The following is a 57,671-nucleotide window of genomic DNA, read 5'->3' as shown; positions in this document are numbered from 1 at the left end:
ACATACCACAGCCGCTACTCGACTTACGAGTTCATCCGTGGCCAGGAAGGCGACGCCTGGAAAGGCCGGCTGAAGGACCCGGTCATTCCGCCGCAAACCGTCGACCGTCCGCACACGGACATGTTCCGTCAGGACTGGATCAACCGCGAGTTTGCCAAAGAAGAAGAACGTTATCCGCAAGCGTTAACCTTTGAGGCCGGTTTGGAATTTATCCAGGCCAATGCGGATCAGGACCGCTGGTTCCTGCAGCTCGAGACCTTTGACCCGCATGAACCGTTCCGGGCTCCGGAACGGTTTCGGAAGCTGTACCTTCATGCTTATGAAGGCAAGCATTTCGACTGGCCGCCGTATGAAGAGGTCCGGCAGTCTCCGGATGAAGTTGAACATTTGCGGTATGAGTATGCCGCCCTGCTCTCGATGTGCGACCATTACCTCGGCCAGGTGCTCGACTTGATGGATGACAACGCCATGTGGCAGGATACGATGCTGATCGTGAACACGGACCACGGATTTCTGCTGGGCGAACATGATTGGTGGGCAAAATGCATCCAGCCGTTCTACAACGAGGTGGCCCATACGCCGCTCTACATTTGGGATCCGCGCTCGGGGATCAAGGGGGAGCGCAGACAAAGCCTGGTGCAGACGATCGATTTGGCGCCTACCCTGCTGGAGTTCTTTGATGTTGAAATCCCAGGGGATATGACCGGACGCCCCCTTCGAGACACCATTGCACTGGATGCGCCGGTGCGCCAGGCCGCGCTATTCGGCTTGCACGGAGGCCATGTGAACTGTACGGACGGGCGTTATGTGTACATGCGTGCGCCGGCAGGTCCGGAGAACGGACCGCTCTATAACTACACCCTCATGCCAACGCATATGCGCACACGCTTTTCGGTCGAGGAGCTGCAAAACATCGAGCTGGCGCCTCCGTTTGCGTTTACCAAAGGTGTATCCCAGATGAAAATCCCGTCGGATTCCTTAGAGCGTTATCATCGATTCGGCACGATGCTGTTCGATATGGAGAATGACCCTGAGCAGCAGTATCCGTTCCGGGATGAGGACATCGAACAAAAATTGATCGGATACATGCTGGAACTCATGAACGCCCACGATGCGCCTGATGAGCAGTACGTTCGAATCGGCTTGGAGCGATACAGAAATAACGTGTAACGATATTTTTATAAAGTTCACATAAAAACAAGAACGGCAATCTCCTCACAAATCGTGTTGGGGATTGCCGTTTATTCGCTAGAACCTCTCTGCAGCAGGGATGAATCCCGGTTTCAACGCCGAAATTTCACCTGGATTCATCAAGGTTCACGATCGTTTCTCCGTTAGTTTTCCTTTATCCAAATAAAATACCCGGTCGCAAAGCGGCAGCACTCTGTCATCATGCGTAACCATCACTGCACTTTTCCGCTGCTCCTTGACCTGCTTCGCGATCATGGCGACAACTTCCAGCCCGCGCGATGCGTCCAGGCTTGCGGTCGGCTCATCAGCGAACAGTACGGCGGGATCATTCATAAGCGCCCTCGCAATCGCCACCCGCTGCCGTTCACCGCCGGAAAGCTTTTCCGGATAGGCATTTTTTCGGTGTATCAGCCCCATCTTCTCAAGCAGTTCATGCGCCCTCGATTCGTAAACCTCCTTGCTGCTCCCCGCTAGCTTAGCCACGAGCATCAACTGCTCCTTCACTTTGAGATACGGAATCAGATTGGCATTTTGAAAAATAAACCCCATCTTCCTCAAGCGGAGCTCCGATAGGGCCTGACTATCCTGTCCGATCATTGACTTGCCGTCAATCAAGACATCTCCCCCGGTCGGCTCGAGCAGTGCTCCTGCGATCGATAAAAACGTACTTTTACCTGAACCTGACGGCCCCATGACGGCAACCAGTTCCCCTTCCGCCACCTCCAGGTTAAGACGATCCAGGATCGTCCGTTGAAATCCCCCGTCTGCAAAAACTCGCGAGATGTTCTGCATTACCAACCGATTAGTCATACTGCACCCCTCCCTATAGCGTCCAATGCGTCGATCCGGGCTACCTTCCATACGGAAAACAGCGAGCCCGCCAAAGACATCGCGATAAACGCACCGCAGGTAAGGGCCAGCATGTCCGCACCTAATTGAAACGGCATGGAACCGGGAAGGGCCATTTCCAGCACTTTGACCAAAAATAGGCTGACCGCCAGGCTGAATGCGGATAAGAGCAGCACTTGAAGTGTCACGCTTCCGGCCAAATAGGCGGTGCGCGTACCAATCGCTTTCAGGATGCCGAATTGGCTCGTTTTTTGAATCGTGATGACGTAAAAGAAGACGGCCAGCACAAACGCCGAGATGACAAACAGGAACGCAATCATCATCAACAGCGAGCCCTGCTCCTCTTTGTATCCGGGAATCGCCGACACGGCTTCCGCTTTCTTGATGATTTCAACGTTCGGAACAGCGCTTTGAATCTCGGATACTTGCCCCCCAGTCGCTTTAACCGCAACCGCGTTATAAACGGTCTTCTCTTCAGCACCACCGGACCCTGATTGCACAGACGTTGGCGAATGAAGTGCCATCCACTCTTCCTTGTTCAAGAACACGGCCGGAGCGTGGCTGAACGACTCATTTTTAACAAAGCCAGTCACGGTCCAACGGGTTCCCGAAGCTTGATCGACCAGGACGGATCCTATTTTAACGCCGTGCTCCGCCAGCTTCTCATCCACGACGATCCCGCCTTTTTCCTGTTTATCCGGTGTCCCCATGGTTACATCAGGCGCCAGCCATCCTTGGGGATTAACGGCTAACAGCGCAACATCGATTTTTTGAATGTCGCCGGAAAGGACGACGTTCGTCATTTGCACCCCCAGCGGCTCCGCATTCGATTCGCCCACGACGGACCGGATCTGTTCGAGCTTCTCCCCACCGATTTGTGATCGGGTAAAGCGATGATCGGATCCTTGCTCCAGCACGAAATGGCTGGCGGGTATATTTTGAATCGATGCTGCATTATCATAGGCCAAACCCTGAGCCAAACCCGTGACAAACAGAACAAGAAACGAAATCAGCAGCATGATGGCGGCAATCAACGTATACCGGCCCTTGGCGAATCTGATTTCCCGTAAAGCTAAATACATCCTGCTTCCCTCCTTTGGAATGAGTCCAGTATAGGAAGCGAATATGAACGGCGCATGAATGGCAAATTACAACGCGGGCAGCGTAACGGTGAAGCAGGTTCCTGCTGGTGAGCTGGTAACCTCAATGTGGCCTTCATGAAGCTGCACGATCTTTTTGACAATGGCCAAGCCAAGTCCCGTGCGCCCGGAGCCCCGTTCATGCGCCCGGTCTGCGCGATAGAAGCGGTCGAATAAAAAGGGCAAATGCTCCGCAGCGATTCCATCGCCCGTATCCCGAATTTCAACCTTGATCACGGCTTGCGCCTGCTCGGCATGAACGGTTATGGTTCTCCCGGCGGGAATATGCTCTACGGCGTTGCCTATTAAGTTCATCCACACCTGCATGAGCAGCACATCATCACCCGTTAACGTTAGAGTGTCCGGTATGGACAGCTTCAGCAGAAGCTCTTTTTCCTCGATACGCCACTGCAGCATTTGAACCGCCTGACGAACCTGAGCCCGCAAGGAAAAGGTTTTCCGGTTAACGGCTGCCTGCCCCTGCTCCAGGGATGAAAGCAAGAGCAGCTGCTTGCTGAGCATGGATAAATGACGGCTTTCCTGTTCGATGATGGATGCATAGTGCGCAGATTCCTCTAAAGAGAGATGGGTCTCGCCAAGCAGTTTGGCAAACCCCTGAATCGACGTCAGCGGGGACTGGATCTCGTGTGAAACGTTGGACACAAACTGCTGTCTGGCCTCATCCATCCGCTCCAGCTCCCGGCTCATAACCATAAAATGCTCGGCTAGCCGGCCGATTTCATCCCGCCTTTTAGTCGGCAGCACGATATTGTAATTCCCCTGCGCGATTCGCTTTGTTGCTTCAGATAACCGGGTCACCGGCTTGACGAGATAGCGTGTGCTGAACAAAAACAGGACAACGCTGATGGCTACCGTTAAAAGCCCGACCAAAGCGAAAAAAATCCGCAGCTCCCCGAATTGCAGAATCACGTCGGGATGCATAAACAGAGCGAATTGACGGCCGCCTGCCTTGACGGGTACACCGACCGTATTGCTTAACCGGTTATCAAAGAACCCGGAAATAAAAGGCTTGTTCGGGAAATGGGCCACACCATGATAGATGTTGCCCTGCAGTACCTCTGATACGGTACCTTTGCCAACGTCCATTTTACGAAAGCTGCGGCCATAGTAGCGGTCATCCTGTTCCCCGTCCGTCAAATAAATCTGATATCCAAGCGCTGCCGCATTCTGCAGGTAAGGATCGACATCCGCAGGCTCACTCTCCATAAACCGCTTCATTTGACTGGCGATTCCGACCAGCTTCTCGTCGTTGAACGGCTTGAGCTTGACGTGGTAATACATATTGGAAGCCAAAAAGCCGAGTGTGCTGCTGACGATAATAACAATTAGCGTTATGAGAAACACGCGGGAGTACAGCGATTTCATCGTTTGGGCACCTCTAATTTGTATCCGATTCCCCTTACGGTTTGGATGGAGAAATCGTCTGTATAGTCCGCAAACCGTTGGCGAAGCCGCTTGATATGGACATCTACCGTACGGTCATCCCCCTCGTAATCCGCTCCCCATACCAGCCGTATCAGCTCGTCCCGTGAAAACAGCCTCCCCGGATATTGGGCAAGCTGCGACAGCAGTTCAAATTCCTTCATCGGCAGCAATAAGACGCTCTGACCATCGGTGACCTCCACGTTGTTCCGGTCGATCACGATCCGGTTCAAATGAATCATATCGCTTGAGGTACGCTGATAGCGGCGGAAAAGGGCCTTGATGCGAAATACCAATTCCTCCGGTTCAAACGGCTTGGTCAAGTAATCATCTGTTCCCCGCGAGTAGGCTTCTTCCTTATCGGTAAGTTGATCTTTTGCCGTCAGCATGATGATGGGAATATCGTAATTTTCCCGAATAAATTCGCACAGCTCATACCCATCCATATAGGGCATCATGATATCCACAACGGCGAGGTCGATGGCATGTCTGTCCATCATTTTGGCCGCTTCCATTCCGTTATCGGCTTCGTATACTTGATAGCCCTCCTTCGTCATGACGAATCGCAGCAATTCCCGGATATGGCTGTCGTCATCCACGATCAGCAGTTGTCTCATCGGCGCTCCCCCACTTTATACACATTCGTATCTTTCAATATATCAAAAGGAGATGAACGGCATATGAACAAATCAATACAAAACCGTGCCTCCCGGATTATTTCCCATTGTTCCCCGCCATGTCTTCGTCTAAAAAATAGCGTCACCAAAAAAAGAGAAGCCCCAATGGGCTTCTGTCTTCTGCTTACACAATAGAAAAGATGCGCACGTCCTTGTACCTCTTCTCATGTCAGTCCATCCTCACGATTTTTGCCATCATATCCGCCCCTTAACCAACCATCCCGCTTCTCGGTCTCTAATAAATCGAAAAATTTACGCCATAGAAAGAAAGGCCTAATTTCCCGGCGACGCGCTGGGACGATAGATTATCCGATGAGGTGCTGTAGAGCGGAAAACAGCCGAGCTCCCGGACGGCCTTAGCCCATCCCGCCGTCGCGGCAGCGGCGTATCCCCTGCCGCGAAACTCTTCCAACGTTTCCAGCCCGGCTTCATGCGCTCTGGCACCAATGCGGACGCTGCGGCACACGGAGACGGCTCTGCCTCCCTGTACCACCGCGACGCCGGGCTGCGCATAGCTGAAATCGTCAACGAGCCATTCGAATCCTCCGCGGGCAAGCTGCCCCACATTTTCTGGCGTGATTCGCTGTACATCCACGGTCGGCTGCTGCATTTCCTCCGTAATATAAAAGCAGGGCCCCATCGTCACTTTCTTCGCTTGCAGCAGCTTCAAATAATCCTGATCATGCTTCGGCCCGGCCAGAAAATCAACCGCCGCGCTCTCGTTGGCACACCAGCTCTCCAGCTGCTTCATCAGTTGGTCGGGAACGTCATGACGGAAACGCCAAACGCTCTTTCCCTCCGTCGTCCTTCCCAAGAAGAACCGCGGAGCCGGGCCTGATCCGGGCCAAGGTTCATTGACGAGATGCAGGCGCCCGCTGCGGTCATGGGTAAACATAGCCTCCGCGTGGTACTCCATTAAATCGTGTGCGGAAGGTATATTGAGATGTCGGTTATTCAAAGTTCAATGCCTCCTCTGTGCCTGATTTGCTTTTCAATGATCTGCTGACTTCAGGGAATGCGCCAGTTCCGTAAAAATAACGCCCAGCGCGTAGGCTCCCGCATCCGGGTAACCGATGCTCCGGTCACCAACCGTTCCGGCGCGACCCATTCTGGCCACAATGTTCTCCGTTTGGTTGGCACCCTCAACAGCTGCCTCAGCAGCGGACAGGCCTGCGCTGATCAGGTCGGTCCCCTGCTCTGCCGCCTTCGCCCAAGCTTCGGCATAGGGACCAAGCGCATCGATCAGCGTTTTGTCACCCACGACGGCCCCTCTGCCAAAGGAACGCTCTCCCGTATCCTGAATTCCCTTGACCACGGCGTTCATCATGGCTGCAATGTCCCCTACGGATAGCTCGCTCCGGTTCCCCGCAAATTTGCCTGCCGCCCGGAAGGCCGAGCCCCAGATCGGACCCGAGGCACCACCGCAGTGCTCCATAATGATCAAAGAGCAGGCATCGAGGAATCCACCGATGTCTTGCACCTCTGAAGTCAGATCCGCCCATTCGGTTTTGAGCTGCTTAAACCCTTTCGCCACGCTCATCCCGAAGTCACCGTCGCCCGCATGAGCATCCAGCTCGCAGAACGGAATCTCGTTTTCGATAATGACGCGGCCCATCTGATCAACCAAATAGACGAGGTTATCCAGCGTAAGCTTCCCTTGATGTATGACGCCATGCGTATCATTAGTCGTCGTGCCGAAAGATGCCGGTTGTCGGTCGGTCTCTTCATCAGGTACATACTGTACCGGCTCGAATGGTCCGCGAACGGACAGAGCCGGCGTCTCGCACTCCTCGCTGAGCAGCTGCTTCAGCTGGGGATTCAGCTTCATGACCGAGAGTGACGCGCCGGCCATGTCAATGCTTGTCATGTAGTTGCCAACGAATACTTTATATACGCTAACGTTGCGCGAGGCGAGCTCACGAATGACGGCATGGTTCAGCAGGTATAATTCCTGCAGCGGTGTACCGCCGAATCCGTTCACCAGAACGGCCACCTCCGCGGGAGCGCTTTCGCTGATTCGCAAGCTCTCCAGCAGCTCGGCAACCATTCGGGAGGCCAGTTCGTCAGCGGTGATCAGCTTCTCCCGACGGATGCCTGGCTCACCATGAATACCGACGCCGTATTCCATTTCCTGCCCGCCGATCTCAAACGTCGGGCTGCCTTTGGCCGGCACCGTGCAGGACGTGAGCGCAAACCCGATGCTTTTGACGTTATCGACCGCATTCTGGGCGGCATGCTTAACCTCCTCCAGCGGCAGACCCGCTTCCGCGGCGGCTCCTGCGATTTTATGTACGAGCACCGTCCCGGCGACACCTCTTCGTCCGACGGTATAGAGGCTGTCTTCGACGGCGATATCGTCATCTACCTTTACGTACTCGACCCGGATGCCGTCCTCTGCGGCCAGATGGGCCGCATTTTGAAAGTTCATGATGTCGCCGCTATAGTTTTTAATGATCAGCAGGGTGCCCTTCTTGCTGGCAGAGGAGCGGATCGCCTGGTACACCTGAATTTGGGACGGTGAAGCAAACACATCGCCGCAGACAGCCACATCCAGCATCCCTTTGCCAATGAATCCGGCATGGGCCGGTTCGTGGCCGCTGCCGCCGCCGCTGATCAGCGTCACTTTATCCGGCTCGATCCGTTTCTTCTTGATGATTTTGTATTTGCGGATAAACTCAAGCTCGGGGTGGGCCAAAACCAGGCCGCTGCACATCTCCGCGACGAGCGTCTCGGGTCTGTTCATGATTTTCTTCATTGGATCGCATCCTTTCTTGGTTCAGGCTACCGTCAATTTCGTCAACAAACAGTTTCTTTTAAAACCCTCGTTACTTCTATAACCATTATACCGATACTGAGGCCGATTTTAATGGATACGACGTACGATTTCATCACACAACATATCATCTGAACGTAACATTCAAAAAAGCCGCCTTAATCAAAGCGGCTCCTCATGCTTCAGTAATTTTTCAACGGCATCCCGACAAATTCATGAAATGACCTGATCCGTTCCCCTTCAAATGCAAACACGACCGTAAGTACATTTTGATAAGGTTGGTTACCGAGCAGGCCTTCTGCTCGAAAAACCGTCACTCCATCATGGGAATCAGAAAGTTGAAGCAGCGGAGTTAACGCCACCTGCAGCACTTCCCTCTCGAACCGGACTAACTCGATGAATCGCTGCCCTCCGGCTTGCGGCTCTTTCCATTCGTCATAAGGTAAGGGGACAGAGAAACGAAAGTCTTCCGTCACAAGCGCAAGAAAATCTGCCGTCTCACCTTTTTCAAAGGCGGTACGGAACGCCTCAAACGCCCTTCCGCAGTTCGTATTGGCATCCCAAGCAATTGTAGCGGGCTTCCCGAAATCAATATCCGTTTTCATAATCATTTCTCCTTTTGGGGCCGATTTATCGTCTCACGAATGAAAAGACACTCTAAGAATACGGAATAAACATGACAGGCAATGGCTTATTTTCCAAAAAAGATGGAGCAGATGTAAATCGTTTTGACGCGGTGTAAATTACACTGCTTTTTTGCACGGATGTTTATGTGGTTACGTAATAAATATTATGTTAACCTATAGGATTCATCTCCCTAAACTTCCGTCATATCGGTTACAATAGGGGAAAGGAGCTGTGAACATGAACATCGAAACGAAAGAAATCACGGCCAAAACCATCCTCACCGAAGTAAAAGGATACTTGGATGTGGGATTCACCCACTCATTAAATTCATACAGCGGCTGTGCCTTCGCCTGCAAATACTGTTATGTAAGGGAAATGCCCATTCAGAAATTTAAAGACATGCCGTGGGGAACCTGGCTGGAAATCAAAACGAACGCGGCTGAAAATTATCGCAAAGAGATATTGAAGCTGCGGAAGAAAAACAAACCGGTTCATATTTTTATGTCGTCCGCCACCGATCCGTATCAGCCTATAGAACGCAAAGCAAACATAACCCGGGGGATTCTCGAAGAAATGATAAGCTGCCCGCCGGATTCGCTGCAAATTCAAACGCGTGGGCCGCTCATCACGAGGGATATCGACTTGTTGATTCAGCTCAAGGATAAATGCGAACTGCTGGTTTCGATGACGGTGGAAACGGACCGGGAGGATATAAAGCGGATCTTTGCCCCGCAAGCACCCGGTATACGCCTCCGTCTAAACGCCCTGCAGGAAGTTCATGAAGCAGGAATCAGAACACAGGCGTCTATCTCGCCGGTGCTGCCATTTACCCCTGATTTCCCCAAGGTCCTCAGCGGAATTGCGGATTACGTATGGATCGATACGCTGTTGATCGGAGACGGCATGCTTGGCAAACGTTCTGCCAGATTGGGCATGCCCGCCCTTTTTGAAGAGCACTGGTTAACGCCTTGGTACGACAAAGATATCCATCATCGGGTTTTGAAATATTTTCAAAAATACTTTCCACCTGACCGGATTCGCGTTTCCAAAGAGGAGGCCTTCCCGATAAAACAGGCGGAAGCGGCCAAGGATAACCTGAATTAGGCTGCCAGCATCACCTGCGCAAAAAAGCTGCAGACCGGGTCGCACAAGACCTAACGGTTACTGCAGCTTTCTTCATTTCGCATCGAGCTCCAGGCCAGTGGCCTAAGCTTCATTATTTAAGCCCGCTTACAATCTGATCCAGCGCTTTCGTTATCGGCGTTAGCGGCCGGCCGAGCAGCTTCTCGAAATCCTGGCTCTCGATCTCGAGCTGGCCTTCACGGATTCCCTGCTGAATGCCTACGACAATCGGGAGAGCAAATTCAGGTACTCCTGCTTGTTTCATGATGTCTGCATATTGTTCGTCGTCGACCTGCTGAAGCGGTACCTCTTTACCAAGCACCTCGCTCAGCGCAGACACCAGTTCCGATTGCGTCAGCGGTTTGCCGGACAGCTCGTAGACGGTGTTCTCATGTCCTTCCCCCGCTAAAACAGCTGCGGCCGCTTCGGCATACTCCTTCTGCAGCGCCCAGCCGACCTTACCGGATCCTGCCGACGTGATCCATGGCGCTCCAGCCAGAACCCCCTGGATGCTCGGGATCTCATTCTCCAGGTACCAGTTATTCCGCAAGAATGAATATGGAATGCCCGTCTTCAAAATGGCCTGCTCTGCGGCTTGGTGCGGCGGAGCAAGAAACAGCTTGCTCTCAGGTGCATGCCCCAAGCTTGTGTAGGCGATGAAGCCGACTTTTGCCCGTGCAGCAGCTTCCACTGCATTCGTATGCTGCCGAATCCGTGTTTCGTTGTCTCCGTCCGCGGAGATGATCAGCAGCCGGTCAATCCCGGCAAAGGTCGTATCCAACGATTCTGGCAGGTCAAAGTCTCCATGGCGAACGTCAATGCCCCGGGCCCGAAGATCCTCAGCCTTGTCCGGATTGCGAACGCTGACCGCCAATTGACTGGCAGGAATGGCCTGCAAAAGGATCTCCACCACTTTTCTACCCAGCTTCCCTGTTGCTCCGGTAACTAATAATTTCATCCTGAATCCTCCATTGTAACGTTATGATCTAAATTGTAACTATATTAGTAACAAATTCATTATGTAACTATTATAGTTACAGGATTGTCATGTGTCAACTGACCAACCACTGCTCACGATCAAAGCCTTGTCTAAGGGTGATCCTATTAAACTTGACTTGAGCGTTACAGAATAATAAAAAGCTGCCGGGAAATCCGGCAGCCGAATCAAGCCAAAGCCTATAAGATTTATTTCACCGTCAATTGAGCCTGGGAAGAACCTGCCCATTCTCCCACCGGTGTCACGGTGTAGGTCGAGCCTTTCACAAGCTTGCTGTCTGGTGCAAGATCGAAGATGCCCACGGCCCCTTTGCGGCTGGAGTATTTATATGCGGCGGTCAGCTTATGTCCTTCCGCATCCGTCAGCTCCACGCTGCGGCCCGAGAACAGCTCATCTTCCGGATCCTCCGACAGCGTAACCGTAATGGAGGTTTCGCTCACGGCTTCGGCACCCACAATTGCAAGCGGAGCGATGCCCTGCGCCACGAAAGACGGTCGTTCGATTTGCGCCCAATCCGAAGTCACGGTATAGGTGACGCCCGGAGTTAGGGTTTTGCCCTCAGGCAGGCGGAATTTCGGTTCCTGTCTGCCATCTGTGGATTGCGTGAACGGTACATATTTGGCTACCATCGGTTGTCCGCCCTCCGGCGTGATCGTTACCTCCCTGGCTTGTCCGGAGGAAATGATCTGATAAGTCATACCATTTGCGCGGTTGTTCTCGTCCAGTACGAACGCATCTGCTCCCCGGCCGGCGCTGTAAGCGGAAATAACATATCCGTAGTCAACCACGCCGTTAGCCTGCAGGGATTCCAGTTCAAACGTATCATTCGCTACTTGTCTGGCCTCCGTCATGTTCAGTTTGTCCGCATTCCCGGCAAACGTCCCAGCATCCGCTCCTCTATAGGTTAAGGAGTATTGGGTATTCGGCTGCTGCACGGAGGTCGGCACGATATACGTAGCGATAGAACCCGTTTTCAGCCGCGGCAGATTGGTTAATGTAAGGCCGCCGGTGAAGGCAAAGTCTTCTTTAGCTTTCGTAAATGCCTCGTTGTCCGCCGTCAAAGGCGCATCGAACGTCACGATCAGCGTAATCGCATTCAAGGAACGAACGCTGGTGATGTTGGCATGGTCCGAAGGGATCGCCCGATGCGCCGTATTCAGTAAATACGCGGCTTCCCCGCGGGTGACCGGGCCGCTGCCTGTGTCGAGATGTCCAGCCCAGAATTCCACGGATTTCGCATCCCGCTTTAATGCTTTGGTTACCATCTGTACGAGTTCCTCTTTTGATACGGTTCCGCGCGGTTCAAAACGGCCGTCGTTTGCCTCCATGATCCCTTGTGCTGCCACTTCAGCGGCGTATTTCGAAAACCACGCCTGGGGATTGACGTCCGTGAATCCCTCTTGAGTCTGATCCGTACCTTGCAGACTGAAAGTCAGGGCAAGCAATTTGGCCAGCTCCGCCCGCGTCACGGGCTGATCTACGGCGAACGAGCCGTCTTCGTATCCCTGCATGATGTGAAGCTGAGATAATTGACTCACGGCTTGGCTGATATCTCCAGCTTCCAGCGTGCTTGAACCGGCTGCGGCATGCACTGCGCTAAAAGGCAAGGCAGCTGTTCCCAGAGCTGCGGCCAGCATCAAGCCGGCCAGTTTGTTGGCATGTTTATTCATCGATGATTCCTCCTTCAATCCCACAGATGGATTGGTGTTTTGTCATGTCTCTATCGTAAAGGAGATGGATAAACTGCCAAGAAACCCACCATGAACAAAGTCGAAACTTTTGATTAACAATTTATTAAATCCGTCACACGGTGAACCGATATCCCGCTCCCCATACCGTTTCGATATACTGCGGGTTGGACGGGTCAACCTCCATCTTCTCCCGCAGCCTGCGGACATGCACGGTGACGGTAGCGATATCCCCGTTCGAATCCATGCCCCAGATCCGTTCAAACAGCTCGCTTTTGCTGAATACCCGATTCGGATGGCTGGCCAGAAATTCGAGCAGGCTGAATTCACGGGTCGTAAATACAACTTCCCGGTTGCGCACGAATACCCGGCGGGCCGACTGATCAATGACCAATCCGCGGATATGGATTTCAGACTTGTGGACAGCTTCATGCTTGCTCATGAGCCGTTCATACCGGGTCAAGTGCGCCTTTGCCCTGGCAACCAGTTCACTCGGGCTGAACGGTTTCGTAATGTAATCGTCGGCGCCAAGGTTAAATGCGCGGATTTTATCGATCTCTTCATCTTTGGCGGAGACGATCAGGATCGGAACTTCCTTTGCCTGCCTGATCCGGCTGCACAATTCGAAACCGTTCAGTCCCGGCAGCTGTAGGTCGACAATGATGAGATCGTAATCTGTTTGAAGGGCAAGCTGCAGGCCTTCGTCTCCATGATGGCACAAATCTACAGCAAATCCGTTCAGTTCAAAATAATCCCGTTCCAACTGCGCGATGGTCGTTTCGTCTTCAATAATTAGAATGCTGCTCGACATGTCTGTCTTCCCCTCCTTGGTTTGTCGTCCGCCACAGCGTAAAGAAAAGGCTGGTTCCCATTCCAACCTCGCTTTCCACCCAGATTCTCCCTCCGTGCCCCTCAATGATTTGGCTGGCAATCGCCAGTCCCAGACCACTGCCGCCCGTTGAAGAATTCCGCGAAGCTTCCGCGCGATAAAACCGTTCAAAAATATGCGGAAGCGCCTCTTGCGGGATCCCCGTCCCGTTATCCCTGATTTCGACGGTTACCCGTTCCTGGCCTTGATGAACGGAGATCAGGATGTTCTTACGTTCTTTGTCCATATAGTTCTGGGCGTTTCCGATCATGTTTAGCACGGTACGCTTTATTTTTTCCAGATCGGCAAATACTTCGACAGGCGGAATCGGCCGATGAGCCCATCCAATGGCAATTCCTCTCTCTTCCAGAACATATCGCTGCTCTTCGATGCAGTCGTCAAGAAAGTCAACGATGTCTACCGCCTCGAGCGTGAACGGCACCTGTTTAAGATCCAGCTTGGAGTACAAGAAGAGCTCATCGACGAGCTTGTCCAGGTCGACCGCTTTGGAATAAATGATGTTGACGTACTTGTTCATTTTCTCGGGTGTATCCGCCACTCCATCGCGAATACCTTCGATGTAGCCTTTAATATTGGTGATCGGCGTCCGCAGGTCATGCGAAATGTTCGAGATGAGCTCCTTCCGGTTCGCCTCATCCTCCAGCCGAAGTTGAACCGACTCCTGGAGCCTTTTCCGCATATTTTCAAAAGCTGCATTCAGCTGCCCGATCTCATCCTTCGTATTCGGTTCAAGCGAGAACTGCAGATTTCCCATCTGAATGTGCTCCGCCGAGTGACGCAGGCGATCCAGCGGCTTGACGACGCTGCGGGTAATCCAGCGAAAGAGCAGCGCATTGAAGATCACGATGATGCCTGCCAAGCTAAGGATGAATGCCGGAAGAAGCTTTCTCGTGACTTCCCCAAACGGACTCCGTTCACGAATGACAAACACGCTGCCTTTCTGGCCGTCCGAGTACTGAAAGTCGTATTTCGCATAAGCGTAAAATCGTTCGCCGATATTAAACGTACTGCGGATTTGGTTGTTGTTCAGATCATACGGCGGCAGCTGCTCCTCCAGCTTAGGCTGATTGAACGTATGCGACTGATAGATCCGTCCACTCTCTCGGCGGACATACAGTCCTGCCCTGACCGTTTTGAGCTTGAAATCGAAATCCTGCAGCAGCAGCTGTTCTTGCAAACGATCCGGTTCATTTTTGGCGAGATACTTCAATTCCAGAAAAATGGATTCCTCTTGTTCCGTAAGCGGATTAAGCTGATAGTGAACTTTGTAAAAATCGCGCAAACTGTGCACGTCGCCGGTAGCCGCAATCGTGAACAGACTGGCCGTCATCACAAAGACAAACAGACTGATGAGCAGCATGCCCGTATAGGATAATAAAAGCTTGATGCGGATGGACACTTGCTCACCTCGATTTCTCTTTGATGCGTACACAAAGAGCGAACGGTGTCTTCACCGTTCGCTCTTTAACGCTTGGGTTAATACTTGCTGAATTGTGGCGGTTCTGCTGATCATTACGCGCCTGCTCGTTGTAGTATTGCGGCGATTTCATGATATCCCTTACTTTGGGCGTGCTGCAGCGGAGTGTTGCCTTCCGCGTCCGCGATCTCCGGATCCGCACCATGTTCGATCAACAGCTGTACGATTTGCTGATGCTTGATCCCGCCGTTCCCTAGAATGACCGCTTCCAGCAGAGCGGTCCAGTGCAGGCGGTTGATGTGATTGACATCGATATCGGTGCGGGTCAACAGCTCACGGACCACTTCGACATGTCCCCGTTCGGAAGCGGGGATGAGCGCCGTACCGCCATAGCGGTTGGTCAGTCGGGTGTCTGCATCGGCGTCGATCGCCAATTGGACGATATCCAGCATCCCCTCCGCGCCGGCATACAGAAACACATTATTAAGCTGGTGGTCTCTAATATTGATGTCTGCCCCGCTGCTGATCAGCAGCCGGACCACGTCCGTCTGATGATTGTATGTCGCAGCCATGACAGCCGTTCTGCCGCGTTCATCTTGCGTGTTAATAGCGGTCCCCTCCTGAAGCAGTTTCTTTACCGCCTCGAGATTACCTGCTTCCGCCGATTGTATGAATTGCTGAGTCAACGTTTCCACCCCCGTTGTTGGCGTTTGTTCCTTCGCTTGGTCAATCGAAGAGCCGGGAATTATGTCACACGAGCTGAGCCAAAGTATACAGACGATACATAAAAAAAGACGAATCATGAATCAAATCCCCTTTTTCCTACTCATCGACATGCTAACACGCCCGCATCCATATGCAAAATATTTAAAACCTTTGCTCTGCTTACGTTTTTCATATAGCGATGCTTTGCGTGATCGTTTCCATAAGCAGCACAAGTTTGGCAAACACCCAAGCGGGTAATAATAAGAAAATGATTTTTGATTTCAAGGAGGCTTTCACCATGACAACCCAAGATCCGAAAAAGATATTGAAACAAAAGCATGAGCTTGATGAGCAAAAATCGGAATTCACCGAGTTTGCCCGTAAACAGTCGGGACACACTGAAATGGAAGCCGGCCAGGAATTCGGCCATGACCGCGTGCCCGATGATCAAAATCGCATGAAGTCGGTTGAGAACCGTCAAAGCGGCCGTTGATGCGCATTATCGTACGGCATGTCATCCAGTGAATATATAGACAATGAATCAAGCCGCCCCGGCAAAATGCCGGAAGCGGCTTTTTTCAAGTCTGGCAAATCATCGAATCCGCGAAGATCTTCTCAAATGAGAGTGGAAGTCAAACTGACTGCTGTTGGTTAGGGTCAAATGATTCATAATAGTTAACCGGGCGGATTTCGATGCGCCAACCAAACGATTCGCCCGCGCTTACCTGAACGGCCGGATGAAGCGATGCCGTACGAACTGCTTCTTCCAAATTGTCCGCTTCAATCAGAAACGCACTGCCGATGAGCTCCTTCGATTCGGCAAACGGCCCGTCCAGAACTCTCAGCTTCCCGTCCTTGCGCTGCAGGGTTGTCGTCACCGTGTCCAGCCCGGCATCGAGAAGCACTCTCCCGCTTTCATACAATTGATCAAGATGAGGCTTACAATCCCGCATCACGCCGTCGATTTCCTCCTGAGGTCTGGCATCCATGAACTCCGGCACAAGGTAACCCAAACAGAGAAATTTCATAACTTCATCTCCTTATTGATATATATATACAGCATTATAACGCTGCCTATATAAGACGACGAAGGGGAAGTTTCCGAATCGACAACCTTTTTTGTAAATCCAGAGAAAAAAATTTCACTTCCTTGACCCTCTTTGACGAACAAGACTTACCAGGAGTAAAATAACCGGCACCAGCAGCAAGGCGATGATAGAGCTGCCTGTCCCCCCAGTAGGAAAATACTGCAGCATTTGCTGAAAATTTTTGGCCACCCAAATGCTGAACACGCCGATCAGCAAGCCGACTGGAAATACCAGTGGACGGAAATCCGTCAGCCTTAACCATTGGGCTGTGCCCAGGGCTAGCGTATAATACCACATGGATATTTGCACAAAGCCCCCAAGGATCCACAACGCCATGACCATGGATTCTACATGGGAGAAGAAATCGGCGATATTCACAAATCGCGACGCAGACAGGAACGGAAATGTCAAATTGGCAGTCGATTCCCCGAACAAAAACAAACAAGTGAAATTCGTAATGACCATCGTGATCATCATTAGAAATACGGCAAAAAGTCCGCCCTTCAAGCCGTTGTCCCCTTTTCGGACGGACGGGTAGATCGATGATATGAAAATGAACTCCATAAACCAAACCGAAGGCTCTAAAGAGCCTTTCAGCGATGGCATCATTCCGGTTCCTAGGACGGGGAGCATGTTGGAATAGTGGTATTCCGGAAGAAGAAACAGAAAAATCGCCAGGACGAAACACAAAAATATCGGTCCGAAAATCTGTGCGAATCGCCCGATCACCTCCACGCCGGACCGCACGGCGAATGAACATGTCAGTACAATGCACCCGATAATCATGACCAGCGGGGTTTGGGGCAGGAACGCCTGCACGATAAATTCGGCATATTCCCGGGTGATCAAGCCGATCGCGTCAATTTGGAATAACAGGACGACCATCCCCAGAATGCTTCCCCCCCATTTTCCGAGAAGGCGCTGTGCCTGCTCGATCATAGTTTGTCCTGGATTTCTTCGATGCAGCAGCCAAGCTACGACGACGTTAAAGAACCCGAATACCGAGCCAATGATAGGCGATATCCACATATCCTGTTTGGCATACATCGCTGTAAAAGAAGGCACGACGAGTATGGAAGTCCCGCCGATCATAAGGTACATCATTAAGCACAGCTGAAGATTCGAAACTTTCTCCTTATCCATTCCGCCGCCCCCCTTCTAACCTTCGGAATAAAAGATAATCCAGATCGGCTTGGTCACTTGATTGATCCATTCGGTCGGACCGGGAAGGCCTGGAGCAAACAACAGCAGGACCGCCACCAACCAACCCGCCGAAATAATGACGGCAATGGCGGCCCGTTCCTTTTTCTTCTTGGGGTCTACACTCGAAAAATCATATAGAAACACGGCTGCAAAGAGCAACGTAACACCGAGCAGTTTTAGAACGATCATCGCTTACCCCTCATTTATAGCTTTTTCCGGCAAAACCAGGCGCAATAATTTTTACGTCGGAATCGGCGTATACGCTGACTTCCGGAAATATTTCGTCCCACCGGGCCTGTTCCTTGGTCCAACGCTTCGGATATTTTCGCCAAAACGCATCGGCTGTTCCGAAAACATCAGCGTGGGATTCTTCCTGGATCTGCCGAAACGTCTCTTTCACCTTGGATTCGATTTCCTTGTTCAACTGCTGTTCCAACTGGGGAATTTCATTGGGGAGCATCACATTGACATGGCTCTCATTCTGCAGGACACTTGCTTCCCCTTGCACCCGGACCGTGATGCTCCATTGATTTCTGCGAATCGTTGGGATTAAATGGGTATGGCATTTGATTAGATGGACGGACATGACGCCTCCATCTTCCCCCTTGCTTTTCTGTACAGGAAACGTGACCGTCGTTGATTTCAGCTCGTTGCGAATAATCTGAACGTATCGTTTGGCTTCTCCTTTATACTGACCTGTCATCTTTCCCATAATTAAAACCGCTGCCCCGTTAATGTATGGGTAAGTATTGCTGCCTTCTCCGTCATCTTCCTTTCGTCCTATCAGAGGGACAATCGCAGCCTTCGACCGCCCTGTCAGCATCCCGCTCAAATCTTTTAACGTGACGCCCATTCCTCCGGATAGGACGGTCAACTCGCGAAGCGTTTCTGCGCTGTCCCGCTCCATCCGGGTGTTTATGCTCAGAATGCTCTTGGCCTTTCCCTTGCTGACGAAAAAATAAGCATGCTCCCTCGGCTGGGGATGACGGAACAGAAAATCGACCTGGTCCAAAATCCCCCTCTTTGCGAGCTCCTCACCGGCGATAAATACTTCGCTGTGGCCCCAAAAGACTTTACGCGGCATCTCCTCCTGAAGCCGCTGGGCCGCCTCTGCCAAATCGATCCCGGTCGCGCTCTTCACAATAACCATGTCCCCTCCGTTTCCAAAGCTTGTCATTCCGCCCTCGCTGCTGGAGCTGGATTGGCTTGGCGTGTAGATCTGAACGGACAGCTCCACCTTTCCGTTTGGTGCGGCATCCATTCCCGCTGCCATAATCAGAGCCAGATCGTTCACTTCGGTACGGTCCCAGCACCCTGAAATGAACGGGATCATCGTAAGCAGGAAAAACGCAGCGGCAAGTCGTACGCTTTTCATCTGCCGCGACCTCCCCGGCCGGGTCCTGGGCGCTGGTTAGAACCTTGGCGATATCTGTTCCATACACCGATTCGCGGTCTTGTGTTCATTTTCCAGAACGGGACCCGGACCAGGACGTCCTTTAGCTGACTGAGATGGGTGACCGTCGTCAACGACACGTAGGGAACGCCAAATGAACGAAGCGCGAACAGATGGGTCAGAATTAAAGTGAGCCCCATCATCAGCCCAAAAAAGCCCAGGAAGCCTGCCAGCAGCATCATCGGAAACCGCAGCAGCCGGACCGATATGCCGAAGGCGAAATGCGGAATCAGAAACGAAGCGATGCCGGTGATGGCAACGACCATGACCATTGGCGAAGAGACGAGGCCGGCGGAAATTGCCGCTTGACCGATGACCAAGGCACCAACGATGCTGACCGCGGCGCCAATCTGCTTAGGCAATCTTACCCCGGCTTCTCTGAGGGCCTCGAACGTGATTTCCATCAGCAGCGCTTCGACCAATGCCGGAAACGGAATTTGCTCTCTTGATTTGGTCATGTTGAGCAGCAGCGTCGTTGGGATCATTTCCTGGTGATAGGTTACGATAGCGACATAGAAAGATGGTCCGATCAGAGCGAGGAAAGCAAATAAATACCGAAGCCAGCGAATGGCCGTCCCGATGTAATAGCGCTGGTAATGATCTTCCGACGATTGCAGAAAGCTAAAGATCGTTGCTGGCGCCATCAGTACAATCGGCGTTCCTTCAACGATGATGGCGGCCCTGCCCTCAAGCAGGTTGGCTGCTACCACGTCCGGCCGCTCCGTCGTCTGCAATTGCGGAAACGGCGAATATGGATTATCCTCAATGAGCTCCTCGATCGTTCCGCTTTCTAATATCCCGTCGACGTCGATGCGGGTCAGCCGGCTTTCGATTTCAGTAATCAGCGAGGATTCTATGATTCCATTCATATAGGCGACCACGACTTCGGTCTGGGAAAAACGTCCAATCCGTATCGATTTCATCTTCAAGTCGGGCGTTTTCAGTTTCCGCCGGATCATGGACACATTGACCATCAGCGTTTCGATAAACCCTTCACGGGGGCCTCTGACGACGGATTCCGCCTCGGGTTCCGTGATCGATCGCTGCTCCCATTTCGCCAAATATAGAGAGATGGCCCAGTCATCCCCGTCCATCAGCATGACGACATTGCCGTCGCCAATTTCCATCACCGCCTGATCGATCGTCCTGATCTTGGTATACGAGGAGACTGGCAAGCACTCGCTAAAATCCCCGAGGGTGACCCCGTCGTCTTCTGATATCTGCTTAAGCGTTGGTTCGAGTACGTATCGGTTAATCAAGTCGTTGTCGGTCAAACCCAAGACGTAGACAATGACCGCCGGGGTCTGGCCGCAGTTGAAATCATGGAACACGACGTCAAAGCAATCCGCGTACTGTTTTTTAAGGCGAGAGATATTTTCATGTAGACGATCCGAGATGATCATCTCTTCATTGGTTTGCATGGCCACACCCCTAACCGGCAAAATTCCATACTGTTATTATGGTCAGAAGAGCTTGAAAAATTCGGTAAATGAGAGATTTCTAATTTTTCCGGAATGTTGACTTAGCAAAAAGCAATAAGCAAAAAGCAAAAAGGAACACCGCCGCACAGAAGTGCAGACAGTGTCCCTATCAAAGTAAATGATTAATATCCAGCGCATATCCGATCTCTGAGCCGGTAGAAGTCCGTCAACCGGTCCTGCTCATAAGCGTATCCGGCGCGAATCAGCAAATCTTCTCTATCCTTTCCGGCGACGAGCTGCAGTCCGACGGGAAGACCTTCGCTTGTCAGCCCGCAAGGGATGGACAGCGCCGGAACCTCCACCATGTTGAACAAGCCCGTATAACGGGTCATCGCGTCAAAGACGCTTTCCGTATAATCGCCAAATTGGACTTCATCCACGCCGATTTTCCGTGCAGGGATCGGGATCGTCGGTGTGGCCAGCACATCGATGCGTTCACGGAACAATTGATCGAACATGTTCATGTACATCTCTTTTGTCTTGAGCGCTTCGATATACTGCAGCGAGGTGATATCCCGGGACGATTCCAAAAAGGCCCTGGCATCCGCTCCATATTGCGATAAGCAGCATTCCATCCGGCTTTTGTGGACATAACCGGCCTCCGATGCCGCGATGGTCAGGGAAACCTCGCTGTTCCCCTCCACAAAGGAGACGTCCGTATCGATCAGAATGGCGCCGAGCGACTCGAGCGCCTTCAGCGACTGAACATACAGTGCGTAAGTTTCCGGGTCGATGTGCTCGTTAAAATAGCTGGTCGGCACGCCGACGCGAAGCCCCCGGATGTCTTGATTCAGGTAAGGCAGGAAGGATTGTTTCGTCATGGCGCCGGCCAGGATGGCCAGGTCGGTCATATTGGCCGTGATCGGTCCGACATGATCCAGCGTCCAGGATACGTAAAATACGCCTTCCGTCGGTACTTTGTTATACGTAGGTTTTAGCCCGATAACCCCGCAGGATGCGGCCGGGATCCGAACGGAGCCGCCTGTATCGGTGCCGATGGAAGCTACCGTCAAATCAGCGGCTACCGCCGCGGCCGATCCGCCGCTGGAGCCTCCCGGCGTATACTCATGGTTCCACGGATTGTGCACGGGTCCGTAATGTGGATTGTTTGAGGTGATGCCTAGAGCATATTCATGCAGGTTGTTTTTACCCAGCAGGATCGAATCCTGCAGCAGCAGCCGCTGGACGATGGCAGCATTCTCGTCCGGTACGTGATTGGCATCAATCGAGGAGCCGTAAGTGGTGCGGATGCCTTTGGTATCGATATTATCCTTGTATGAAAGCGGAATGCCATACAGGAGACCGGTTTGCTCTCCCGAACAGGATTTAGCTTCGAGCCTCTTGGCTTCTCCCGTTGCCCGATCCTTGGCTACCGTAATATACGAGTTCAGCGCAGGGTCTTTCTTTTTGATTCGTTTCAAATAATGCTTCGTGATGTCCAGCGGCGTCCAAGAGCCAGTCTTGTAGCCGGATTGAAGTTCCAGAATCGTTTTTCTCCCCATCATCATTCTCCTTTCTTGATCAGACAAACGAAAACTTCCCTTTCGGGAAGCTTTCTTGTTCAGTTCTCTATCAAGCTATGCGGAAATGCTAGAGAACGTATGGGGAGATTGCCAATAAAAAGAATTTGAGAGCATTTACGACTTGGTCGGCAGGAACCCGGCAGACTTCCACACTTGCTCGTAAACGATTTTGATCGGAATCCCGTTCGCTTGGGCTATTCGTTTGCAATCCTCGTATTCCGGAGCACATTGGACGGTCTCTCCGTTATGAATACCCATTTTTACGGTAATGGCTCCCCATTCCGTGGACACTTGAGTAAACATTCGTTCCAGACGGTGCACCGTGAGCGGATAATACCGGATGCCGAGCGTGGTCGTCTCGCGAAAGATGATCTCCTTCATTTGGTCGATCTTTTCTTTGGCGCAGAGCAGCTGAAGCATCGTTCCCGGCCGATTTTTCTTCATATAAATGGGCGTATAATACACATCGTTTGCGCCATTTTCGAGCAGTAAATCCATCACGTAACCCAGCCATTCGCCCGAAATATCGTCGTAATTGACTTCCATTTTCACCATGTCGTGATCGACGTGTTCATGATTTGGAGGCGGGTTGGATTTCATAAGGCAGGCTCCTTTTGCATCAAGACGTTATTCGCCGACGATGACACGAAGTACGTTGGGCCGGTCGGCAAACGTTTTGGTGCCTGCGCCATAACCGATGGCGGACACCTTCATGGCCGGGATGGGGCCGTACTGCTGCGCCAGCACCGACACGATCGCCGCCCCTGTCGGGGTCGTCAGCTCAAAGCGGACATCGGACGGTTCCAGCGGCACGCCCTTCAGGATCTCCAGCGTCGCAGGCGCGGGCACCGGGTAAATGCCGTGGTCAATGCGGATCTTCCCCATACCGACAGGTACAGAAGAAGAATGAATCGCTTCGATGCCCATTTGATGGATCAAAATCGAGGCGCCGACAATATCGACAATGGAGTCGACGGCACCCACTTCGTGAAAATGCACCTTGTCCAACGGAACGCCGTGAATCTTGCCTTCGGCTTTCCCGATGATTGTAAAGATACGCAGTGCCATATCACGAACCGGCTCCTCAAAACCGGCCTCTTCAATCATATGGACGATATCCTTGTAAGCCCGGTGGTGATGATGATGGCTGTGACTGTGCGAATGATCGTGCGCATAATGTTCATGGTCGTGGTGGCTGTGATCATGGGCATGATGACTGTGGGCATGCTCGTGATGAACGAGCGTGTGGTCATGGTCGTTATCGTGCACATGTTCATGGCTGTGGTCATGTCCATGATCATGTTCGTGACTGTGGTCATGCCCATGTTCATGGCTGTGGCTGTTGTGATACGCTCCATCATACTCATGGTGAGCCTCCCCGGAATCAGCCTCATGCAGCTGAGTTCCATGGGAGTGGACATGTACGTGCTGGTGTTCCTTTGGGGATTGGTTATGCCCCTGGTGGCGCGCTTCTTGTAAATGCACGTCAAATTTGGTTGCGGTGATGCCGTTCTTATTCACCTTGCTCCACTGCAGCGTATATTCTTCATCGATGTTTAATTTTTGCAGCTCCTTCTGCATCTGCTGCGCATCACCGCCGGCGTCCAGCAGCGCGCCGATGAACATATCCCCGCTGATGCCGGAAAAGCAGTCAAGGTATAGCGTTTTCAATCCGTGTTCCCCCTCTGTGTACAAGCTGATGAATCAGCGCGGCGTTATAACCTCCGCCGAATCCGTTGTCGATATTCACGACGCTGATGCCCGAGGCGCATGAATTCAGCATCGTAAGCAGCGCAGACAAGCCTTGGAAATGCGCCCCGTACCCGACACTGGTCGGCACCGCGATGACCGGATGGGAGACCAGGCCGCCGACGACGCTGGGGAGTGCGCCCTCCATCCCGGCCACCACGACCGAGACTGTTGCCTGCTGGATTTCCTCCAGATGGCTGAGCAAACGATGGATTCCCGCAACGCCTACATCATAAATCCGGTGTACCGAGCTGCCAAGCACTTCGGCGGTCACGGCCGCCTCCTCCGCCACGCGCAGGTCCGAGGTACCTGCGGCAATCACGGCGACGTACCCTTGCGGATCGCCAGCGGGGTTCTGTTCCCTTTTCCAGTATAAAATCCTTGCCGTCTCGTGATACGTGTAGTCCGGACATGCCTGCAGCACCATCGCGGCTTTATCCCCGGATACCCTTGTGACCAGAACGCTGCTTCCCTTGGCTTGCAAAGCACGGGCAATCGAAATGATGTGGTCCGCCGATTTGCCCTCCCCATATACAATCTCAGGGAAACCTTGACGCTTGCTGCGCTGGTGGTCCACCTTGGCAAAACCGAGATCCTCAAATGCCGACAGCTGTGCTTTGGCTTCCGCCACGCTCATGGCTCCGCTGCGTACCTGCTCCAGAACGTCGTCCAACAATGATCTCATCCTCCTCCAGAGCCTTCTTTATGCCAAAACCTTGTTCATGCTGCCGCTCTGATAACCCATCAGGTCAAGCGTCACATATTTGTAGCCATACTCCTGCAGCCTGCCGGATATTTGCGAGTGATGCTCCAGAACGGCCTGCATGTCCTTCGGCTCCACTTCGATCCGGGCCGTGTCCTGATGCGTGCGTACCCGAACCTGGCGGATGCCGAGCGATTTCAAATAGGCCTCCGCTTTTTCGACCTTGCTCAATTTCTCCTTGGTGATCCGTTCCCCGTAAGCGATTCTTGAGGACAAGCAGGCAAAAGAAGGCTTATCCCAAGTAGGCAGGCCATAGCCTCTGGACAGCTCGCGGATTTCTTCCTTATACAACCCGGCTTCCAGCAGCGGTCCGCGAATGCCTCTTTCCTTCGCCGCCTGCATACCAGGCCGAAACTCATTCATATCATCGGCAATAACGCCGTAAACGATATTTTTATAGGATTGCTCCGTCAAAACGGGTACCAAATGGTCGAAGAGACTGCTCTTGCAAAAATAGCAGCGGTTTTTCGTGTTTTCGGCATATCCGGGAATGGCCAGCTCAGAGGTTTCGATCACCTGATGGCGGGCTCCGATCCATTCGGCCAGCTCCCTCGCCTCTGCAAGCTCCGTTGACGGATACGTTTCCGAATCCGCGGTCACCGCCAGCACCTGATCGGGGCCGAGCGTATCGACAGCCGCTTTAAGCAGAAAGGTACTGTCCACCCCTCCCGAAAACGCGACCACGACCGAATTCAGCTCCCGCAGGATGGACTGCAGTTTCTCGTATTTTTCGGTGAGCACTGTCCATGCCTCCTTCCTGTAGTCTTAAATCGTCATGCTGCCGAATCCGCCGTCCACCCGGAGCAGCGAGCCGGTCATAAAGCTCGACGCCTGATCCGAAGCAAGCAGGATCGCCGCCCCTTTTAATTCATCCGGCGTACCAAAGCGATTCATCGGCGTATGCCGCATGATCGATTCGACCCGTTCCGGGCTTAATATTTTCTGGTTCTGCACGGCCGGGAAAAATCCCGGAATGATTGCGTTCACGCGGATGCCCTCCGGCGCGAGTTCCCGAGCAAGGAATTGGGTGACGCTGTTCAATCCGGCTTTGGACACGGAATACGTAAACACCTTGGACAGTGGCGTCGTTGAGGACACCGACGAAATGTTGATAATGCTCCCTTTTCGTTTCTGCTCCACCATGCGCTGGGCGAAAATTTGGCAGGTGAGAACGATGCCCTTCAGGTTCACGTCCATAATGTGGTCCCATTCTTCCATCTCAAGCTCAAAAAAAGGTGTCGTGCTATTCGTGCCCGGGGCGTTGAGCAAAATGTCCCATCCGCCTGCCCATGCTTCGATGTCCGCAGCCGCCTGTACTAGGGACTCTCGCGAGCCCACATCCGCCTGAAATGCTTTCGCTTCGCCGCCTTGGCTCCGGATGGAGCTCACGACTTCCTCCGCTTTGTCCAGGTTCCTGCCGACGATCGCCACCTTGGCGCCGTGTTCGGCGAAGCCTTCGGCAATCGCCGAGCCAAGCACGCTGTTGCCGCCAACCGCTACGGCGGTTTTCCCCGTTAAATCAAACAAACTCGTCATCTAGTGTCTCTCCTCCGATTTCGGTAAATTTCCCTGCTCGTCAAAAGACAGATCATACGGCTCCGAGGCCAGCTCCATTTGCGGGTGCTGCTTCACATATTCGAACAGCGCTTCGGACACCTCAATTTGGCTCAGAACGAGCGTATTTTTGATCCGGACGATTTTCGCCTGGTTAAAATCCAGCACATTGCTCGTTTTCACCGCGGCCTGAATCGCTTCCCTGTCGTTAGGCAGCGTCGTGGCGATCTTCGTCGGCGCGACGACGGTGGACGTCAGCCCGTTGGCATAGGTGACTTCCAGATCCATCTTGTCGACGAGCCGCTGCGTCGTGAAGTCCGCCGTGCCCACGCCGTTTGCGTTCCCTTCCGTTTGTGGGGTCAGATCCAGGACGACCATTTTGTTGACATCCGGGCCTCCGTGCGCATATGGCGTAGGATACCGCCCCGTGATGTTCGGATCCATGCCGTCGCCGCTGATGTTTTTACCGATCTCGTCAATGATCAGCACTTCCAGCTGGTCAAAAAACAGCTTGGGCAGCAGCTCTTTGGCCTGAAGCTGCAGCTGCGGTTCCTTGTCGATAATCTCATCCGGCGTAAGCACCTCAACGACGGCGACCTTGTCGAACGCATTCTCGATCGTCGCTACGCCGAACAGTACCGGCTTCTTCTCCATGATCATCTTGGCCATGGCCGGGACGTTCTCGGCCATATATTTAAAGCCCAGTTGGTGGCAGGCCTCTGCCCCTTTCTGCTTGCCGAGGCCGATGCTGATCATTTTCATGATCCCGCTCTCCACCGGTCCCCGAAACGCCGTATGCGGCTTGATCCGGTTAATGACGACGATGCCGTCCGCCGCGGCGGCGTATTTATCCAAATACACCGGAAGGCCGTTCGGCAGCGCGCCGAGCTGTACGACCTCCATCGACGAGCGGATTTCGCAGCCGACGCTCTCTTCCGTGACGCCCAAATGCGCCAGCACCTCCCGCTGGCCTTCGGCCGTCGCCCCGCCGTGGCTGCCCATGCTCGGCACGATAAACGGCTTGGCCCCCGCTTCCTGCAACGCCTTGACGGTCACGGCGGTTAACTCCACGATGCGGTCGAGCCCGCGGCTGCCGACAGCGATCGCGATCTCCATGCCGGGCTTGACCTTCTCCAGGATGCGCGGCTGCCGCAGCTTGGGTCCAAGCTCACTGTCGAGATCCTCGATCTGATCATTATTAAACCGGACGTTCACCGCAGCCATTTTCGGTATCGGAATATCCTTCAGAAGCTCCTGCAAAATACCCATGCGCTTACCCTCCCCCGTTATCGTTTCATAAAATAAGCTTCGGCGTTGCCATAACCGATACTTCGAACCATCCGTTCCAGAGCTTCCTTGTCGTCAGGAACGAGACCTTTCTCTACCCAGCTTCCAAGGAGATTGCAAAGAATGCGCCGGAAGTATTCATGCCGGGCATAGGACAGGAAGCTGCGCGAATCGGTCAGCATACCGATAAAATGGCTGAGCAGACCGACGTTCGCCAGGTCCTTCATCTGCTTTTCCATACCATCTATATGATCGTTGAACCACCAGCCAGACCCAAACTGGACTTTACCCGGCACGCCTTCCTCATAAAAGTTGCCCGTCATTGCGGCCAGGACAGCGTTGTCTTTCGGATTCAAATTGAACAGAACCGTTCGCGGCAGGGCGTCCTCCTGATCCAGCGCATCAAGGAAGCGGGCTACCCCTTGCGCAAGATTCGTCTCTCCCACGGAGTCAAAGCCGGTATCCGCACCGATCCGGTTTTTCATCTTCGTGTTGGTGTTGCGGAGCGCGCCCATATGCAGCTGCATGACCCACTGCTTACCGGCGTACATTTTGCCGAGCTCCTTCAGCAGGAAAGAGCGGTATGCATGAATCTCGGAGCCTGACAGATCTTCACCGTTCAATCTTTTGTTAAAGACAGGCACGATTTCTTCCTTCGTGACATCAACGAAATCAAGGTAAGGGATATCGTGGTCGGATGCGCGCCCCCCATGCTCATCGAAGTAATCCACGCGCCGTTGAAGCGCATTCAGGAAAGCATCCAGGGAATCGATGAGCTGACCCGTAATCTCCCCGAGTTTATGTACCCATTCGGTAAAAGCGGGACGCTCGATGTACAATGCTCCGTCCGGCCTGAACGTCGGGGCGATGATCGTGCGGAAGCTGTCGTCGGCAGCCAGCCGCTCATGATATTCCAGCGGGGACAACGGGTCGTCCGTCGTGCCGATGAATTTCACCTGGGCTCGGTCAATCAGCGCCCTCGGCAGGAAATCGGGCTGCTGCAGCTTGGCGTTGCATGCCTCCCATATGTCGCGGGCCGTGGCCGGGCTCAGAATTTGTTCGATGCCGAACACGTTCTTGAGCTCCAGATGCGTCCAGTGGTACAACGGATTGCCGATCAGGTGGGGAACGGTCTCCGCCCAGGCCATAAACTTGTCCCAATCCTCCGCGTCGCCCGTGATGAGATGCTCTCCAATGCCGTGCATCCGCATCGTACGCCATTTATAATGGTCGCCTCCCAGCCACAGCTGCGTAATATTAGCCCAAGGCTTGTTATCCCACACTTCCTTCGGGTCCAAGTGGCAGTGAAAATCGAAGATCGGCAAGGCGGCAGCTGCCTGTTCATACAACTGCACCGCTGCTGGGGTATCCAGCAGAAATTCCGAATCGAGAAATTGGCTCATCTTGTTCTCCTCTCCAAGGATCGATGGTCTTGTTGAAACCCTTTACAAATTTTAATTTGTTTATTAAACTTACAAAATATATCCGTACTGTACCAACTCCCCACGCCTTTGTCAATCGGGTAATTGCAGAGCGGGTCGAAGCCGGTTCATGTTACAATGTTGTTCATGCTGAATTTTCATTACGTACAAAAATTGGAGGAAACAGATGGTAACGGGTGACGCCTCATATATTAAAAAGATCAACCGGGCGTTGATTATACGGGAAATTTTGAAGGAAGGTAAGATTTCCAGAGCAGATCTGTCCAAGATTACGGCATTGACCCGGGCTACGATATCCGCGCAAGTCGCAGATTTGCTGGTTGAAGAACTGGTCGTAGAAACCGAGCTGGAGCATAACCCTGTCGGACGCAAGCCAATTATGCTCTCGCTGAATGCCCAGGCCGGATATGCGCTCGGCATTGACCTGGACGCGGGACAAGCGACATTCATGCTGTCCGATTTGAGCGGCCGCCCGGTTACAACGGAAACCATTCCGATCCTTGCGGAAGCCTATGAGAATATCGTTCAGCTGCTGGCCTCCTCGATCCGCCGTTATCAGAGCCGATGCACGGACAGCCGCTACGGGCTTGTCGGCATCGTGCTGGCCATACACGGTCTGGTGTCCAATGATGAGAAGATCAAATTCGTCCCCCGCTTCCAATGGCAGGACGTTGACTTGAAGCAGGATCTGGAGCGCGCAGTCGGAACAGCCATCCATTTGGAAAATAACGCGAACCTGAGCGCTTTTGCCGAGCGTGCGTACGCTCACCATACGACCGACAACCTGCTCTGCGTGACGCTGTATTCCGGCATCGGACTCGGCATGATCATGGACGGCAAGTTTTTTCGCGGTCATGAAGGTTTCGCCGGCGAAATCGGCCATATGATCGTCGTTCCCGGCGGTGAGCCGTGCGCTTGCGGCAACCGCGGCTGCTGGGAGAAGTATGCTTCGGAGACCAGCGTGCTTCGGAACATTCTGGCGGCCGAACCGGGCGACGCCGCGGATTATGAACGGATCGGCCGGCGCCTCGCCGAAGACGATGCACGCGTGTCGGAAGCCCTGAATCAATTTGTCTATTATCTGTCGATCGGGCTGAACAATGTCATCAATATGTACAATCCGGACGTCGTCGTCATCGACAGCGAGCTGCTGCGGATGGTTCCGGATTCGCTGCAGAGCATCCAATATCAACTACGCTCCCAAATCAGTCATTACCGGGAGCTTACGCTGTCCGGCATGGGGCGGAAATCCTGCGTCATGGGTGCTTGCGCACTGGCAATTTCCCGTTTTCTGGATGTGCCTGTGCTTAGTTTGCCCTCCGACGGTGACCTCATAGATTGATTGCCGTTTAGAACTTTTGTGGCCAAGTTCCCGCACCCCTATCACAACTTTGACGCATCGCAGCCCACACACGAAAACAAGCCCGGACCCACCCCGGCTTGTTTTGCGTTATCGGCTGTTCGTTCATGACGGCTTATTTATATGGCTACAACCCCAGCCGTTTCCCTAATGGAGTCGGCAGCCCGTCGATCGTGCGCTTATTCTTTTCCTGCCAGTAGTTGTGCAGCCCTTGTTCACCTTTGTGCTCCGCCCACCGGTGAAGCGTATCCCTTTCCTTCTCGTACGTCATAAAGGGTACCGCATAACCGCAGGACGTTTGCACTTTGTGCACTTCGACCGTAATAATCTGTCTGACTCCCGGCATCGGATCGAACAAATCGTATAGCGGCTCCCACTCCCTGCTCTCCGGTAAAACCACCGTCCCTGTTCCATACAAACGCAAGATGTTCGCTGGCCCCTCAAACGCGCAAAACATAATCGTGATCCGGCCGTTTTCTTCCAGGTGGGCACTGGTCTCATTGCCGCTTCCGGTCAAATCCAGATACGCGACCCGATGATCGGACAATATCCGAAACGAGTCATAGCCTTTTGGCGACAAGTTGACGTGTCCTTCATTCGACATCGGCGCCGTGCCGACGAAAAACAGATGCTGCTTCCGGATAAACTCCATATGCTCAGGGAGCATAGCCGGAAATTGTTTTCCCATTCGAATCCCCCCTATTCATCGTACGCCGCTAAACTAATTTCATTGTATGACGAGCCGCTGCATATTAAAAATATATTCTAAAAGCATAATCATACAATTTAGTTATGAATCAGGTTAAAAGGGGCTACTCTTCCGGCTTCAGTAGGATTAGCGGTTCAACAATTCATAAAATCGTCCCTCTCGACCCTGCTCACCCGCAAACCGAACCGTGCGTACCACTCGCTCTTGCCTTTGTCTTGAGCCACCCTGTGCAGGGAATTCTCTTTCCAGGCCTTGATCGCCTCAAGCGACGCCCAATATGAGACGGTAATCCCGATTCCATCCGTTCCCCGAACGCTTTCGACTCCGAGAAAGCCCGGCTGCTTCGAAGCCAGCTCAACCATTTTGTCTCCCATCTTCCCATACCCTCTGTTCTCTCCTTCGGACATTTCTGAAGTAAAAATCACCGCATAGTACGGTGGTTCCGGTGTTTTCGCAATAGCTCCCATCTTTCTTCTCCCCTTATCCGTTTTCTACTTGCATTATACCTGGGCCACTTACAATAAATAAAATGAATGTTTAAAATGGATACGATGATTATTTTTCATGGCGGGAGTGCTTTAATATGACTTTGGTGAAATATGAAATTCTCGGAAAAGTGGTCGAAACCGGAAATCTGACCAAAGCGGCGGAACAGCTGAATTTAACCCAGTCGGCGGTGAGTCGTGCGATCATTAGCCTCGAGCAGGAATTGGGTATCCAGATCCTTGCCCGGGGCCGGTCAGGTGTCCGGCTGTCCCATGACGGAGAACGCCTGTGGGGATATATGAAGGAAATGATCCAATTGCAGGCAAACATGCTCCAAGAGGCGGATCAGATCAAGGGGCTGATGCGGGGTACGGTCACGATCGGCACGTTCACCAGCATATCCATCCGTTGGCTGCCGGATATACTTCACCGTTTTCAGCAGAAGTACCCGTTGATTGAGATCAGGCTGCTCGACGGGCATTATCACGATATTGAACGCTGGATCGCGGAAGGGGATGCAGATTTCGGTTTTGTGAACCTCCCTTCTTCGCATGGCCTGGAAACAACACCGCTCATACGGGATCAGATGATGTGCGTTCTGCCGGCCGGTCATGAACAGTGCACAAAAGCTGCTATATCGCTGGAGGATATTGCTAATGAACCGTTTATTATGCCTGCCAAAGGATGCGATACGGATGTGAGAGCGTGGTTTGACGGACAACGCGCGGTTCCCCGCGTCCGGTTTGAGCTTGAGGACGATCATGCCATTATGGCGATGGTTCGAAGCGGACTCGGCATCAGCATCCTGCCGGAAACGATCCTTGCCTCAGCTCCTGCAGGGCTGGTGGCACGGCCGCTAACCCCAGAAGCCTCGAGATGCATCGCTCTGGCCGCCGTGTCCTTTAAGAAATGCTCCCCGGCGGCGGCAATGGCGATTTCATGTATTGTGGAGATGATAGGTTCGCAGGAACCTGGTTCCTAAGCAACAATAAGTACTTACCGCTGGTATATGATACAGGTTCACTCGATGAATAGGGTTCCGCTCCTTTGAACAAAAAAAGCGTTCCGATGCTCTCGCATCGGGACGCTTTCTTAATGAATCACAACCGATTATTCTTCGGACTCGATCCATTGGAAATGGAACGTACCTTCCTTGTCGACACGCTGGAACGTATGCGCGCCAAAGTAGTCGCGCTGCGCTTGCAGCAGGTTAGCCGGCAGGCGCTCCGTGCGGTAGCTGTCGTAGTAAGCCAGTGCGGAGGCGAAAGCCGGAACCGGAATGCCGCGCTGCATGGCAACGGACACAACGTTTCTCCAAGCATCTTGGTAGTTGGTAACGACCCAGCCGAAGTAATCGTCGAGCAGGAGGTTTTTAAGCTCCGGATTTTTGTCGTAAGCCTGCTTGATGTTTTCGAGGAAACGGGCACGAATGATGCAGCCGCCTCTGAAAATCATCGCAATGCTGCCGAAGTTCAGGTTCCAGTTATACTCCTCCGAAGCAGCACGCAGCTGCGCGAAGCCTTGGGCGTACGAACAGATTTTGCTGGCGTACAGCGCCTTACGAACGGCTTCCACAAACTCCCGCTCATCCCCTTCATACGGAGCAGTGTGCGGCCCTTTCAGGATTTTGCTTGCCTCCACGCGTTCTTCCTTCATCGCCGACAGGAAACGGGCGAATACCGATTCGGTCACGATAGACAGCGGCACGCCGAGATCCAGCGAGCTTTGGCTCGTCCATTTGCCTGTTCCCTTCTGTCCTGCCGCATCCAGAATGACGTCAACCATCGGCTTGCCGGTGTCCGGATCCTTCTTGGAGAAAATATCCGCCGTAATCTCGATCAGGTAGCTGTCCAGCTCGCCGCGGTTCCATTCGGTGAAAATGTCGTGCAGCTCTTCCGTTCCGAGTCCCAGCACATCCTTCAGCAGATGATAAGCTTCGCCGATCAGCTGCATGTCTCCGTACTCGATGCCGTTGTGGACCATTTTCACGTAATGACCGGATCCTCCTTCGCCGATGTACGTCGAGCAAGGATCTCCTTTGACTTTGGCCGAGATGGCCGTAAGGATTGGTTCAACGAGCTCGTAGGCATCCTTCTGGCCGCCTGGCATGATGGCCGGACCTTTCAGGGCTCCTTCTTCGCCGCCGGATACCCCGGCTCCGATAAAGCGAATGCCCTTGGCCTGAAGCTCACGGTATCTGCGCTCAGTATCAGGGAAAAAGGCGTTCCCGCCGTCAATCAGGATGTCTCCCTCTTCCAAATGCGGAACGAGCTGCTCGATCAGTGCGTCCGTAGGTCCGCCGGCCTTGACCATCATCATGATTTTGCGCGGTGTTTCCAGCGACTGTACAAACTCCTCGATGCTGAATGTGCCAACGAAGTTTTTCCCTTCGGCTTCGGCGAGCAGTTCTTTCGTTTTTTCTGGTGAACGGTTATATAAAGCGACTGCGAAGCCTTTGCTTTCCATATTCATAGCCAGGTTTTTGCCCATGACGGCAAGACCGGCCACGCCAATTTGCTGTTTGCTCATCGTTTCTCTCTCCTCCAGCTCTCTCTCTTATGTTTACTTAACGCTGCTTTTCCAGTCGGCCGCAAATTTAACCAGGCCTTGATCCGTCAATGGATGCTTGGCGATTTGCGCGATAACGCCGAACGGTACGGTCGCAATGTGAGCGCCGGCCATGGCAACGCGGGTGACATGGTCCGGATGGCGCACCGAAGCCGCAATAATTTGCGTATCGAGGTTATGCGTGCGGAACAGCTGCGCAATTTTGTCCACCAGAAGGACGCCGTCTTCGGAAATATCGTCCAGACGACCCAGGAACGGTGAAACGTATGTTGCGCCGGCACGAGCTGCCAGAAGCGCCTGATTCACGCTGAAAATCAAGGTTACGTTCGTTTTGACCCCTTTGCGGGACAAATAGCGGCAGGCTTCGAGACCGGCAAGAGTCATCGGCAGTTTGATCGTGATTTTCTCATCGTTGTTGTTGATCTTGATCAGCTCATTCGCCTGGGCAATCATTTCCTCGGCGGTTTCCGCATCCGGCGTCACTTCCGCCGATACGGATTCCACTTCAGGCACAGCCTGGCAAATTTCGGCGATTCGGTCTTCGAATTTCACGCCTTCCTTGGCAACCAGGGACGGGTTCGTAGTGACTCCGGACAGAACCCCGATTTTGTAGGCGGATTGAATATCCTGCAGATTGGCGGTATCAATAAAAAATTTCATCTTACAACCTCCTGTGAATGTTCAATATATGATTGGCTCGGAATACGAGCATAGAACCTATAATCAGCTGGCGGTGACCTGCTCTACAAGCTGCTCGGAAGCGGTTTGGCCGGCTTCGGCTTCGTCGTCGAACCACCAATGGAATCCATCTGCGGCAAGCAGTTCATGAGCTGCTTCCGGGCCGTGCGAACCGGCGGCATAAGGATGCAGCGGCACTTCGTTTGCGGCGAATGCTTCCAGGATCGGCTGCACCCACTGCCAGGACAGATCGACTTCATCCCAATGGACGAAGAAGGTGGAATCCCCGTTCAGTGCATCGTGAATCAGCGTTTCGTACGCTTCCTGGGCTTCCTTACGGTCCGGATACATATCTATATTGACCGGTTTAAAGCCGTTCGGGTGATCCGGATCCTTCGCATTCAGCTGCAGCGTGATGCCTTCCTTCGGTCCGATTTCAATGACCAGCAGATTCGGCATGGTCGCCTGCTCCGCATGCGTCGCCGTGCTGAGCGGTTCCTTGAATTCGATCACGATGCGTGTGCTCTTCGACGCCAGACGTTTGCCTGTCCGGATATAAAATGGAACGCCTCGCCAGTAGTAATTATCGATATGCAGCTTGGCCGCGATAAACGTATCGTTTATCGAATCTTCGGAGATGCCGGGCTCGGCGGTGTATGCAGGAACCGGTTTGCCTTGAATGGATCCGGCCGTGTATTGCCCGCGCACGATACGGGTAAGCACATCCTGCTTTTGCAGCGGATCGAGTGCTTCAAGCACTTGCTTTTTCTTGAGCTGGACGTTCTCCGCCGAAGCCATGTTGTGCGGCGCATGAATGGTCAGCATCATGAGCAGCTGCATCATGTGGTTTTGGAACATGTCCCGCAGGGCGCCGGCTTTGTCATAGTATCCCGCGCGTTCCTCCACCCCTACGGTCTCGTCGGCCGTAATTTGAACGTTGGCGATAAAACGGTTGGTCCACAACGCCTGAATGACAGGATTCGCCTGCTTCAATGCCTCAAGCCGCTGCACCATGGATTTGCCGAGATAATGGTCAATCCGGTAGATTTCTTCTTCTGCAAAGGCTTGGCTCAGCTGGTCGTTCAGTTCGCGGGCCGAAGCGACGTCATGGCCGAAAGGCTTCTCGATCACGAGGCGTTTCCAGCCCGTTACGCTGCCAAGGCCGCTGTTCTCGATTTGGGAGGCGATGGTACCGAAGAAGTTCGGCGCAACGGACAAGTAGAACAAGCGGTTCGATTTTCCGCCGATTCCTTGCTCCCAGGCTTCCACCCGATCTTTTAACCGGACGAAGTGATCCGTCTCATCGATGTGCAGAATGTTGAAGCCAAAGAGCCCCAGGAATGACCGCAGGGAGTCGTCCTCTTTCACATTCAGCCGGTAAAAGTCGCACAGCGACTGCTTGACGTGAGCCTGGAATGTCTCATCCGTCATTTCTTTACGGCCGAGGCCGATCACAGAGAAAGCTTCCGGAAGCTTTCCATGAATATATAAATGATACAGAGCAGGATATATTTTGCGCTTGGCCAAATCGCCAGTCGCTCCAAACAATACAAAAGTTGTAGGGTTCATCTCAATTGCTCCTTCCTTTCAAAGCTTTACGACTTTCACTTCGGTTTCTGTCGAAAAAGCTCTGGTTTCTGTGTCTTGGATTCACTATAATACAAATATGTGCCATACATGTAATCAATATATTTCTGAGGAGATATAGATCATATCTATGACTAACAATTATGAGTTGTATAAAGTGTTTTATTGGGCCGCGAAGACGGGAAGTTTAACCCAGGCTGCCAAGGCCTTGTACCTGACCCAGCCAAGCGTCAGCCATGCCATCAAGCAGCTGGAGGAGCGGATCGGCGTCACTTTGTTTTACCGCAACTCCAAAGGGGTAAGCCTGACGCAGGAAGGAAAAATTTTATTTTCCTATATTGAACAATCCCAAATTCTCATCACCCTGGCTGAAGAAAAGATGGTGGCGCTCAAAAATTTGGACAGCGGCGAGCTGCGGATCGGCGGAAGCGATTCGTTGTTCAAGCATTACCTGCTTCCGTTTCTTGAGGAATTTCACGTCAAGTATCCGGGAATCAAGCTGCACCTGAACCACGGCACGACGCCGGAAGTGATCTCCTATCTAAAGGATGGACGGATCGACCTGGGCGTCGTCCGGATGCCGATCGTCGACTCCCAGCTGGAGGTGACGGAGAGCATCGAGCTGCAGGACTGCTTTGTGGCGGGCGAAAGGTATGCGGAGCTGAAGGGACAGGCGCTGACCATGGAACAGCTGATGGAGTATCCCGTCATTCTGTTTTCGCGGAACAGCCGGGTGCGCATGGCTATTACGGAGCTGTTCGAAAAATACGGACATGAGCTGAAGCCCGACATCGAGGTGGGAAGCGTCGATTTGCTGATCGAATTCGCCAAGCGGGGGCTCGGCATTTCTTATGTCACGCGCGAATTCGTCTCCAAGGAGCTGAAGGAAGGCTCGCTGTTCGAAATTAAGCTGGATGTCGAGATCCCCCCTTCCAAAGTGGGCCTCATGGTGATGCGGAACATGCCGATTTCGGCGGCGGCGACGAGATTTATCGAGGTGGTTCATTAACCAAGCGGCAATCTTTCAAGCTCAGCAAAATGAAGAGGACGCCATATCCATGGCGTCCTCTTTTTATTCATCTTATTAAATAACCCGATCAACCCTTTACTGCTCCCGCCGTCAGTCCGCCAATAATATACTTTTGGGCGAATAAGTACAGGATGAGCACCGGCAGCGATGTCAGCACCAGATCCGCAAAAATGAGATTCCAGTCGCGGCTGTACTTGCCGTAGAAATTATAAACCGACAGTGGCATCGTCCAATTCGAGCTGTCCGTCAGAAAGTAAATCGGAATCGAAATGTCATTCCATACCGACATGAAGACCATGATCGCCACCGTCGCGTTGACCGGAACGAGCAGCGGCACGATGATCCGAAAAAATACGCTGAGCATTCCCGCCCCTTCCAGGAAAGCCACTTCATCGAGCGCCTTCGGAATCGACTTGATAAACCCGTTGTACAGAAAGACACTGAAGGCCGTATTCAAGGCGGCGTAAATCAAAATGACACTCGTGATGCTGCCATAGAAGCCCATCCACTGCACGACACGGATCGTCGTAATCGTGGACATAGGGGCAATCAGCCCCATGAAAAAAAACAGATACAGGATGTTGGAAAGCCGCGATTCCCTTCTCACGATCACAAAAGAAGCAGCGGACGTGGTCACAATGTTGACGATAGAGGATATCCCGGTGATCAGCACCCCGTTCCAGAACGCTCGCAGCAGATTTCCTTCCTCGAATACCTGCCTGTAATTGCTGAACTGCCACTCGGTGGGCAGCTTTAACGAGAAATCCAACACCTCGACATTGGTCTTGAATGATCCGAACAGCATAATCAGGATCGGGAGCAGAATGATCAGCGACAACATCAGCATCAGGACTTCCACGACAACATTCTGCACTCTTTTACTCTTCAGTTCCATTATTCAGCAACCTCCTTCCGCCGCATAAAGACCAGCAGTGGAATCGAAATGATCGTAACCACGACGAACAGCAGCGTGTTGACCGCCGTGCCGAGGCCCCAGTTACCTTCGCCGAATGACCGGAAGATGATCGTTCCGATGACTTGTGAAGCATTGCCCGGTCCGCCGCCGGTCAGGACAAACACCTCGGAAAACACCTTTAATCCTCCGATCAGCGTAAGCATGACATTAATGTTGATGGCCGGAAGAAGGAGCGGAACCGTGATGTTCAGGAAGCTTTTCCATGAGCCCGCTCCATCGATGGTCGCTGCTTCGTAATAATCCCTGGGAATAGACTGCAGACCCGCGAGATAGATTGCCATTTGAAAGCCGGCTGAATGCCAGATCGCGACGGCACAAACCGTGAGGATCACAATGCCAGGATCGGTTAACCACGCCTGGGACAGGGAATGCAGACCGACAACCTCAAAAATTTTGTTAATCGCCCCGTCGGATCGGAGCAGTGGCGTAAATACGATGCTGATGACCATGACGCTAAGGATGGACGGCGAGTAAAATATGGCCCGTAATCCGCTCCGCGTTTTTAGATTCATATTGAGCGCAACCGCGAGGGCAATGCCGATCACGTTTTTAAATACGACCGTTACGACCGCAAAAATGAACGTATTCTTCAAGGCCAGCAGCAGCGTATCGTCCGAAAAAATCGTTTTGAAATTCGTCCAGCCGTTGAAATGAATTTCCTCCCGGTCCAGCCTCCAGTCTGTAAAGGAATAAAATAGTCCGATCACTGTCGGGAAGACAAAAAACAGGCTGTAAATAAGCAGCGCCGGCCAAATCATGTAATAGGAATACAGCCGTTTATTGATTTTCATGCGATGCATCCTCCTGGTTTAAAATCCTTCGATCCCTTTGTCCTTCATCAGCTGAGCAAATTTCTCATCCCAAACGGTCAGTGCATCTTTGGCTGTCTTGCCGCCTGCAAATACATCCTGGAAATTCCGGTATAATTCGCTGATATCGACCAACGTATAGGCATTCATCGTGGTGACCGTTTTCTTGGGGGTAATGTACAGATCCACGATCTCCTGTTTGTACTCCGGGAGCTGAGGTGTTTTCACATCTTTAAAAATGGAGACATACTTCTGCTCATCCACGATTTGCTGGGCGATCTCCGGGGATCCCAGGAAATCAAGAAATTTTTTCGCTTCCTCTATGTGCTTCGTTTTCTTAGGAATGAACAGCTGCCCGCCAAGGGGGCTGGCACCAAGCAAGGCATTGTCCGTGTAGGGAATCGGGAACAGTCCAAGATGGGTGTCCGGACTTTTCGTTTCCACGTCCTGAATGAGCCAATCGCCCATGAACATCATCGCGACTTCCTTGTTGATAAACTTGCCGACGGCCATGTCATAGGTATCGCTGAGAATGTCCGTGTTCGTATAGCCTTTTTTATACAGGTCATATTGCTGGTTCACGATGGTCTCGAATTCCGGCACGTCCGTCCACTTTTTCTTTCCCGAATTCACATCGTCCCAGAACGTCGGATCATGCTTACTCGCATAATCCGCGAACGCGGCACCAGGCCAGATGTTGGTTGCCCACGCATCTTTAAACGGCATAAAAATGGGTGTAATTCCTTTGGCTTTGAGCTTCTCGCAGACGTCCAGAAACTCCTCATAACTGCTAGGAACAGACAAACCAAGCTCCTTGAACATGTCCTTGTTGTACACAACGCCCTGCATGCCGGTATCCTGACTGACATGGAAACTGTATACATGCCCGTCGGCGGACAGCACCTCCTTATTGAGCAGGCGGCTTACCCATGGCTGATCGTCGAGAATTTCAAAATTGCGGGCCAGGTTCAAGTCCGTCTTGGCGCTCGCGAGATTATACTGCACAATGTCCGGCGTTTCACCCACGGCAAGTTTGGTTTGCAGGACGGTGGTCACCTGCTCCGACGGGAGCAGCTGAAGCTCCACATGAATATCCGTTTGCTCCTCAAATTTCTTCAGCAAGTCCTGATCTACAAATGCGGAGTCCTGGGAACTCTTAGAGATCGCCAACTGCAGCGTAACTTTGCTGCCGGAACCTGACTTCCCGCCTGCAGAGTTTTGATTTGAGTTGGAGCCGCAAGCAGACAGAGCAAGAGATAAGGCAAGAACGCATAAAGCTGCCCCTGTACGTTTGTTTATTTTTCTCACTAAACTTCCCCCTTTAATCGGAATGGTTGTAACTTTCCATGGATGCGTTTACAATATCGATTATAAATTTGATGTCATATCTGGTACATGTCCATGGTTTACTCTTGATGTGTAATATTCTGAACTCCATGGAGAAAGGAGGACGACTTGTTCACCAGTTTGGACTTCCGCAACAAGACCAGCTTGCAGACGAAGCTTGTGCTTACCTTCTTTCCGCTGCTGCTGCTGATTCTTGGCTGCTTTCTGGTCTATGTCAATTGGTTCGTCGTACATCCGCTGAAGGAAAAAACGGTTGACGAGGCGCTTCAGACCGCAACGAATCTATCGGAGCTGCTCGATGACTATATCAATGTTCAGAACCAGCTGTCCCAGCGGATCCTGTCCAACAAGCACGTATTTGATACCCTTACCACTAACAATCAGCTGGCAGCTTATAATCTGGAGCGTATACGCGAGTTGAAGGATATGATGTTCCAGGCGCTTGGCCCGAGCATCGACATCCGTGATATGGTCATATATGACCCGGACGGAAAACAAGCAGCCTCTTACATCGGGAATAACACCCCGGCGTCCCTGAAACCCGTCATTCAAGATAGCCGCTATTCGAGCAAATTGGCAAATTCGAGTTATATTTTGTACACGCAGCAGCCCGACGCCTTTGCCTTTATCCGTGCTATTACGGACCAGAACGGAGTGATTTACGGCTACTTATACATTCTGTTGGATCATTCTTACTTGCAAAAGGTGGCGGATGGCGTGGTTGGATCGAGGGTCTATGTGACGGATTCCGACGGTAAGACCATCGTCAAATCCACTGGGGCGAATCCGATTCAGCAGGTTCAGCCGATAGCGCCCGGAATGACTGCCAGAGGAATCAATACCGACAGCTCGCGCAATTATATCGCTTATCAGCAATCCGCCGATAACGGCTGGACGACCATTATCGTGACATCCAAAGCGTCCGTCCTGGGCGATGTAAATTCAGTGAAGTATTTCTCAATGATTTTAATCGTCTCCCTTACGGTCTTCTCGCTGCTCTATGTTTACTTTTCGGCTAAAAATTTTGTCCTGCCTATCCGCAGGCTGCGCAGCCAAATGATGCGAATGAATTACGGCAATTTGAACGTGAAGGCTGACCGGCGGCTGCACAATAACGAATTGCAGCTGCTGAACGAAGCGTTCGGCGAAATGCTTGAGCGGCTGCAGGCTTCGATCGACCGCGAAAAGCAGGCTGTCCACGAAGAGGTGATGGCAAGGAACTCGGCTCTTCAGGCGCATATTGCCCCCCATTTCATCCATAATGCGCTGTATTTGATCAGCATAGCTTCCCAGGAAGGCAAGCGCGAAACCGTGTCCAAGATGTGCGGTCAGTTATCCGAAAGTTTGAGGTACATCGTTTCGTCGCCATACAAGCATGTCAGTCTTCTTGAGGAAATGGAGCATACGAAACGTTATCTATCCTTGGTTCAGCAAAATTATGAGGACGATCTGGTCTGGGATATTCAAATAGATCCTGCGGCCTGTCCGATCCTGCTGCCACGGCTTGTCATACAACCATTCGTTGAAAATTGCGTCGAGCATGCGTTTGAGCGAACGGATCCGCCATGGAAAATCGATATTAAGGCAAAGCTTTACAACGGTCTATGGGCGATTGAAATCAGTGACAACGGCAGCGGCATCGATCCATCGAAGACGGATGAGATTATGAGTACGCTGGAGCGATCCGATCACGGGGCTCACGAGTTGAAACGCGAATCGCTTGGTCTTGGGAACATGGGGATGGTAAACACCGTAAGCCGGTTAAAGCTTATGTATAAAAACAGGCTGTTCTTTAACATTTTCAATAACGAGAAGGGTGGAACGACAGTGCAAATCATCGCGTCCATGCACCAAAACTTTTATTAAACACCACTTGTTTGGAAGGAGGTTATTTCTGTGTACAACGTTTTGATTGCGGAGGACAGCAAACCGATCCTGCGCAACATCAAGAGCCTGCTTGAGGCCTCCGGTCTGCCGGTCACAGTCGTTGCAACAGCCTCTAACGGGGATGAAGCCGTAGCCGCGTTTCAGTTACAACCGATTGACATTCTTTTGACGGATATCCGCATGCCGAAGATGGACGGGCTCACGCTTATTGAACGGTTAAAACAGCTGCAGCCCGGGCTCAAAACCGTTCTGATCAGCGGCTATAGCGATTTTGAATATACCCGGAAAGCAATCACCCTGCAGGTCGATGATTACTTGCTTAAACCCGTTAACAAAAACGATTTCGCTGAGGTCATGGATCGCATCTTCAAGAAGCTGCACCGCTCTCATGATTAGACTGCCGCCTTGTTCCAAGGCTTGGTGAACGAAAGCTACTGGCTGGAAATGAAGCAGAAGCAGTATTTTTATCAATCGCAAAATGTATTTGCGGTAATACGCCGGCAGCCTTTCGCCCCGGTTAAAGCTGAATTTACGGCAGGTCATGCAGCCTCCTGTCTCTCCTCTCCTGTCCCCTTCTGGGTGATTCCGATGGCCGCTCCCGACAAGCTGCTGCTGATAGCTGACTCAGCCTGGATGAATGATTACGATGCGGGTACGTCGTGGATGGCGGACATGCAGAACAAGTTGATGGAACATGGATACCCCGTTTCCCTGGCGGCCTCGATCCAACCGATGGCGTGGAATTCGCTGCCGGCTGCATGCCGCGACTCCGATTTGATGCTGGAACAACATCTGCTCCTATTTCAGCCGATCATGATCGACTGCGCACTCCCCTGGCCCGCCACCGGTGCCTCGTCGATCGAAATGGATCAAACGGCTCAAATGCTGGTCTCCCTGTTAGAGCAGCGGAATCAGGACCGGTTCGTCCTGCTGCTGTCCGAGCAATTAGCCCACTGGGCAACTGAAAACGTCAAATTGTCCGATGCCAAACGGCTGTTGAGACAGGTAGCTGCAGCCTTTTCTCGTGAATTGGGGGCGGGCCAAAACCAAACGGCAGGTAAGGAGTTCTCGATTACAGCAAAACTCTGCGACTTGGATCTGTTATTCCAAATGCCATGTTATGAGTCTTTTCGCGCCGAAGTGCTGAGTTTGGTCGATCAGGGCTTTTCTCAGCTAAAATCCCAAAACAAAAAGAGCGGCAACACGCTATTTGAACAAATGGAACAATATTTACGCATAAATTTGTATTCGCATGTTTCCATTTCGGATTTGGTACTGAAATTCCATGTCAGTCCCTCATATATTAGCCGTATCTTCAAACGATTTACCGGACAAACGTTTGTAGCTTACTATACCGCCATGAAAATAGGTGAAGCCTGCAGTTTGATGGAGAGACGACCCGAGATGCTTATCAAGGACATTTCTGACGCGCTTTGTTTTGGCGATCAACACTATTTCTCGAAGGTATTCAAAGAGCGGGTCGGGCAGAGCCCGGTCGAATATAAAAACACGGTCAGAGAATGCCAAGCCTAAACCCGTCTATACTTGGTGCTGCTTCCGGTACTCTGACGGGGACATCGAACAGTAGTTTTTGAAGGCACGAGTAAATGCAAACAGAGTCGGATATCCAAGGGAATAGGCGATTTCCGTAACGGCGGCCGACGTTCCTGACAGCATTTGCTTGGCCTTGTCCATTTTAACCTTGGCAATATACTCGGCTGGCGTCAAGCCTACGAGCTTCGTAAACTGCGTCGAAAAATAAGTCCGGTTCAGACTGGCAAACTCGGCAACCTGCTGAACCGTGATTCCCTCGGCGGCGTGCCATTCAATGTACTCGGTCCACTGAGAAGCTTTGCTTTTTTTTATCGTTGTCGTACGTTGAGACTCGTCCGCTGGTCTGGCGCTCGAGACCAATTGGGATAACGCTTGGTACAGCAGCCCTTTCAGGTTTAGGGCGACGGCAACCTCATCCGCCTTTCCTTCCTTCCACTCCGTAAACAACTTACGGATCAAATTCGCTAATTCCGGAGTCCACCGGCTTCTGGAGCAGGGTTCTTCCGGATGGAAGCCCGCCAAATTCAGCATATGTTCCATCCCGGAACCATCCATGGCCAACCATGTCAATTGCAAAGAATGATCGTCGCTTGGCTTGTAATACATATAGGTCCGGTTCGGATACATGCAAAAGGCATCGCCTGCCTGGAGTCTGTACGTTTGCCCCCCATATTCAACCATCAGGCTGCCTGCCCTGACAAAATGAATACTGTAACATTCAATTCTGCGCGGACCGATTCGGTATCCCGGCTTCGCCGTGCTCCGTCCGGCTCTGACCAACCAAAACGGTGTCCCGCTATCTATCCTGGTCGGCGTGTAATATAAAAACTCCGCGAATTCATGATCATATTCCTGCAGCATTCGTGCTCCTCCTCCCCTCTATTCTTGCATGAACTGACAAAATGATAAATCTAACATACAATACGCCATTCACTTTGCGCACCCTGTTTCATATAATCAGGTCGAGGAGGATGACGGATGAAGAAACCTAATATTTTGTTAATCACCAGCGATCAGCAGCATTGGAATACGATTGGCGCCTTTAATCCTGAAATACATACCCCGAATCTGGACCGGCTTGTCCGGGAAGGGACGACATTCGATCGGGCATATTGCCCTAATCCGACCTGCACGCCGAGCCGTGCCTCGATCATTACCGGCATGTACCCAAGCCAGCATGGCGCGTGGACGCTCGGGACCAAATTGCTGGAGGACCGGCACACGGTTGGCGAAGATTTCAAACAAGGCGGATACCGGACCGGGCTGATCGGTAAAGCGCACTTTCAGCCGCTCACGTCGACCGAGGAATTTCCGTCGCTTGAAGCTTACCCCATTCTGCAGGATCTCGAATTTTGGAAAAATTACAAAGACGGATTCTACGGTTTTGACCATGTGGAGCTGGCGCGTAATCACACCAATGAAGCCCACGTCGGGCAGCATTATGCGCTGTGGATGGAAGAGAAAGGCTGCCATAACTGGCGAGACTACTTCTTGCCCCCGACAGGTACCATGGAACGGGATCAAACGTATACGTGGCCGATCCCCGAAGAGTACCATTACAACACCTGGATTGCCGAGCGGACCAATGCTTTGCTGGATCAGTATCACGAAAATGACGAAAGCTTTTTTCTGTGGTCCAGCTTCTTCGACCCGCACCCGGAATACCTTGTTCCGGAGCCATGGGATACGATGTACGATCCCGAACAGCTCACCATCCCTGAGATGGTGCCGGGCGAGCATGACCACAATCCGCCGCATTTTGCCAAAACGCAGGAAGAGCATCCTGATTTCTCTGATCTGCAGGAAACGGGACATGGCATTCACGGTTACCGGTCGCATCATTATTACGAGTATGGCAGCAGGAAGCGCTTGACGGACGATGACAAGAAAAAGCTGGTCGCCATCTACTATGGGATGATCAGCATGATGGATAAGTACATCGGGCGCATTCTCGATAAGCTCGACGAACTGGGCATTGCCGATAACACGATCGTCGTCTTTACGACGGATCACGGCCATTTCTTCGGACAGCACGGTTTGCAAGCCAAGGGCGGATTTCATTATGAGGACTTGATCAAGCTGCCGTTTATCGTCAGATACCCCGGTCAAGTACCGGCCGGCAAGCGGAGCAGCGCCATCCAATCTCTGGTGGATTTGGCTCCGACCTTCCTTTCCCTGTGCGACCTGCCGGTTCCTTACGCCATGACGGGCATCGACCAGAAGAAGGTATGGCTCGCCGAAACTGCACAGGCGCGGAACCACGCCATATGCGAGTTCAGGCATGAACCGACCACCATTCATCAGAAAACCTATGTAGATGAACGCTATAAAATCACGGTTTATTACAATCAGACCTACGGTGAAATCTTCGATCTGCAGGAAGACCCCGGAGAGCTGAACAATTTATGGGACGATCCGGATCACGCGCCGCTCAAAACCGAACTCCTGCTTAAATATGCATGGGCGGAGCTCGGCAAAGAATCGATGCCGATGCCGAGGGTTACCGGAGCATAAGCCCAGTACAAACCCGGTCTGCTTCATCTTTTGCTTGAATGTACGGAAGTTCAGCCATCAGATCATCGAAAATACAACCAATAAAAGCCCGATTCACTTTGAAGTGATTCGGGCTTTTTCAACTCATTTACCGATTCGGGGAAAGCAAAAACTCTTCGCCTGTTTCCGTTTCAAACTGCAGCAGCGGGTCTTTCAAGATTTGAACCTCACCGCCTTTTTTCTGCAGGCACACTTCGCCTTCTCCCCATGGGTTTCGAATACGGCACGTTCCTCCCAGGGCGGCTGTAATCGTTACATATGAAATATCGCCGCCCTGTATGGAAGATTTGACATTAAATCCACCAGGACACCATAAAGAAAATTCCGCGTTCCAATCCGCAGGGCATGCAGAGAACAGGCGGATAACCGAATCCTGTCCGGGGCCTGCAGGCTGGCTTTGGCACAGTGCCGATTGAAGCGCGGCAGCTGCGTTGCCGAGACGCTGAATGCTGATGCAGTTCACCCCTTCCCTGACGGTCAAGCGGTTTTCAAACGATTTGATTCGGCCTGTATCGTCAAAATAGCAGTAATCCCGCTCCGCGTTCACACATTCCAGCTGGGCCAAGACAACCTGCTTAAAAGGCTCGGCAAGCCCCATATTGGCCAGTACGCGGGCCATACCCGACATTTCCGACGAAGCCCTGCTCCACTCGCGATCGATAAGCTCCTCCTGGTATCGGATCGTCGCCAGAGTCGTCTCGAACATGTCGCGGTTACTAGCAGCGGTTTCGAGCGAGCATAGGCTGCCGAAATAGGCAGGCTTCACGTCGATATGGCTTTTATGATCCAACACCGGACCGAGCGCGCCAACCCATACGGCCGCTTCCCCTTCTCCCGTTTTCAGGACTGCGTCCGCCTGGTCGCTTCGCGGCAGCGGGGCAAGGTGATCGTACAGTTCCTGCCACGCCTGCCGTAGATCGCGATCCTCTCCGAGGATGTCCGATGCCCGGAGGGCGATCGGGAAGATCGTATGCATGGCCGCCATCGAATCCATCGTGTCTTTGCCGCCGTAATATTTTTCGTCGCTGGTCGTGTGATAGATATGATACAACCCGTCCTCGTCCTTCCGCAGGTTCGGGTAATGGTGAAAAAACTCGGCGACGCCCCGGATGATGGGATAGGCGCGCGCCCGCAGCCATTCTTCGTCCTTGGTGTACTCGTAGTACAACCAGTAGTGATATGCAATTCCGACCTGGGTGGCGAACATGTGCGTCGTGAATCCAAAGGGGCCATAGCCTCTTTCCTTGTACGTAAACCTGCCATCCACATATTTTTCGTGATATTTCCAGTTCCAACGGCTTTCATGCGGCCGCTTGGTATCCGCATACTCGCGAAACCGGTCGGACATCTGTTCCCATGGTTTGCGCAGCAAATAGAGGTCCCTCATTTCCTTCGCAATGTCTTCCGGCAGCTCTTCTAGCCCGTTGAAGGACACGACTTCCGGAATATAAATGCCTTGACTTCCCCACTGCTGCCTTGCGGCGGCTGCGCAGGAGTCGTACATGGACGAATACATGTTGAAATACGGATGGAACAGCTCGTAATGCCCGGTGGGAAGCACCGCGTTATAATACAGATTCATATTGTTCCACCAATGCATGGCCCCCCAATGCCGAAGATCCCCGCGCGGGCTGAGCAGCATGCCGCCGAAATTCGGAGGAAACCGCGAGTCCCGTGAGTTCGATGCCATTAAGTATAAATAATATGTGTAATGCTGCTCCACGAATTCGGCACGCCCATCCACGCTTTGAAGGCGGATATACGATTTGTCCCAAAATGAATGCCACCAACGGCGATGCTCCGCAAGCATTGCGTCATATCCCGACTGCAGGGCAAGCCGTATCGTTTGTATAGCTTCCCCGATGACATCCTCCTTCTCATCAAAGCAGGCTGCGCTGCCTATAAATATATCAAAGCTGCCGTTTCCCGGTTTGACGCACAGGCGCATTTCCGTCTCATTCGGCTGGCCGATCACCAGGCTCTCCCGATAGTCGCCGACAGGCTGCCGGCCGCCGTACTCGTCGTTCATCCTCACCCTCGCGTCCCTTCCCGTTATCGCGATGACGACCGCGGAAGCGCAGTAATAATCGCCTTCGCGAAATTCTTGATGAAGTACCATCATCCCGTCTCTCATGCTGAGGCGTGATACGGCCGAGTGGTTTTTGGTCACGACCTCTGCCGGACGCAGCATTTTGAGCTTGAGGTTGATCACCTGCGGTTCCTGCCGACGATCATGAATCCGGAGGCCGAAAACATCATGCCCGGACGCAGCAAATGCCTCTGCCTCCACTCCGTTCCCCGCGATTGATGCGGTCGCGTCATACAGGCTTAGATGCTGCCGAATTCCTTCGTCACGAAATACGTCATCGCCATAATCGACCAGGTCAATATCGACAAAGCCGCAGCCGTAAGCATAATCCGAATGCCGCTGGTTGAAGCTGTTGGTGCGGCTGTCGTTCGCATACACATCGGCCCGGTTGATCTGAAACTTGAGAGCTGACGGGGAAGTCCATATTAGACTGCCCATCCGGCCGTTTCCGAGCGGGAGACCGCCCTCGCTTCGCTTCACGGTATGCTGATAACGCAAATCCGCCCGCGAGACATGCTCGCGCATATCCATGTTCTGTGATTCCACTGCTTTTTCCACTGGCCTGCACTCCCCGCGTGTGTGATAAAAAGGCCTTAATCTATCGCGCTAAATGTTGAATCCATCCATACCTATCTTAATCGTGCGCGGGATGCTGCCAGTATGAATAAGTTACGATGGACATGGAATTTGTTACGAAAAAACGATCCGAACCGATCAACGGCGACAAAAAAGAAAGCCGCACTGGACGGCTTCCTTGCAATGGAGTCTGGATTGATGTTGTTTGTTCTACAACCGTACAATTTCTCCGGAGCCGACTTCGACCGGGTCTCCATCTACGCTAAGCCATACCGATTGGGCCGACGGATTATGGATGAGGCGTGAATCGGCAGAGTACCGCAGTCCATCCACAGCCTTGCAGTAGGCGTAAATTTCCGCGTTGGTTGCGTACCAAGTGTCATCCTTGCCGCCAATCGCTTCACCGAACCGCTCCACCAGATCCCAGTTATCGTCGTTTTCGAATTCATAGCTGTGCCCCCATACGTAGAAAAGGGACATTCTCGAATATCTCTGCTGCATCCGGATCCATTGATCGGCATACCCGACCATTTGCTTATGGTGGCAGGTCGGATGCCAGCGAAGCCAGTCCTCCGGCTTATGAAAGCCGCCATGACTGTTCACCGTACGGGCGTATTCGATACCGATGGACCGCAATATGATCACAACCTGATCGCTGTATGTACCAAACGGATAGCTCATCCCTTTAACCGGATAGCTGACCAGCTCCTCCAAAGCTTTGCGGTCTGCCACCACCTGCCCCAGCACTTGATCCGGCGGCGTCTGTTCCAAAAAAGGATGATCCACCGTATGGGCCGAAACCTCATGACCCTGAAACAACGCCGCGACTTCCATTTTGTCAATATATCCTGCTTTGCCGAGATTCCCGCTGTTCAGATGAAACGTCCCCTTAAGGCCATAGTCGTTCATCAGCCGGACCAATTTGCGGTCATGGTCCCTTCCGTCGTCAAAGCTGAGCGTAACGGCCTTCGTCACACCGTTCGGAAAACGGTCCAATTGAATGCGCATATTTCGTATCTCCTCTCCTGTAAGCTATATGGGCAATGGTTTACATGAACATATGAATTCGCTTTTGACGTTCCCGGTTATCCAAGGGAACGGTTTGCGCTTTCAATGACACGCTGTATGTAAGATTGCAAAGCCTCAATGAAGATTCGTGCCGCTTTCCCCAAAAACTTATCCGTACGATAAATGATGCAGATCTCCTGGCTCGGCGTTGGATGGAGGAGCGCGACGGCGGTGATTTGTTCTCGGCCCAGGTGGTCAAGCAGCAACCGGGGAAGAATGCATGCCCCAATCCCCTGCTCTACCATGGAGAGAAGCGTCGATAGCGTCGAGGTGACCATCGGGTGATGCAGCTCTATTCCTTTTTCCTGGCAGCAGGTCCGAATCAGCTTGGTGATCTGGTGGTCGGGGCCGAACGTAACCATATCCAGCTCCTTCAGCTGTTCAAAGGGGATCGCCTTTAATCGGGCTGCCGGATGATCCGACCGCACGGCAAGCGCAAACTCCTCATGAAACAGCGGGATGACGGCCATTCGATCGTCGGGCCGCTCCGGCATTGTCGTGACGCCCAAGTCTCTTGACCCGGCCAGAACCTCTTCATACACATTCGTCGTTTCGCTGACCGAAATGGACAGTTTGGGGTAAGCCCGGTGAAAATCAAGCAGCAGCGCGTCAAACAGCAGGTCCCCATCCCCCGGCAGAATGCCGATGTCCAGCTTGCCGCCCTCCATTTTCTTAAGGTCCGCGATGGCCCCCTGAATGTAATCCACCCTTTCAAAAATCAGCCGGCTCTGTTCGAGCAGAATCCGTCCGGCATCGGTCAAAGCAATTTTTTTGCCGATCCGGTCAAACAGGGGCGTGCCCAGCTCCTTCTCCAGAAACTTAATTTGCTGGCTTAAATTCGACTGCGTCGTGCAGAGATTTTCGGCGGCCCGGGAGAAATGCATCTCTTTACAGATCGCTGCAAAGTATTCAAGCTGTCGAAGTTCCATGAACGTCTCCTTCCCATGGGTTCGTATGCTGCCATATTTCGTAATGTATCCAGTATAACGGAGGACGCCATAATTTCCCATACGATGAAAGATCCATTAGCGAAAGTGATGCATTCCATCGGAATTACGTGATTGTTGCTTATCGCCAAGACAGCTAAACTTGGAAACAAGAACGAAACAAACACACAACAATCCACTAAGGAGGAATAACAAATGAGTACACAATCGATTATTAACACGGGTAAGGTGCTGCATCAGCTGGTGATCGGTCAAGTTCAGGGCATATCGGAATCGCTGTTTGATATTACGCCAGAAGGGTTTCGCAATACGATCCGCTGGAACGTCGGTCATATCGTGTTTTGGCTCGATCGTTACCAGCAGATGTCCTTCGGATCACCTTCGGCTGTTCCGGCAGCATACGAAACGTTGTTCAACAGCGGTACAAAGCCGGCCGACTGGACGATAGCTCCGCCATCCAAGGAGGAATTGGTGCAGCAGCTGTCGAGTCAGCTCGCCCAGATTTCGGAGATCACCCCGGAATTACTCGACCAGGACCTGAATTCCCCGTTCGTGTTAGGACCGTTTGAATTCAAGACTGCTGCCGAATTGTTCAACTTTGCCTTGATGCACGAAGCCATCCACCTGGGGACGATTACAAGCCAGCAAAAAGCGGTACAGGAGTAGCTACTTACGAATAAACAGGCTGCAAAACACAAATTGAGGAAAACAAATTATGCCCCTCTAAAGCACCAGTTGGCGCTTAGGAGGGGCATTCCTTGGCGATTCCTCGCGATATGCCGGCACTTTTATGCACTTGTGCCCGTTACGACTTTTTCGCCTTCTACATAGTTCGCGTATTCCGCGGCATACTTCTCCAACTGCTCATCGGTGACTTCGCGGATTCTGCCGATAATAAATGGCGACCGATAGATCATTCCGGTCAGGTTAGCGGTTTGCTGGAACGGACGGAGCAGCTCGCTGTACGAGTAATTGTGAAAGCCTCCGGCTTGGTACATACTTGGGGAGCCGCCCGAGGAGATAGCGATGATGAGTTCTTTTCCCTTCAGGTTGACTCCGCCGGGGCCGTGAGCCCATCCAAACTCGAACACTTCATCCATCCATTTCTTCAACAGGGAAGGCGAGCTGTACCAGAAAAACGGGAATTGTAGCACGACACGGTCGTGGGCTAAAAGCAGGGCTTGCTCGCGTTCGATATCTATTTTTTCGTCCGGATAAGTCTCATACAGCCGATGAACGGTAACATTGCCTCGCCGCTCCAGCTCTTCCGCCAATCGTCTGTTGATCCGGGATTGCTCCAAATCGGGATGGGCAACGATCACAAGCGTTGCGATGCTTGCGGATCGGTCAGGTTGACTGGAATGCGTACCGCTTTTCAAAACGGAATGGTTGATCATTTAAAACATCTCCTTTTTATTAATTACAATTCGGGATATGTCGATGCGATGGATATAAATAAAACGTTGTTACATATCCCGAATTATCGATTTGAGTTTGTATATAAAAACTGAATTCATTGAATTGAATCCAGTCTCTATAGGTTACAGGTCTTTCTTCATGTACGAGGCGATTTGTTGAATCGCTTCTTCATCTCTTTTGTAATAGGTCCACTTGCCGATCCGGGTTGCATGAATCAGTCCCGCCCGCTGCAATACGGACAAATATTGAGATGTGGTCGATTGAGTCATGTTCAGCTTGGCTGTAATTTGACTTACACATACCCCAACTTGGATCAGGTCTACCCCTTCCTGGGGGCCAAAATAGGCTTTAGGATCTTTCAACCACTCTAAAATTTGCAGACGTGCCTCATTGGACAATGCTTTAAACACTTCAATGGGTTCTAGTGATTTCATGGTTTATATTATATCGACAATTCCCGATATGTCAACATAATGAGATGATTGCTTTTATTGTACGGACTTGTCAGTACTCGAATCCAATACAAAAACCGGACCGTGCCACTGCTCGTTATGCAGAAATTCTGCGCAATAATGATCGTTTTGCGTATACTCGGAAATCACATGCTTCCAAAAAGCATACGAGGGCCTATTTGCACTCGTTTGCCTGATCTCCCATATCCCTTTGAACTCCTCAAACAAGGTAAATGCAGCTTTTTTACCTACTCCTCTTCGCCTGTATTTTTTCATAATAAAGAAGTCGCTGATTGAATTTGTTTTCTCTGCCCTGCTCAATTTCATATACTCCTGAGGTACATCCAGACTGATCAAAACAAATCCCGCAATTTCTCCGTCGACAGTTACCATAAAGGGTCTCCGGTATTCATCCGTCCATTGATGATCGAGGTATTTATATAAGTATTGACCGTGGCTGTTCAGTACATGTCCGTCAAACTCGCTGCTGTCATAGCGATATAATTGAATGAGATTGTACAGCACAGACTTGTCTTCATAAGGTATAAGACTGAGGCTAAACTCCATTTCTACCCCTCCTGCTTATGAGAAATCCAACTAATTGGCTTAATAGAACCAGCGTTTGTCCCGGCTACCCGCCATTTTTGTCCGCTGAAACCACCATTTCGTCAACAAGGGCGCTGCGCAATAGGCGAACGTCCCGTACCGGCGGCTGCCCAAACATCCGAGCATATTCCCGGCTAAAATGCGACGGACTCTCGTAACCGACCTGAAACGCAGCTTCCGCCGCATCGATCGATCCGGAGAAGAGCAGCCGGCGCGCCTCTTGCAGTCGGATCTGCTTCTGAAACTGGATCGGACTCAAACCTGTGACTTCCTTAAAATAATCGTACAGTGACGAAGCGCTCATACGAGCCTCTGCCGCCAATTCGTCTACTCGCAGGGGCTGGGCAAAATCTCGGTTAAGCTTCTCGACGACACCAGCGATTCGCTGCGCATGGCTCCCGATGACGGCAAATTGCTTCAGGGACGCGCTGTTTTCGTTCTGAAGCACCCGGTATATAATCTCCCGCATGGCATAAGGCGCGAGCACCGGGATATCCTGCGGCGTTTCGACCAGTTTAACTAGTCGCAGCACTGCATCCAGGAGGGTATCGTTCATCCGGCTTACCTTCAACCCCCGGCTGGTCTCATTTCCTGCTCGGATGACGTCACCGGATGCCTGAATGACATCAAGAATCTGGTTCATATCGAACAGAATTTGCAAGCTTAAATACGGCGTTTCTCTCGAAGCCTCCATTACTTGTCCTGTAATCGGCAAATGGACCGAGGCGGTTAAATAGCTGCTTGGATCATACTGGTACACCTCTTGCCCCAGCATGACCACCTTGGAACCCTGAGCCACGACGCAAAGGGAAGGTTCATAGACAGAGTAAACCCGCTCGGATAACCGGGAAGCACGAATCAAGCGTAAACCGGGAACTTGGGTATCATGCGTCCCGTCTTCCGGTGTGAAGTTCTCGATGATCCGCAGCAATTCTTTCCTTTGTTTCTCGAACCATTCATCCATCCACTTCCACCTCCTATTTTCCACATGATGTATTTAACTTTATCTTTTCCTGGAGGATTAGGCAATCATCCCGTACGATCCGGCTACCGTCTTGCTTCCCGATGAAACGATAATAAACATGTAACAAACGCAGCAAATGAAAGGAGATGTTTCAATGAGTATTCAAAACGAACAGTCCCACCCTTATGTCGGCATGTGGGTGACAAAAGACGGTTATATCCGGCATGAGCTTCTGCCAAACGGCCGATATGACGAAGCGCGTGGAAAGAAGCAGAGTGCTTATCAAGGAAGATATACCATCGTTGACGACCATATCGAATATGTGGATGATACAGGGTTTACGGCGGACGGTGATTTCCGCGATTCGGTGCTCTATCACGCCGGCATGGTTCTTTATCGTGAGAAATAGCAAAAACGATTGAGATAACTCAATTCAAAAGGAGAAATGTGCAATGTCCGAAATCAATGGAAAAGTCGTTGTCATTACAGGAGCAAGCAGCGGGATCGGTGAAGCGACCGCGAAGCTTCTCGCCAGCCGGGGCGCTCATGTCGTCATTGGTGCGAGACGCTTAGAAAGACTGGAAGCTCTGGCTTCCCACATTGAGGCAAAGGGTGGCTCCGTCTTATATCAACAGCTGGATGTGACGAATCTCGATCAGATGAAGGCGATCATCTCCTTGGCACAGAGCCGGTTCGGACAAGTCGATGTCATCGTGAACAACGCGGGCGTAATGCCTCTCTCACCCTTGGAAGCCTTGAAAATCGACGAATGGAACCGAATGATCGACGTCAATATCCGCGGGGTTCTACACGGTATAGCTGCGGGTCTCCCGGTGATGAAAGAGCAGCAATCCGGCCATATGATTAACGTGGCTTCCATTGGTGCCTATGCGGTGACGCCGACGGCAGCGGTATACTGCGCAACCAAATACGCCGTTCGCGCGATCACGGAAGGTTTGCGGCTGGAATTGGGTGCCAACATCCGGGTAACGCTCGTTTCTCCCGGTGTAACGGAGTCCGAGCTCGCTGACACCATTTCGGATGACGAGGCCAGGGAATTCATGAAAACGTACCGCCGCAACGCTCTTCCTGCTTCCGCCATCGCCCGTGCCATCGCTTATGCAATCGAGCAGCCGGCAGACGTTGATGTGAATGAGTTGGTGGTCCGTCCCACGGCTCAGCTTGCATGACACGATGAATAAATAGATTCGAGTCGTCGAATGACAAATCAGGCAGTCGGTCGCTCAATTGAGCCGGCTGCCTGATTGCTTTTTCCAAAGTTAGATGAACTACTAATGCAGTCTAGACATTTTTGCCGATACACTTATCACTTCGACGGCTTAAAGTTCCCGAACGTATCGCACTTCCTCCGATACCTCTTTGAACCCCACGGCATGATACAAGGATAACGCCGATGAATTCGCCGTTTCAACCTGCAGCTCGGCGCATTCAGAACCGATCTTTTTGAGATAGATCAGCGCTTGGGACAGCAGATGCTTGGCAATTCCTTGTTTTCGCCAAGGTTCTCTGACAAATACATCCTCGATGACGCCATCCCCCTCTGCATCCATCCAAGCCATTACGCTGCCGATCAACGTATCGTTTTCCTTAACTATGAAAGTAGTCCACGCTCTATTCTTCCGGTTTTCCATGAACCGCCCCAGCCCTATCGGAGCCTCCGGCCAAATCTCCATGTCTGCTGCCAAGTATTCATGGATGTTTTCTTCCGACGGCATGTCCCACTGGATATAGCGATACGGTGCGGGAAGAGCAGATTGATCTATTTCTCCAGCCAGCTGCCTGTGCATGGTATATAAACTTTTGCTGTATTTGAACCCTTTCGAAACAAAATATTGGGTGTTGATCACCTCAGTGGACTGGTTACCGATTCCAATCATCGTCTGGTAGGACTGGGGCAAGGTGCTTTTCAACTCGTACGCCCTGTTTAGCGAACGTTCATATAGAAGATCATAGAGGGTGTAGTCGTCTTCCCTTTCCCGAAGCGTCTTTAAGTTGATATAAATTTGGTGCTGATGTTCTTGGGGGCTGCCGGCCGGGATCTCTGAAATAATATTGACTTGGCCCTTGCCAATGATTCGTTCTCCCTCTACTGCTATAAATACATTCGGCCAGTTCTCCTCGTCTCCAACCCACCAGAAAACCGTTTGGCCGCTTGAAGTAACGGCTGTATATAACTCGCCCAGCATCTGAAAATCATCTTTCGTAAAATGGCGGACTTCCACTCGGATCATTCACGAACCTCCACTTTTTTGATGAGCTGCATTGTGACTCCAGCAGCATTATTTTACCATTTTACGACGCATTCGTTTGGTATCATTCAGATATATTCGTTTTGGAGGTCGCCACATGAAACGGCCAATTAGTGCAAGGCGTGCCGGTCCTGCCACTCCTTTTGGGTAAGACCGTAAATGACTCTGTCTACATATTGGTTATGTAAACATTCGTAATTCCTGATGATCCCTTCCTGCGTGAAACCCAATCGTTCTGGAATCGCTCGGCTCTTCATATTGTTAACCGCTGCGCCGATTTCGATTTTACGAAGCTGCAGTTCATGGAAGGCATGTTCGACAAAGGTTCTGCATGCTGCAGTCATCAGACCTTTACCCTCAAACTGCGAGCCTAGCCAGTAGCCTATTTCTGTTCGACCTGCATCCCAGTCCATCCTTAAAAAACCTATGGATCCTGCAATTTGTTCTTTATACCATATCCCTGCCCAGTATCCATCATTATTGGCGAATCTTTTTAACGACCGGCTGATAAAAGCTCTTGTGTCTTCGACGTTGTGTGTAAGGTCAGGAAACTGAAGCCACTGCCTTATGGATTCGCGACTGGTGTCAATTAAATGAAAAAGCTCGTTAGCATGCCTATCTTCAAGAATCGAAATGTATGTATCTACATTGACTATAGCCTTGTACATCGTATAAG

54 protein-coding genes and 1 pseudogene (1 of these 55 cut by a window edge) are annotated in these 57,671 nt (G+C 52.0%); 13 read left to right on the top strand and 42 right to left on the bottom strand.

The annotated features are described in order from the left end of the window. Positions 1–1,170, top strand: partial view of a sulfatase gene (locus CJP46_RS06410; RefSeq protein ID WP_094594722.1) — the 3' portion only. 312 nt of this gene lie to the left of the window's left edge; the window shows 1,170 of its 1,482 coding nt (coding positions 313–1,482); the start codon falls outside the window, past its left edge; the stop codon is at positions 1,168–1,170. A gap of 147 nt (positions 1,171–1,317) precedes the next feature. Here the strand turns inward: CJP46_RS06410 and CJP46_RS06405 are convergent, their stop codons facing one another. The 7 genes from CJP46_RS06405 to CJP46_RS06375 all read right to left on the bottom strand — a co-directional run bounded on the left by CJP46_RS06405 (position 1,318) and on the right by CJP46_RS06375 (position 8,677). Beyond that, entirely contained in the window at positions 1,318–2,001 is a 684-nt protein-coding gene (locus CJP46_RS06405; RefSeq protein WP_094594721.1) for an ABC transporter ATP-binding protein, read from the bottom strand. Beyond that, a complete protein-coding gene (locus CJP46_RS06400) occupies positions 1,998–3,122 on the bottom strand; it encodes an ABC transporter permease (RefSeq protein ID WP_094594720.1) in 1,125 nt (374 codons plus the stop codon). Before CJP46_RS06400 ends, CJP46_RS06405 begins: the two co-directional genes overlap by 4 nt. A gap of 66 nt (positions 3,123–3,188) precedes the next feature. Beyond that, complete coding sequence (locus CJP46_RS06395; RefSeq protein ID WP_094594719.1) at positions 3,189–4,565, bottom strand: sensor histidine kinase; 1,377 nt, start codon at positions 4,563–4,565, stop codon at positions 3,189–3,191. Further along, a complete protein-coding gene (locus tag CJP46_RS06390) occupies positions 4,562–5,239 on the bottom strand; it encodes a response regulator transcription factor (RefSeq protein WP_094594718.1) in 678 nt (225 codons plus the stop codon). Before CJP46_RS06390 ends, CJP46_RS06395 begins: the two co-directional genes overlap by 4 nt. Before the next feature lie 295 nt (positions 5,240–5,534). Continuing rightward, positions 5,535–6,257, bottom strand: coding sequence for a GNAT family N-acetyltransferase (locus CJP46_RS06385; protein WP_256992209.1), 723 nt, complete (start codon positions 6,255–6,257; stop codon positions 5,535–5,537). Positions 6,258–6,290: 33 nt separating this feature from the next. Then, positions 6,291–8,054: a dihydroxyacetone kinase subunit DhaK gene (gene dhaK, locus CJP46_RS06380; protein ID WP_094594717.1), complete on the bottom strand. Its 1,764-nt coding sequence runs from the start codon at positions 8,052–8,054 to the stop codon at positions 6,291–6,293. A 200-nt stretch (positions 8,055–8,254) separates the two neighbouring features. Continuing rightward, a complete protein-coding gene (locus CJP46_RS06375; RefSeq protein WP_256992208.1) occupies positions 8,255–8,677 on the bottom strand; it encodes a nuclear transport factor 2 family protein in 423 nt (140 codons plus the stop codon). 259 nt (positions 8,678–8,936) lie between these two features. On the opposite strand from CJP46_RS06375, the gene CJP46_RS06370 reads away from it, so the two are divergent. Continuing rightward, a complete protein-coding gene (locus CJP46_RS06370; RefSeq protein WP_094594716.1) occupies positions 8,937–9,803 on the top strand; it encodes an SPL family radical SAM protein in 867 nt (288 codons plus the stop codon). A gap of 112 nt (positions 9,804–9,915) precedes the next feature. Here the strand turns inward: CJP46_RS06370 and CJP46_RS06365 are convergent, their stop codons facing one another. The 5 genes from CJP46_RS06365 to CJP46_RS06345 form a co-directional block, all read right to left on the bottom strand. Further along, positions 9,916–10,779: an SDR family oxidoreductase gene (locus tag CJP46_RS06365; protein ID WP_094594715.1), complete on the bottom strand. Its 864-nt coding sequence runs from the start codon at positions 10,777–10,779 to the stop codon at positions 9,916–9,918. Positions 10,780–11,006: 227 nt separating this feature from the next. After that, a complete protein-coding gene (locus CJP46_RS06360) occupies positions 11,007–12,488 on the bottom strand; it encodes an S-layer homology domain-containing protein (RefSeq protein ID WP_094594714.1) in 1,482 nt (493 codons plus the stop codon). Between the two features lie 133 nt (positions 12,489–12,621). Next, positions 12,622–13,317, bottom strand: coding sequence for a response regulator transcription factor (locus CJP46_RS06355; RefSeq protein WP_094594713.1), 696 nt, complete (start codon positions 13,315–13,317; stop codon positions 12,622–12,624). After that, positions 13,292–14,794 carry a sensor histidine kinase gene (locus tag CJP46_RS06350; protein ID WP_094594712.1) on the bottom strand — a complete coding sequence of 501 codons (1,503 nt, stop codon included), beginning with the start codon at positions 14,792–14,794 and terminating at the stop codon, positions 13,292–13,294. Before CJP46_RS06350 ends, CJP46_RS06355 begins: the two co-directional genes overlap by 26 nt. Before the next feature lie 113 nt (positions 14,795–14,907). Next, positions 14,908–15,498: an ankyrin repeat domain-containing protein gene (locus CJP46_RS06345; protein ID WP_094594711.1), complete on the bottom strand. Its 591-nt coding sequence runs from the start codon at positions 15,496–15,498 to the stop codon at positions 14,908–14,910. 317 nt (positions 15,499–15,815) lie between these two features. Here CJP46_RS06345 and CJP46_RS06340 point away from each other — a divergent pair, with 317 nt between their 5' ends. Continuing rightward, complete coding sequence (locus CJP46_RS06340) at positions 15,816–16,010, top strand: hypothetical protein (RefSeq protein ID WP_094594710.1); 195 nt, start codon at positions 15,816–15,818, stop codon at positions 16,008–16,010. A 139-nt stretch (positions 16,011–16,149) separates the two neighbouring features. Here CJP46_RS06340 and CJP46_RS06335 read toward each other — a convergent pair whose 3' ends face one another. The 12 genes and pseudogenes from CJP46_RS06335 to uxaC form a co-directional block, all read right to left on the bottom strand. Next, positions 16,150–16,545 (bottom strand): YciI family protein, encoded by a 396-nt coding sequence (locus tag CJP46_RS06335; RefSeq protein WP_094594709.1) that lies wholly within the window; start codon positions 16,543–16,545, stop codon positions 16,150–16,152. A gap of 114 nt (positions 16,546–16,659) precedes the next feature. Then, the gene (locus CJP46_RS06330) at positions 16,660–17,748 is read right to left on the bottom strand and encodes a GerAB/ArcD/ProY family transporter (protein ID WP_094594708.1); all 1,089 of its coding nucleotides are present in this window, start codon (positions 17,746–17,748) and stop codon (positions 16,660–16,662) included. A gap of 15 nt (positions 17,749–17,763) precedes the next feature. Continuing rightward, complete coding sequence (locus tag CJP46_RS06325; protein ID WP_094594707.1) at positions 17,764–17,997, bottom strand: hypothetical protein; 234 nt, start codon at positions 17,995–17,997, stop codon at positions 17,764–17,766. A 10-nt stretch (positions 17,998–18,007) separates the two neighbouring features. Beyond that, the gene (locus tag CJP46_RS06320) at positions 18,008–19,183 is read right to left on the bottom strand and encodes a Ger(x)C family spore germination protein (protein WP_094594706.1); all 1,176 of its coding nucleotides are present in this window, start codon (positions 19,181–19,183) and stop codon (positions 18,008–18,010) included. After that, complete coding sequence (locus CJP46_RS06315) at positions 19,180–20,682, bottom strand: spore germination protein (RefSeq protein WP_094594705.1); 1,503 nt, start codon at positions 20,680–20,682, stop codon at positions 19,180–19,182. Before CJP46_RS06315 ends, CJP46_RS06320 begins: the two co-directional genes overlap by 4 nt. 182 nt (positions 20,683–20,864) lie before the next feature. After that, complete coding sequence (locus tag CJP46_RS06310) at positions 20,865–22,271, bottom strand: amidase (RefSeq protein WP_256992207.1); 1,407 nt, start codon at positions 22,269–22,271, stop codon at positions 20,865–20,867. A 108-nt stretch (positions 22,272–22,379) separates the two neighbouring features. Beyond that, positions 22,380–23,891, bottom strand: a pseudogene (gene larC, locus CJP46_RS36970) (nickel pincer cofactor biosynthesis protein LarC). Positions 23,892–23,916: 25 nt separating this feature from the next. After that, the gene (gene larB, locus CJP46_RS06295; protein ID WP_094594702.1) at positions 23,917–24,690 is read right to left on the bottom strand and encodes a nickel pincer cofactor biosynthesis protein LarB; all 774 of its coding nucleotides are present in this window, start codon (positions 24,688–24,690) and stop codon (positions 23,917–23,919) included. 27 nt (positions 24,691–24,717) lie between these two features. Beyond that, on the bottom strand, positions 24,718–25,518 hold the full coding sequence (gene larE / locus CJP46_RS06290; protein WP_094594701.1) for an ATP-dependent sacrificial sulfur transferase LarE: 801 nt from the start codon (positions 25,516–25,518) through the stop codon (positions 24,718–24,720). A gap of 24 nt (positions 25,519–25,542) precedes the next feature. After that, complete coding sequence (locus tag CJP46_RS06285; protein WP_094594700.1) at positions 25,543–26,313, bottom strand: SDR family oxidoreductase; 771 nt, start codon at positions 26,311–26,313, stop codon at positions 25,543–25,545. After that, positions 26,314–27,600 carry a nickel pincer cofactor-dependent isomerase, group 22 gene (locus CJP46_RS06280; RefSeq protein ID WP_094594699.1) on the bottom strand — a complete coding sequence of 429 codons (1,287 nt, stop codon included), beginning with the start codon at positions 27,598–27,600 and terminating at the stop codon, positions 26,314–26,316. A gap of 17 nt (positions 27,601–27,617) precedes the next feature. Next, a complete protein-coding gene (uxaC, locus tag CJP46_RS06275) occupies positions 27,618–29,021 on the bottom strand; it encodes a glucuronate isomerase (protein ID WP_094594698.1) in 1,404 nt (467 codons plus the stop codon). A 205-nt stretch (positions 29,022–29,226) separates the two neighbouring features. On the opposite strand from uxaC, the gene CJP46_RS06270 reads away from it, so the two are divergent. Further along, positions 29,227–30,402, top strand: a complete 1,176-nt coding sequence (locus tag CJP46_RS06270) for an ROK family protein (RefSeq protein WP_094594697.1) — start codon at positions 29,227–29,229, stop codon at positions 30,400–30,402. Positions 30,403–30,547: 145 nt separating this feature from the next. On the opposite strand, the gene CJP46_RS06265 is transcribed toward CJP46_RS06270, so the two are convergent. Together CJP46_RS06265 and CJP46_RS06260 are read right to left on the bottom strand one after the other, a co-directional pair. Then, positions 30,548–31,108 carry a pyridoxamine 5'-phosphate oxidase family protein gene (locus CJP46_RS06265; RefSeq protein WP_094594696.1) on the bottom strand — a complete coding sequence of 187 codons (561 nt, stop codon included), beginning with the start codon at positions 31,106–31,108 and terminating at the stop codon, positions 30,548–30,550. A gap of 155 nt (positions 31,109–31,263) precedes the next feature. After that, positions 31,264–31,596, bottom strand: a complete 333-nt coding sequence (locus tag CJP46_RS06260; RefSeq protein ID WP_094594695.1) for an antibiotic biosynthesis monooxygenase family protein — start codon at positions 31,594–31,596, stop codon at positions 31,264–31,266. Between the two features lie 116 nt (positions 31,597–31,712). On the opposite strand from CJP46_RS06260, the gene CJP46_RS06255 reads away from it, so the two are divergent. Then, positions 31,713–32,597, top strand: a complete 885-nt coding sequence (locus CJP46_RS06255; protein WP_094594694.1) for a LysR family transcriptional regulator — start codon at positions 31,713–31,715, stop codon at positions 32,595–32,597. Positions 32,598–32,725: 128 nt separating this feature from the next. Here CJP46_RS06255 and gndA read toward each other — a convergent pair whose 3' ends face one another. The 3 genes from gndA to zwf all read right to left on the bottom strand — a co-directional run bounded on the left by gndA (position 32,726) and on the right by zwf (position 36,430). Next, positions 32,726–34,144, bottom strand: a complete 1,419-nt coding sequence (gene gndA / locus CJP46_RS06250; protein WP_094594693.1) for an NADP-dependent phosphogluconate dehydrogenase — start codon at positions 34,142–34,144, stop codon at positions 32,726–32,728. A 33-nt stretch (positions 34,145–34,177) separates the two neighbouring features. Continuing rightward, positions 34,178–34,843: a fructose-6-phosphate aldolase gene (gene fsa / locus CJP46_RS06245; RefSeq protein ID WP_094594692.1), complete on the bottom strand. Its 666-nt coding sequence runs from the start codon at positions 34,841–34,843 to the stop codon at positions 34,178–34,180. A 63-nt stretch (positions 34,844–34,906) separates the two neighbouring features. Then, positions 34,907–36,430, bottom strand: a complete 1,524-nt coding sequence (gene zwf / locus CJP46_RS06240) for a glucose-6-phosphate dehydrogenase (RefSeq protein WP_094594691.1) — start codon at positions 36,428–36,430, stop codon at positions 34,907–34,909. 148 nt (positions 36,431–36,578) lie between these two features. Here zwf and CJP46_RS06235 point away from each other — a divergent pair, with 148 nt between their 5' ends. Continuing rightward, entirely contained in the window at positions 36,579–37,457 is an 879-nt protein-coding gene (locus tag CJP46_RS06235) for a LysR family transcriptional regulator (RefSeq protein WP_094594690.1), read from the top strand. Between the two features lie 88 nt (positions 37,458–37,545). Here CJP46_RS06235 and CJP46_RS06230 read toward each other — a convergent pair whose 3' ends face one another. From CJP46_RS06230 to CJP46_RS06220, 3 genes are read right to left on the bottom strand one after another with little or no spacing between them, the layout of a single operon-like run. After that, the gene (locus CJP46_RS06230; protein WP_094594689.1) at positions 37,546–38,373 is read right to left on the bottom strand and encodes a carbohydrate ABC transporter permease; all 828 of its coding nucleotides are present in this window, start codon (positions 38,371–38,373) and stop codon (positions 37,546–37,548) included. Next, positions 38,373–39,245, bottom strand: a complete 873-nt coding sequence (locus tag CJP46_RS06225) for a carbohydrate ABC transporter permease (RefSeq protein ID WP_094594688.1) — start codon at positions 39,243–39,245, stop codon at positions 38,373–38,375. Before CJP46_RS06225 ends, CJP46_RS06230 begins: the two co-directional genes overlap by 1 nt. 18 nt (positions 39,246–39,263) lie before the next feature. Further along, a complete protein-coding gene (locus CJP46_RS06220; protein WP_094594687.1) occupies positions 39,264–40,571 on the bottom strand; it encodes an ABC transporter substrate-binding protein in 1,308 nt (435 codons plus the stop codon). 147 nt (positions 40,572–40,718) lie between these two features. Between CJP46_RS06220 and CJP46_RS06215 the strand changes: the two genes are divergently transcribed. Genes CJP46_RS06215 through CJP46_RS06205 form a run of 3 tightly spaced genes read left to right on the top strand, consistent with a single transcriptional unit; the run spans position 40,719 to position 44,030 of the window. Further along, positions 40,719–42,476, top strand: coding sequence for a sensor histidine kinase (locus tag CJP46_RS06215; RefSeq protein ID WP_094594686.1), 1,758 nt, complete (start codon positions 40,719–40,721; stop codon positions 42,474–42,476). Positions 42,477–42,506: 30 nt separating this feature from the next. Beyond that, a complete protein-coding gene (locus CJP46_RS06210) occupies positions 42,507–42,893 on the top strand; it encodes a response regulator (RefSeq protein WP_179281049.1) in 387 nt (128 codons plus the stop codon). Positions 42,894–42,902: 9 nt separating this feature from the next. Then, positions 42,903–44,030, top strand: coding sequence for a helix-turn-helix transcriptional regulator (locus CJP46_RS06205; RefSeq protein WP_094594684.1), 1,128 nt, complete (start codon positions 42,903–42,905; stop codon positions 44,028–44,030). A gap of 6 nt (positions 44,031–44,036) precedes the next feature. On the opposite strand, the gene CJP46_RS06200 is transcribed toward CJP46_RS06205, so the two are convergent. Further along, entirely contained in the window at positions 44,037–44,912 is an 876-nt protein-coding gene (locus tag CJP46_RS06200) for an AraC family transcriptional regulator (protein WP_094594683.1), read from the bottom strand. 117 nt (positions 44,913–45,029) lie between these two features. On the opposite strand from CJP46_RS06200, the gene CJP46_RS06195 reads away from it, so the two are divergent. Continuing rightward, positions 45,030–46,565: a sulfatase family protein gene (locus CJP46_RS06195; protein ID WP_094594682.1), complete on the top strand. Its 1,536-nt coding sequence runs from the start codon at positions 45,030–45,032 to the stop codon at positions 46,563–46,565. 127 nt (positions 46,566–46,692) lie between these two features. Here CJP46_RS06195 and CJP46_RS06190 read toward each other — a convergent pair whose 3' ends face one another. From CJP46_RS06190 to CJP46_RS06180, 3 genes are all read right to left on the bottom strand, one after another. After that, complete coding sequence (locus CJP46_RS06190) at positions 46,693–49,251, bottom strand: glycosyl hydrolase family 95 catalytic domain-containing protein (RefSeq protein ID WP_094594681.1); 2,559 nt, start codon at positions 49,249–49,251, stop codon at positions 46,693–46,695. A 228-nt stretch (positions 49,252–49,479) separates the two neighbouring features. Then, the gene (locus CJP46_RS06185) at positions 49,480–50,277 is read right to left on the bottom strand and encodes a polysaccharide deacetylase family protein (protein ID WP_094594680.1); all 798 of its coding nucleotides are present in this window, start codon (positions 50,275–50,277) and stop codon (positions 49,480–49,482) included. Positions 50,278–50,354: 77 nt separating this feature from the next. Continuing rightward, positions 50,355–51,266 (bottom strand): LysR family transcriptional regulator, encoded by a 912-nt coding sequence (locus CJP46_RS06180; protein ID WP_094594679.1) that lies wholly within the window; start codon positions 51,264–51,266, stop codon positions 50,355–50,357. Between the two features lie 213 nt (positions 51,267–51,479). On the opposite strand from CJP46_RS06180, the gene CJP46_RS06175 reads away from it, so the two are divergent. Beyond that, a complete protein-coding gene (locus tag CJP46_RS06175; protein ID WP_094594678.1) occupies positions 51,480–51,950 on the top strand; it encodes a DinB family protein in 471 nt (156 codons plus the stop codon). A gap of 122 nt (positions 51,951–52,072) precedes the next feature. Here the strand turns inward: CJP46_RS06175 and CJP46_RS06170 are convergent, their stop codons facing one another. From CJP46_RS06170 to CJP46_RS06155, 4 genes are all read right to left on the bottom strand, one after another. Next, the gene (locus CJP46_RS06170; protein WP_256992206.1) at positions 52,073–52,681 is read right to left on the bottom strand and encodes an NAD(P)H-dependent oxidoreductase; all 609 of its coding nucleotides are present in this window, start codon (positions 52,679–52,681) and stop codon (positions 52,073–52,075) included. Between the two features lie 144 nt (positions 52,682–52,825). After that, complete coding sequence (locus tag CJP46_RS06165) at positions 52,826–53,137, bottom strand: ArsR/SmtB family transcription factor (RefSeq protein ID WP_094594677.1); 312 nt, start codon at positions 53,135–53,137, stop codon at positions 52,826–52,828. Positions 53,138–53,191: 54 nt separating this feature from the next. After that, positions 53,192–53,722: a GNAT family N-acetyltransferase gene (locus tag CJP46_RS06160; RefSeq protein ID WP_094594676.1), complete on the bottom strand. Its 531-nt coding sequence runs from the start codon at positions 53,720–53,722 to the stop codon at positions 53,192–53,194. A gap of 64 nt (positions 53,723–53,786) precedes the next feature. Continuing rightward, complete coding sequence (locus tag CJP46_RS06155) at positions 53,787–54,725, bottom strand: AraC family transcriptional regulator (RefSeq protein WP_094594675.1); 939 nt, start codon at positions 54,723–54,725, stop codon at positions 53,787–53,789. A gap of 154 nt (positions 54,726–54,879) precedes the next feature. On the opposite strand from CJP46_RS06155, the gene CJP46_RS06150 reads away from it, so the two are divergent. Together CJP46_RS06150 and CJP46_RS06145 are read left to right on the top strand one after the other, a co-directional pair. Further along, positions 54,880–55,134, top strand: a complete 255-nt coding sequence (locus CJP46_RS06150) for an Atu4866 domain-containing protein (protein WP_094594674.1) — start codon at positions 54,880–54,882, stop codon at positions 55,132–55,134. 43 nt (positions 55,135–55,177) lie between these two features. Then, a complete protein-coding gene (locus CJP46_RS06145) occupies positions 55,178–55,915 on the top strand; it encodes an SDR family oxidoreductase (protein ID WP_094594673.1) in 738 nt (245 codons plus the stop codon). Positions 55,916–56,065: 150 nt separating this feature from the next. Here the strand turns inward: CJP46_RS06145 and CJP46_RS06140 are convergent, their stop codons facing one another. Together CJP46_RS06140 and CJP46_RS06135 are read right to left on the bottom strand one after the other, a co-directional pair. Continuing rightward, positions 56,066–56,977 (bottom strand): GNAT family N-acetyltransferase, encoded by a 912-nt coding sequence (locus CJP46_RS06140; protein ID WP_094594672.1) that lies wholly within the window; start codon positions 56,975–56,977, stop codon positions 56,066–56,068. 128 nt (positions 56,978–57,105) lie between these two features. Further along, on the bottom strand, positions 57,106–57,663 hold the full coding sequence (locus CJP46_RS06135; RefSeq protein ID WP_094594671.1) for a GNAT family N-acetyltransferase: 558 nt from the start codon (positions 57,661–57,663) through the stop codon (positions 57,106–57,108). Positions 57,664–57,671 lie beyond the last annotated feature (8 nt).

Origin of the sequence: Paenibacillus sp. XY044, from assembly GCF_002257645.1 — a bacterium.
Classification (GTDB): Bacteria; Bacillota; Bacilli; order Paenibacillales; family Paenibacillaceae; genus Paenibacillus_AQ.
The sequence above is the reverse complement of the archived record's forward strand: the minus strand, read 5'-3'. Positions and strand labels throughout refer to the sequence as shown.

What these genes read in the sequence shown, in the direction of transcription:
- CJP46_RS06405 (WP_094594721.1), bottom strand. Translation starts at nt 2,001, where the DNA reads ATGACTAATCGGTTGGTAATGCAGAACATCTCGCGAGTTTTTGCAGAC.
- CJP46_RS06400 (WP_094594720.1), bottom strand. Translation starts at nt 3,122, where the DNA reads ATGTATTTAGCTTTACGGGAAATCAGATTCGCCAAGGGCCGGTATACG.
- CJP46_RS06395 (WP_094594719.1), bottom strand. Translation starts at nt 4,565, where the DNA reads ATGAAATCGCTGTACTCCCGCGTGTTTCTCATAACGCTAATTGTTATT.
- CJP46_RS06390 (WP_094594718.1), bottom strand. Translation starts at nt 5,239, where the DNA reads ATGAGACAACTGCTGATCGTGGATGACGACAGCCATATCCGGGAATTG.
- dhaK (WP_094594717.1), bottom strand. Translation starts at nt 8,054, where the DNA reads ATGAAGAAAATCATGAACAGACCCGAGACGCTCGTCGCGGAGATGTGC.
- CJP46_RS06375 (WP_256992208.1), bottom strand. Translation starts at nt 8,677, where the DNA reads ATGAAAACGGATATTGATTTCGGGAAGCCCGCTACAATTGCTTGGGAT.
- CJP46_RS06370 (WP_094594716.1), top strand. Translation starts at nt 8,937, where the DNA reads ATGAACATCGAAACGAAAGAAATCACGGCCAAAACCATCCTCACCGAA.
- CJP46_RS06365 (WP_094594715.1), bottom strand. Translation starts at nt 10,779, where the DNA reads ATGAAATTATTAGTTACCGGAGCAACAGGGAAGCTGGGTAGAAAAGTG.
- CJP46_RS06360 (WP_094594714.1), bottom strand. Translation starts at nt 12,488, where the DNA reads ATGAATAAACATGCCAACAAACTGGCCGGCTTGATGCTGGCCGCAGCT.
- CJP46_RS06355 (WP_094594713.1), bottom strand. Translation starts at nt 13,317, where the DNA reads ATGTCGAGCAGCATTCTAATTATTGAAGACGAAACGACCATCGCGCAG.
- CJP46_RS06340 (WP_094594710.1), top strand. Translation starts at nt 15,816, where the DNA reads ATGACAACCCAAGATCCGAAAAAGATATTGAAACAAAAGCATGAGCTT.
- CJP46_RS06335 (WP_094594709.1), bottom strand. Translation starts at nt 16,545, where the DNA reads ATGAAATTTCTCTGTTTGGGTTACCTTGTGCCGGAGTTCATGGATGCC.
- CJP46_RS06330 (WP_094594708.1), bottom strand. Translation starts at nt 17,748, where the DNA reads ATGGATAAGGAGAAAGTTTCGAATCTTCAGCTGTGCTTAATGATGTAC.
- CJP46_RS06325 (WP_094594707.1), bottom strand. Translation starts at nt 17,997, where the DNA reads ATGATCGTTCTAAAACTGCTCGGTGTTACGTTGCTCTTTGCAGCCGTG.
- CJP46_RS06320 (WP_094594706.1), bottom strand. Translation starts at nt 19,183, where the DNA reads ATGAAAAGCGTACGACTTGCCGCTGCGTTTTTCCTGCTTACGATGATC.
- CJP46_RS06315 (WP_094594705.1), bottom strand. Translation starts at nt 20,682, where the DNA reads ATGCAAACCAATGAAGAGATGATCATCTCGGATCGTCTACATGAAAAT.
- CJP46_RS06285 (WP_094594700.1), bottom strand. Translation starts at nt 26,313, where the DNA reads ATGACGAGTTTGTTTGATTTAACGGGGAAAACCGCCGTAGCGGTTGGC.
- CJP46_RS06280 (WP_094594699.1), bottom strand. Translation starts at nt 27,600, where the DNA reads ATGGGTATTTTGCAGGAGCTTCTGAAGGATATTCCGATACCGAAAATG.
- uxaC (WP_094594698.1), bottom strand. Translation starts at nt 29,021, where the DNA reads ATGAGCCAATTTCTCGATTCGGAATTTCTGCTGGATACCCCAGCAGCG.
- CJP46_RS06270 (WP_094594697.1), top strand. Translation starts at nt 29,227, where the DNA reads ATGGTAACGGGTGACGCCTCATATATTAAAAAGATCAACCGGGCGTTG.
- CJP46_RS06265 (WP_094594696.1), bottom strand. Translation starts at nt 31,108, where the DNA reads ATGGGAAAACAATTTCCGGCTATGCTCCCTGAGCATATGGAGTTTATC.
- CJP46_RS06260 (WP_094594695.1), bottom strand. Translation starts at nt 31,596, where the DNA reads ATGGGAGCTATTGCGAAAACACCGGAACCACCGTACTATGCGGTGATT.
- CJP46_RS06255 (WP_094594694.1), top strand. Translation starts at nt 31,713, where the DNA reads ATGACTTTGGTGAAATATGAAATTCTCGGAAAAGTGGTCGAAACCGGA.
- gndA (WP_094594693.1), bottom strand. Translation starts at nt 34,144, where the DNA reads ATGAGCAAACAGCAAATTGGCGTGGCCGGTCTTGCCGTCATGGGCAAA.
- fsa (WP_094594692.1), bottom strand. Translation starts at nt 34,843, where the DNA reads ATGAAATTTTTTATTGATACCGCCAATCTGCAGGATATTCAATCCGCC.
- zwf (WP_094594691.1), bottom strand. Translation starts at nt 36,430, where the DNA reads ATGAACCCTACAACTTTTGTATTGTTTGGAGCGACTGGCGATTTGGCC.
- CJP46_RS06235 (WP_094594690.1), top strand. Translation starts at nt 36,579, where the DNA reads ATGACTAACAATTATGAGTTGTATAAAGTGTTTTATTGGGCCGCGAAG.
- CJP46_RS06230 (WP_094594689.1), bottom strand. Translation starts at nt 38,373, where the DNA reads ATGGAACTGAAGAGTAAAAGAGTGCAGAATGTTGTCGTGGAAGTCCTG.
- CJP46_RS06225 (WP_094594688.1), bottom strand. Translation starts at nt 39,245, where the DNA reads ATGAAAATCAATAAACGGCTGTATTCCTATTACATGATTTGGCCGGCG.
- CJP46_RS06200 (WP_094594683.1), bottom strand. Translation starts at nt 44,912, where the DNA reads ATGCTGCAGGAATATGATCATGAATTCGCGGAGTTTTTATATTACACG.
- CJP46_RS06195 (WP_094594682.1), top strand. Translation starts at nt 45,030, where the DNA reads ATGAAGAAACCTAATATTTTGTTAATCACCAGCGATCAGCAGCATTGG.
- CJP46_RS06185 (WP_094594680.1), bottom strand. Translation starts at nt 50,277, where the DNA reads ATGCGCATTCAATTGGACCGTTTTCCGAACGGTGTGACGAAGGCCGTT.
- CJP46_RS06180 (WP_094594679.1), bottom strand. Translation starts at nt 51,266, where the DNA reads ATGGAACTTCGACAGCTTGAATACTTTGCAGCGATCTGTAAAGAGATG.
- CJP46_RS06175 (WP_094594678.1), top strand. Translation starts at nt 51,480, where the DNA reads ATGAGTACACAATCGATTATTAACACGGGTAAGGTGCTGCATCAGCTG.
- CJP46_RS06170 (WP_256992206.1), bottom strand. Translation starts at nt 52,681, where the DNA reads ATGATCAACCATTCCGTTTTGAAAAGCGGTACGCATTCCAGTCAACCT.
- CJP46_RS06165 (WP_094594677.1), bottom strand. Translation starts at nt 53,137, where the DNA reads ATGAAATCACTAGAACCCATTGAAGTGTTTAAAGCATTGTCCAATGAG.
- CJP46_RS06160 (WP_094594676.1), bottom strand. Translation starts at nt 53,722, where the DNA reads ATGGAGTTTAGCCTCAGTCTTATACCTTATGAAGACAAGTCTGTGCTG.
- CJP46_RS06155 (WP_094594675.1), bottom strand. Translation starts at nt 54,725, where the DNA reads ATGGATGAATGGTTCGAGAAACAAAGGAAAGAATTGCTGCGGATCATC.
- CJP46_RS06150 (WP_094594674.1), top strand. Translation starts at nt 54,880, where the DNA reads ATGAGTATTCAAAACGAACAGTCCCACCCTTATGTCGGCATGTGGGTG.
- CJP46_RS06145 (WP_094594673.1), top strand. Translation starts at nt 55,178, where the DNA reads ATGTCCGAAATCAATGGAAAAGTCGTTGTCATTACAGGAGCAAGCAGC.
- CJP46_RS06140 (WP_094594672.1), bottom strand. Translation starts at nt 56,977, where the DNA reads ATGATCCGAGTGGAAGTCCGCCATTTTACGAAAGATGATTTTCAGATG.
- CJP46_RS06135 (WP_094594671.1), bottom strand. Translation starts at nt 57,663, where the DNA reads ATGTACAAGGCTATAGTCAATGTAGATACATACATTTCGATTCTTGAA.